Below are 57671 nucleotides of genomic sequence, written 5' to 3' on the forward strand. Positions count from 1 at the left end.
GCGGCGGGAGCGGGGGCGGCCGCAGGTGCTGCTGCCGGAGCGGCTGCCGCCGGGGCGGGCGCCGCGGGTGCAGTGCCGGCATCGGCGACGGGGACGGCCGGCACAGGCGGTGCGGTCGGTTCGGCGAGCGCCGGGCCTGCGGCGAAGGACGCCACCGCGGCAGCGGCGACGAGGGTGCTGAAGGTGCGTGCGATCCGCATGACGACCTCTCCACTAGCGACTTCACAGGAGTTACCCGTGTAACTAATGGTGCTGATGTTACTAAAGTGATTAATGAAGGGCAACGCGGCCCGGCTCGGCCGTGTCGCGGGAGGCCATACAATGCGGTCCATGTCTTCGCCGATGATCGCGCCGTCCATCCTGTCCGCCGATTTCGCCCGACTGGGCGCGGAGATCGACGCCGTGGACGGCACCGAGGGCGCCGACTGGGTGCACGTCGACGTGATGGACAACCACTTCGTGCCGAACCTCACGCTGGGCCTGCCCGTGGTGCAGAGCCTGCTCAAGTCCACGACGATCCCGCTCGACTGCCACCTCATGATCGACGAGCCGGGCCGCTGGGCCCCGCCGTACGCCGAGGCCGGCGCCCACAACGTGACCTTCCACGCCGAGGCCACCGACGATCCGATCGCCGTCGCGAAGGACATCCGCGCCGCGGGTGGCAAGGCGGGCCTCGCGATCAAGCCGGGGACCGATTTCGAGCCCTACATCGAGATCCTCAAAAGCTTCGACACCCTGCTCGTGATGAGCGTCGAGCCGGGCTTCGGCGGCCAGTCGTTCATCGCCGAGGTCCTGGACAAGGCGCGCGCCGCCCGCAAGCTGGTGGACTCGGGAGAACTGAAGCTGCTCGTCGAGATCGACGGCGGCATCAACGCCGACACCATCGAACAGGCCGCGGCCGCCGGGGTGGACTGCTTCGTCGCGGGCTCCGCCGTCTACAACGCCGCGGATCCCGCCGAGGCCGTGCGCAGGCTCCGCGCGCAGGCGGCGGCCACCGCGCGGGTGTGACCGCGCCCGTGGACATCGACGCCGCGCTGGCGCTCGCCGTCGCGGAATCGGCGGCCGCACGCGGGGTGAGTACCCCCAATCCGCCGGTCGGTGCGGTGATCCTCGATGCGGACGGCGCCGTCGTCGGGAGGGGGCGCACCGCACCCGCGGGCGGACCCCACGCCGAGGTCGTCGCGCTCGCCGAGGCCGGCGCCGCCGCCCGCGGCGGGACCGCGGTGGTCACGCTCGAACCCTGCGATCACACGGGCCGCACGGGCCCGTGCACGCAGGCGCTCCTCGCAGCCGGTGTCGCGCACGTCGCCTATGCCGCGGCAGACCCCAATCCCGTGGCCGCGGGCGGCGCGCGCACGCTCCGGGACGGGGGCGTCGACGTCGCGCACCTCGCCGTCGAACCGTGGCCCCTGACCGAGTGGCTGTTCCGGCAGCGGCACGGCCGGCCGATGGTCACCGTCAAGCTCGCCGCCACCGTCGACGGCCGGATCGCCGCGCCCGACGGCACCAGCCAGTGGATCACCGGGCCCGCCGCGCGGGAGCGCGTGCACGCCGAACGTGCGCAGCTCGACGCTATCGTCGTGGGCACGGGCACCGTCGCCGCCGACGATCCCGCGCTCACCGCCCGGCGGCCCGACGGTACGCCGTACCCGCATCAGCCGCGACGGATCATCGTGGGGGAGAGGGAGATTCCGCAGGAGGCGCAGGTCTTCGCCGGGCCCGGAGCGGCCCAGCAGGTCTTCTCGCGCCGCCCCGAGGACGCGATCGCCGCGGCCGGGGACGCGGTCAACGTCCAGGTGGAGGGCGGATCCCGGCTGATCGGCGCCTTCTTCGCCGCGGGGCTGGTGGACCGGGTCCAGGCGTACATCGCGCCGGTCCTGCTGGGGGCCGGGCTGCCGGCCCTGACCGTGCCCGGCGTGGGCACGCTGACGGACGCGCTGCGCATGCGCCTGGACACCGTCGAGCGGATCGGCGACGACGTGCTGCTGACGCTCGTGCGCTGAACCCTTGCGCTCGCCATGAGCCCAACACTTGGGGCTCGCGCGAACAGGTGCTACCTTCGAAAGCGGAAGTTCTCAGGGCGGGGTGCAATTCCCCACCGGCGGTGATGGTCCCCAGGCGATCCTGGTGCCCGAGCCCGCGAGCGCCCCGGCAGAGCCGGGGGTCAGCAGATTCCGGTGCGATCCCGGAGCCGACGGTCATAGTCCGGATGGAAGAGAACTACGCGGGCGTATCCCGCGTCGTCGTGTCGCCCTGAGGCCGAAGTGGCAGGAGCGGCGAATGTTCACCGGCATCGTCGAGGAGCTGGGCGTGATCACCGCCCGCGAGGACCTCCCGGATGCGGCCCGGTTCACCGTGCACGGCACCACGGTGACCTCCGACGCCCGGCACGGCGATTCGATCGCCGTGAACGGCGTCTGTCTCACCGTGGTCACCGTCGCCGACGGGGCGTTCACCGCCGACGTCATGGCGGAATCCCTGCGCCGCAGCTCGCTGAGCAAGCTCGGACCCGGCGACCGGGTCAACCTCGAGCGCGCCGCCGCCGTGAACTCGCGGCTCGGCGGCCACATCGTGCAGGGCCACGTCGACGGCACCGGCGTCGTCCTCGGCCTCAGCCCCTCGGAGCACTGGACCGTGGTGCGGATCGGCATCCCCACGGGCCTCGCCCGATACGTCGTGGAGAAGGGCTCGATCACCCTCGACGGGGTCTCGCTCACCGTGTCCGCGCTGGGCCTGGGCGTGCCCGGCGACGACGCCCAGCACTGGCTCGAGGTGTCGCTCATCCCCACCACCCTGGACCTGACGAACCTGGGCCTCGCCGAGCCCGGCACCGTCGTCAATCTCGAAGTCGACATCGTCGCCAAGTACGTCGAGCGCCTCACGGGGTTCGCCGCAGCCGAGGAGGAGAAGTAGCCATGACCAGGTTCGATTCCATCGAGCGGGCCATCGAGGACATCGCCGCGGGCAAGGCCGTCGTCGTGGTCGACGACGAGGACCGGGAGAACGAGGGCGACCTGATCTTCGCCGCGGAGAAGGCGACGCCCGAGCTGGTGGCGTTCATGGTGCGTTACACCTCGGGGTACCTGTGCGCCCCGCTCGACGGCGCCACCTGCGACAAGCTGGGCCTGCCGCCCATGTACGCCACCAACCAGGACAAGCACGGCACTGCGTACACGGTGACCGTGGACGCCAAGGAGGGCGTGGGCACCGGCATCTCCGCCGCGGACCGCGCCACCACGATGCTCAAGCTGGCCGATCCGTCGTCCACCGTCGAGGACTTCACCCGCCCCGGCCACGTGGTGCCGCTGCGCGCCAAGGACGGCGGCGTGCTGCGCCGCCCCGGCCACACGGAGGCCGCCGTCGACCTCGCCACCCTGGCGGGGCTCGCGCCCGCCGGTGTGATCTGCGAGATCGTCTCCGAGAAGGACCCGGGCGGGATGGCGAAGTCCGACGAGCTGCGCGTGTTCGCCGACGACCACGGCCTCGCGATGATCTCCATCGCCGACATGATCGCCTGGCGCCGCAAGAACGAGAAGCACGTCGTGCAGGTGGCCTCGGCGCGGATCCCCACCCGCTACGGCGATTTCCAGGCCGTGGGGTACACCTCGATCCACGACGATGTGGAGCACATCGCGCTGGTCAAGGGCGACGTGACCAGCGACGGCGGCGAGGACGTGCTGGTGCGTGTGCACAGCGAGTGCCTCACCGGCGACGTGTTCGGCTCGCTGCGCTGCGACTGCGGCCCTCAGCTGGACGCGGCCATGGAGATGGTGGCGCAGGAGGGGCGCGGCGTCGTGCTCTACATGCGCGGCCACGAGGGCCGCGGCATCGGCCTCATGCACAAGCTGCAGGCCTACCAACTGCAGGACGGCGGCGCGGACACCGTGGACGCGAACCTCCAGCTGGGCCTGCCCGCCGACGCCCGCGACTACGGCCTCGGCGCGCAGATCCTCGTCGACCTGGGGATCACGTCCATGCGGCTGCTGACCAACAATCCCGCCAAGCGGGTGGGCCTGGACGGCTACGGCCTGCAGATCACCGAGCGCGTCGCGATGCCCCTGCGCGCGAATGCCGAGAACATCCACTACCTGCGCACCAAGCGTGACCGCATGGGGCACGACCTGCGCGATCTGGACGACCACTTCGACCACCAGGGAGGTACCGCGTGAGCGGCGCAGGCATTCCGGACATCGCCCTCGACGGTGCCGCCGACCTGCGGCTGGCGATCGTCGCATCGCGGTGGCACGACACGGTGTGCGAGGCCCTGCTCGCGGGCGCGCTGCGGACGGCCGAATCCGCCGGGGTGCGGAACGTGACCGTGGAGCGGGTGGCCGGCGCGGTCGAGCTGCCCGTCGTGGCGCAGGAGCTCACCAAGAACCACGACGCGGTGGTCGCCCTCGGTGTCGTCATCCGCGGCGGGACCCCGCACTTCGAGTACGTCTGCGACGCGCTCACCGCGGGCCTGCTGCGCGTGTCGCTCGATGCGGGCGTCCCCGTCGGCAACGGCGTGCTGACCACGAACACGGAGGCCGAGGCGCTCGATCGCGCCGGTCTCCCGGACTCCGCCGAGGACAAGGGGGAGCAGGCGGCGTCCGCGGCGCTGGACACCGCCCTCACGCTGCGGCGTCTGCGGTCCGCTTAGTCCGGTTCCGTACACTCGTCCCGTGATGACCGACGCCGCCACGCAGCCCACCTTCGAGGCCAGTCCCCGCAAGATCAAGATCTACGCGTGGGCCGTGGCCATCGTGCTCATCGTGGGCCACGGCGCCGTCGGCCTCTCGCTCACGATGGGCGGCGACACCGGGCCGCTGTTCCGCACGTCCGACAAGATCGGCATGGCGCTGATCGGCGTGGTCCTCGCGGGTGGGGCGCTGCTCTTCACCCGGCCGCGGCTGCGGATCGGGCCCGACGGGGTGGCCGTGCGCAACCTGCTCAACGAGAACACCTACGGCTGGGACGTGGTGCAGGGCTTCAGCTTCCCGAAGGGCACCGCGTTCGCCCGGCTCGAACTGCCGCAGGACGAGTACGTGTCCGTGTGGGCGATCCAGGCCCGCGACGGTGAACTCGCGGTCCAGGCCATCGCCCGGGCCCGCGAGCTCTCCGACATCTACCGGCGGGGCTAGCTACTTCTCGATCGTGCCCGTGCGGCCGTGCAGCAGCGTCATGATCTGCGCGAGCTGTCCCTCCTGCGCGGCGGTGCGGGCGAAGCTGGTGAGGTTGAGCAGAGGCGTGAACCGCTTGCGCGCGATGCCCTTGGCGTAGGTGAACTCGCGCAGCCCGTCCGGCCCGTGGATGCGGCCGAAACCGGAGTCCCCGACGCCGCCGAACGGCAGGCTGGGGACGCCGGCGAAGGTGATGATCCCGTTCACCGCGGCCATCCCGGAGCGGATCCGGTCGGCCAGCTCCATCCCGCGGGCCTTGGAGAACACGGTCGCTGCGAGGCCGTACTTGGTGGCGTTCGCCAACTCGATCGCGTCGTCCATCGACTCCACCCGGGCGACGGTGACCGTGGGCCCGAACGTCTCCTCGGTCACGGCCAGTGAGTCCTCGGGCACGTCGACGAGCACCGTCGGCTGGACGAACCGGTCGCCGACCGCGTCGACTCCGCCGACCAGGGCGCGGCCGCCGCGCGCGAGGGCGTCCTCGATGTGCGACTTGATGATCGGCAGCTGGCCCGGCATGGTGATCGGGCCGATCTGGGACTCGTCGGAGGCGTTCGCGGTGACGTCGCGGGCCTTGGCCACGAGCTTCTCCAGGAACGGGTCGTAGACGTCCTTGTGCACGTAGACCCGCTCCACGCCCACGCACGTCTGGCCGGCGTTGGCGAAGGCGCCCCAGGCCGCGGCGTCGGCGGCCGCGTCGAGGTCGGCGTCGCGGTCCACGAGGAAGGCGTCCTTGCCGCCGGCCTCGATGACCACGGGGGTGAGGGTCTCGGCGCAGGCCGCCATGACCTTCTTGCCGGTGTTGGTGGAGCCGGTGAACGCGACCTTGTTCACTCCGGACGTGCACAGCGCGTTGCCGGTGGGGCCGAGGCCGGTGACGGTCTGCAGCACGGGGCGGCCCACGGCCTCCTCGAACGTGCGAGCCAGCCACACCCCGACTCCGGGGGTGTACTCGGACGGCTTGAACACCACGGCGTTGCCCGCGGCGAGGGCGTACGCGATGGAGCCCATCGGGGTGAACACCGGGTAGTTCCACGGGCCGATCACGCCGACCACGCCGAGCGGGTGGTAGCGCACCGTCGAGGCCTGGTTCGCCATGAGCAGGCCCGAGGACACCTTCCGCGGGCCGAGCACCTTCTTCGCGTGCGAGGCCGCGTACGCGAGGTGGTCGATCCCGAGGGAGGCCTCGAGCAGGGCGTCGCCGTGCGGCTTGCCGGTCTCGTCGTGGATGATCTGCGCCAGCTGGTTGATCCGGCGGGTGATCACGCCCTTCCACTTGTTGAGCTGGTGCTTGCGGCCCTCGAAGCCGAGTTCCTGCCACCAGTCGGCCTGCTCGCGGGCGCGCGCCACCACGGCGTGCACGTGGTCGGTGGAGTGGACGGGGTAGGTCTCGACCACGTCGCCGGTGCGCGGGTTGATCGAATCGAACGTGGCGGTCTGCTCTGATGCGGTCATGCTGACTTCCTGATCTCGTCTGCCGCCTTCTCGGCGATCATGATGGTGGGGGCGTTGGTGTTTCCGCGGGTGATCATCGGCATCACCGAGGCGTCGACCACGCGCAGGCCCTCGGTGCCGCGCACCCGCAGCTGCGGGTCGACGACGGCGTTCTCGCCCGTACCCATGGCGCAGGTGCCGACGGGGTGGAACAGGGTCTGGGCGTACTGCCGGATGTGCGCGAGGTAGTCGTCGTCCGACGGGTCCTCGGGCAGGTGCCAGGGCTTGCCCAGGTGCTTCGCCAGCGGTCCCTGCCGGCACAGCTCGAAGGTCTCGCGGACGCCGACGAGCATGGCGTCGAGGTCCTCGGGCGCCTCGAAGTAGTTGGGCTCCAGGGACGGGTGCCAGTCGGGGTTCGCCGACCGCAGCCGGAGGCGGCCGCGGCTGGCGACGTTGACGAGGGTGGGGCCGCACACCAGTCCGCGCTTGGTGGGCTCGTGCAGCATGTTGTCGTAGAAGCCCGACGCCATGACGTGGTACTGCAGGTCCGGCAGCTCGAGATCCTCACGGGAGCGGAAGAAGCCGCCGGCCTCGCCCGCGTTGGACGCGAGCGGGCCCGTGCCGAAGATCTTCCAGCGCAACAGGTTCTGCAGGTTCTGCGCCTCCATCAGGTCGGAGGTGCCGTGCGTGTCGAAGATGACGGGGACGATGGGATGGTCGTGCAGGTTCTCGCCGACGCCGGGCAGGGGGACGCGCACGTCGATGCCGTGTTCGCCGAGGTGCTCGGCCGGGCCGACGCCCGAGAGCATCAGCAGCTGAGGCGAATTCACCGCGCCGCCGGAGAGGATCACCTCGCGGCGGGCCTTCGCCGTGTGCTCGGTCGCGGACTGCGCGAACGTCACCCCCGTCGCGCGGGCACCGTCGAACTCGATGCGGCGCGCCGTGGCGCCCAGCGCCACCGTGAGATTCGGCCGCGAGCGGGCGGGCTCGAGGTAGGCCTTGTCGGTGGACCAGCGGCGGCCGCCCTTGCACGTCACCTGGTAGAGCCCCGCCCCGTCCTGAACGGCGCCGTTGAAATCGTCGTTGCGCTTGAGGCCGTGGCTCACCGCGCTGTCCACCCAGTCGTGCACCAGCGGATGCGTGTACACCCGGTCCTCGACGTTCAGCGGGCCCGACGTGCCGTGGTACGCGTCGTCGATGCTGGTGTTGCCCTCCGCTTTGCGGAAGTAGGGGAGCACCTCGTCGTGGGACCAGCCGGTGGCGCCGTGCTCGTTCGCCCACGCGTCGAAATCGCCGTGGTTGCCGCGGATGTAGATCATCGCGTTCATCGACGAGCAGCCGCCGAGCGCCTTCATCCGCGGCCAGTAGGTGGGACGGTCGTCCAGGTGCTTCTGCGGGACGGTGGTGTAGTTCCAGTCCCACTTGGTCTTGAACAGCGCGGAGAACGCCAGCGGGATGTGGATCTCGTCCGCATCCGCCTCGCCCCCGGCCTCCAGGAGCAGCACGCTGGTGCCGGGATCCTCGGAGAGGCGGGCGGCGACCACGGCCCCGGCGCTGCCGGCCCCCACCACGATGTAGTCGTATTCGTCGGACGGCACGTAGCAGCTCCTCGCGTCGATGTTCCGACCTCGAAACTACCCGCGAGTACGTCCGGTTTCCAGGGTTTGGCCGAAGGTCAGACGACCTCCGGAGCCAGGCGCTTGATCGTCGGGGTCAGGGCCGCGACGCCCAGGCCGATCGCGATGGCCACGCCGCCCAGCACGATGAAGTACGGCGCCTCGTTGTTCATGTCGTAGAAGGTGGCCAGGCGCCCCGCGAGCGCCGAACCGAGGCTGATCGAGAGGAAGTTGAGCGCCACCATCTGAGTGGGGAAGGCGTGCGGCGCCAGCTTGGTGGACACGCTGAGGCCCACGGGCGAGATGCACAGCTCGGAGAGGGCGAAGATCAGCATGATCGCCAGCAGGCCGATGACGGGGACCGTGTTCTGCCCGGACGGCATGAACAGGAACGCCAGGAAGGCGACGCCGATCCCGGCGGTGCCGATGGCGAACTTGATCGGTGTGCTGGGCTGGCGCGGACCGAGCTTGACCCACAGGGTGGCGAGCACGGGCGCGAAGATCAGGACGTACACCGGGTCGATGGATTGGACCCAGGAGGCGGGGAACTCCCAGCCGAGGATGTTGCGGTTCAACCGCTTGTCCGCGTAGACGGCGACGAACGAGAACAGCTGCTGGAACAGCGCCCAGAACGCCACCTGGGAGAGGAACAGCGGGATGAACGCGATCACGCCGCTGCGCTCTCCGGGCGTGACCCGCTTACTGGAGAGCAGGAACGCGAAGTATGCGATCGAGGCGATGATCACCGCGATGATCACGGCGTCCACCAGGTTGTCCGCGGTGATGACGCCGACGGCGATGAGGACGCCGACGAGCACGAGCGCGGCGAGGAGGATGCCGCCGGCGTTCAGGATGTCGGCGGCCGAGGCGGGATTCGGCACCTCCTGGCTGATCCGCGGCAGCATCCGGCGGGTCAGCGCGTACTGCACCAGCCCGAGTGCCATGCCGACGGCGGCCAGGCCGAAGCCCCAGTGGAAGCCCGCCGTGTCCTGCAGGTACCCGGTGAGCAGCGGGCCGATGAAGGCGCCGAGGTTCACGCCCATGTAGAAGAGGGAGAAGCCCGCGTCCCGGCGGAGGTCGCCCTGGGGGTAGAGGTCGCCGACCACCTTGGTGGCGTTGCCCTTCACGCCGCCCGAGCCGATCGCGACGCATACCAGGCCCACCACGACGCCCGTCGAGCCGGGCAGGACGGCCAGCGCGATGTGGCCCACCATGACCAGGCACGCGGAGTAGAACAGCGTCCGCTCGGCGCCCAGCAGGCGATCGGAGATCCAGCCGCCCGCGATCGTCGAGAGGTAGACGAATCCGCTGTAGGCGCCGACGATGCCGAGCGCCGTGCCCTCGTCGTAGCCGAGCCCGCCCTGCGATGCGGTGTAGTACAGGTAGTACGCCAGGATCGCCTGCATCCCGTAGAACGAGAAGCGTTCCCACATCTCCACGCCGAACAGGTTGACCAGCGGGAGCGGATGGCCGAAGAAGCGGTTGTCGGGTTTGTAGCCCGTGGTCGACTGAGGATTGCTCATCCGTTGATGAAACCACGGTTCACCGGGTGTGCGGGGCTCAGCGCAGGAGGTTGGTGCGCGCCACCTGTTCTCGGAGGAAGTGGAATTGGGTGTCCAGGCTGGCCTGGAGGTCCCGCAGTTCGTCCGCGTGTTCCTGGAAGCGCCGGGCGTCGGCCTCGTTGCCGACGGCGTCCCGGTACAGCTGATCGAGCAGCTCGCGGTGGGCGCCGGTGGCGGTGCGGTCGAGGAGCTGCAGGTCGTGCAGGAGGCGCTCGACGGGGCGCAGCTCGCCCAGGTACTCGGCCAGCGCGGCCACGTGGTCGCGCAGCGCGTTCTCGGCCATCCGGGCCGCGGTCGCGTATTCGTCCAGGTGCTCGGCCAGGGCGCTCGTCACCGGCGAGTCGCCCGACGGGCGGGGCGTATCGGTCCGGAGCCGCCACACGCGGTAGGCGCGGTGGCTGATGTCCTGCAGCGTGGCGTCCAGGTTGATCCGCACGCGGTGCTGGTCGAGGATCGGGTTGTTCCACGCCGGGGAGCGGCGGACCTCTTCGGCGAGCAGGACCGCGATGCCCAGCAAGCGGGTCTCGACCCGGGTGCTGCCCGGTTCCGCGTCGGGGTTGTACGCGGGGGTCCGGTCGGCCTGGAAGGGCCAAGGGTTCTGCGCGAGGCGCCGTTCCTCCGCCTCCTCGCGCTGCTGCGCGCGTCGCTGGTTCTGCCAGATCCGGTACCCGGCGGCGCCGCCACCGGCGATCAGCAGGCCGATGAACGCACCTGTCATCGACGACGTGACGGCGGCGCCCAGAACGAACACGGCCGCGAGTGCGATGACCAGCCCCATCGGGCTGATGCGCGGCCCCGTGTCCGGTGGGCGCAGTCGCGCCAGGTAGGCGGGGTTGTTGTTCGCGGTGTACCGCCGATAGGCGTCGTCGACCGTCATCGGCGATATGGACTCGAGGAAGCCGGAGGCGTCGCGGGCGGCGAGCTGCGCGTGCTCGCGGCCGACGGTGACCCCCTCCGCCGCCGCGGCGACTCGCACCGCGATCTCCTGTGGGACGCTGTCCGCCATCTCGAACCTCCTCCTACCTACCCCCGAATGTACCGACGTTTCAGGCCTCCGCGCCGCCACGGTCGCGCCACAGTGCAGTCAGCTCGACGGGCGCCCATCCGGGCCAGCGGGCGACCCGAGGGGAATGCCCTGGACGCACTCGGCGACGATGGCGGGCCCGTTCCGCCGGGAGTCGTCGTAGAACGCGGCGGTGGTCGCCGCTTCCACCGCTGTTGTCACCAGTGCCCAGACGACGGTGGCGTTCGCGGATCTTGGCCTCCGGTACGTCGTGCTCCCGGCGATGACACGATGCGCGACGCGCTGGTCCCGCGGTGTCGGCGTCGCGCGGCGCGGCTCGTCTCCGTGGCGCCGGGTAGTACGCTCGCCCCAGCGGTTCGACGGAACTCTCGTACAGGGCAGATCCCCTCCGCACGATCATTCGTGCTGCCCTGGGGGATGTTGCGTGACCTATCTGCGGGTGACCGCGGACCGACTGCTCGACGAATACGACGCGCAGTCGCTCGTGGAGACGCTGCTGGAGCGCATGCTGTTCGAACGCGGGATCACCGTCGGCGACGCGGAACAGCGCGCCTGGAGCAACAGCCTGCCGAAGCTCGCGGCCGACCTCCGGCAGGGTGGCCTAGGCGACGTCGAGATGCTCATCGAATACAAGCTGCCGCTGACGTCGCGGCGTGCCGACGTGGTGCTCGCCGGGATGCACCCGGGCACCGGCGCACCGTCGTACGTGGTGGTCGAGTTGAAGCAGTGGTCGTCGGCGACGGCCTTCGAGGACGATCCGAACCTCGTCTCCGTACCGCACATCGGTGGTCCGCTCCTGCATCCGGGGGCGCAGGTGGCGGGGTATTGCGAGTACATCGGTGACTTCGCGCGCGTCCTGCGCGACCACGAGGACGCGCTCGCGGGGATCGCCTACCTGCACAACGTGACGGAGCCCGGGGCGGTCTCCGATCTCCGCTCCTATCCGATCACCACGACGGGGCGCATGTTCACCGGTGCCGACACCGACGCGATGTTGAGCTTCCTCCGCAGCCGCCTCGCGCCCGGGGTCCGCGGAGGCGCCGCGGCGGACGCCCTGCTCAACTCACCGGCCGCCCCGTCGCAACAACTCCTCGCGGTGGCGGCCCAGGAGGTGCGCGACCGGCAGGTGTTCCATCTGCTCGGCGAGCAGCGACTCGCCGTCGATACCGTCCTGCACGACGTGGAACGGGCACGGGCAGCGAACACCAAGCGGGTTCTGGTGGTGACGGGCGGTCCAGGCAGCGGAAAGAGCGCGATCGCCCTTGCCGTTCTCGGCGACCTGGCGCGCCGTGGACGGACGGTGCTGCACGCCACCGGTTCACGGTCGTTCACGACGACGCTGCGACAGGTCGCCGGTCACCGGGCCCCGCGAGTCAAGAGCCTCTTCAAGTACTTCAACCAGTTCATCACAGCGGCCCCCAACGAGATCGACGTCCTCATCCTCGATGAGGCCCACCGGATCAGGGAGACGTCGGCGAACAGATTCACCAAGGCGGAGAACAGGACCGGGCGGCCGCAGGTCGACGAGCTGATCTCGGCGGCCCGCGTTCCGTTGTTCCTCCTCGACGAGCATCAGATCGTGCGGCCGGGCGAGCTCGGATCGCCAGCACAGATCCGTGCGTACGCGGCCTCGCTCGGACTCGAGACCGTGCACATCCGCCTCGACGACCAGTTCCGCTGCGGGGGAAGCGAGCGGTACGTCGAGTGGGTGCTCGATCTCGTGGGACTCGGCGGCCGCGAGCCGTGGGTATGGCGCGGCGACGGCGACTTCGACGTCCGGGTGGCGGAGACGCCGTGGGACCTGGAGCGTTCACTCGACGAGAAGCGCACACAGGGATATTCGGCGCGGATGACGGCCGGATACTGCTGGACGTGGAGCGACCCGACTCCGGAGAAGACATTGATCCCGGACGTGCGGATCGGCGACTGGGCGCGGCCGTGGAACTCGAAGTCGGAGAGGCGTATCGGCGACGCCCCGCCGTCACAGCTGTGGGCGACCGAGGAGGGCGGATTCGGGCAGGTGGGCTGCGTGTACACCGCGCAGGGATTCGAATACGACTACAACGGCGTGATCCTGGGGCCCGACCTGGTGTGGCGCGACGGCCGACTCGTGGTTCGGCGCGACGAGAACAAGGACCCGAGCCTGAAGTCGAAGAAGAACCTCACGGACGTCCGGTTCGACCTGCTGATCCGCAACACCTACAAGGTGCTGCTCACGCGCGGAATGGCGGGCACGGTCCTGTACTCACCCGACGAAGAGACCCGCGAGGCGCTTCGGCGCCTCGTGCAACCGCAGTAGCGAAACGAGCTCGGCCCGACAGGCTTCCGCTGAGGACATGCCTCCACCCGATGCGAACCTCTGGAAGGCGCATGGGCGATGACGGCGTGGCTCCTGTCGATCAGTCGGAAATTCCCCCAACACCTGCAGTACGCGATGGAGAAGGGGTTCTGGGACATGAAGGAGGCGGCGGACGTTCGACGCGGCGACGAGCTGTATTTCCGGCTCTCCCGGGCCTCGCTCGTCGGGGTGCTACGAGCGACGAGCGACATGTACCAGAGTGACTCGGCGGGCCGATTACTTCAGGACGCGAATCCGACCTGGGACGGTGGCGGACCGTACGCGGCGCGCGTCGACGTCGAGCCCGTCAGCGTCACATCCGTTCGGCAACCCGGCTACGAAACGTTGCTCGAAGAGGCCGGCTACAAGCGCACCTACACGATGGGACTCACCCGGGTACTCCCTGTTCGTCGTGCTGCCGGCCAGCAGTTTCTGCGTAGCTGCTTCTTCTACGGCTCAGCTGTCGACCTGTCTCCTGAGCCGGTGACCCCGCATCTCTTCACGACGGGGCCGGTCCACCGGAGGACTGTGGAAGTCGCCAGTCGTGAAGGGCAGGACCTTTTCCGGGAGAAGCTGCTGGACGCGTATGGAGGCAGGTGTGCGCTCAGCGGTACCGCGGTCGAAGGGACTCTGGATGGCGCGCACATCATCGAGCACCGCGACAACGGCGTGAACGAATGCTGGAACGGGCTCCTTCTGCGTGCGGACATTCATCGCCTTTTTGATCGGTCATTGATCAGGGTGAGATCGCGGGGCCGCATCGAAGTGGACCTATCACTCGCCGGAACCGAGTACGCGACGTTCACCCGGCTGCGTCAGCCCCTGAAGGCGGAAAATCAGCCGTTGCGGTCGGCGTTCGCACACCGGTGGGTGCACAAGAACGGCCGAGACCTCGCCGACTTCTGAAGCGCGCGGTGGGGGCGCCACCGACTCCACCTGTCAGACCTCGGCGATACCGTTCGGGCATCGTCGAGGGGAGTCACGATGGCAGGCCACGAATCGCTACGCGCGCAACTGATCATCCCGCCCGATCGTGCGGCCACGTACCTGCGTGCGATGGACATCGAGGTCTCCGCCATCCATCGGGCGGTCGCCGCGGGTGATCGCGCCGCGGCCACGATGAGCGCAGATCCGTACGCCCCCGCGTTCGCCTCCGGGATGAGCAGGTGGATCGCGGTGGTCTCCACCCTGCGCAGGTCTCTCGCCGAGACGGGACTGTGGGTGCCCGACGAGAGGTCCAATCAGCCGATCAGTCGACACCTGCGGAGCGGGCGCACTCTCGCCGTCTTCAGCGGGGATCCGGCCACGGGAAACGCGGAGAACGCCTTCGGCCCGCGGGCGGTGCACCGCAAGGGCGCGGCCACCGCGAGGTCCCTCGAACCGGAGGAGCCGCTCATCTCCCTCGAGTCCCTCCTCCCGGCGAGGCCCACCGCGACAGCGGCCCTCACCGGGGCTTGGGTCCTGCTGTACCGCGACATCGGAGGAGCCGTCCGCCTCGAGGTCTCGCAGCCCACGGGATTCGACCGGGACGAGGGGCAGTACACGGGCTGGGCCGTCCGGGTGATCCTGGACGAATGGTCGCCCGGCGATCAGGCCCACCCGCCGCTCTTCCCGGCCCTCGCGATCGACTTCCAGGCAGGAGGTGTCGCGGCGTGATCGCCGTCAGCCCGCCGCGGCCGCCGCCGGGGGAGCGGTCGCCGGCGCGAACGGGTCGGCGGGCAGTTCGAGATGCTCGCGCAGCGTCGAGCCGGTGTACTCGCGCCGGAACAGCCCGCGCCGCTGCAACTCCGGCACCACGAAATCGACGAAGTCGTTGAACGTGCCCGGCGAGCTGGCGGCGGAGAGGATGTATCCGTCGGCCTCGCCGCCGGTGAAACCCTCTTCGATCTGATCCGCGATATCGGACGCGGTGCCCACGAATTGGGGGAGCAGCACCCCCTGCGCGTACAGCTTGCCGATGTCGCGCAGCGTCAGGTTGTCGCGTTCGGAGAGGCGGCGCGCCACGTCGAACAGCCCCTGCGTCCCGCCGACGGTCACGTCCTCCACCGGCTTGTCCAGGTCGTACTGCGAGAAGTCGTGGTCGGTGTGTACCGACAGCGTGATGAGCCCCGAGATCGGGTCGGCCAGGTCGTTGTGGAAGGCCTGCTTCTCCCGGGCGATGGACTCCGTCTCGCCGACGAACGGGATGAACGAGGGAAAGATCTTCACGTCCTCCGGGCGGCGCCCGAAGTTCTCGGCCCGCGATTTCACGTCGTCGTAGTACGCCCGCCGCCCCTCGGGCGTGGGGTCGATCTCGAAGATCGCCTCCGCCCAGCGCGCCGCGAAATCCTTCCCGCGGTTGGACGCGCCCGCCTGGATCAGCACCGGCCGCCCCTGCGGCGACCGCGGCGTGGGCAGCGGGCCGCGCGTGCGGAAATGCTCCGAGGCCCGGTCCACCACGCGGATCCGGGCGGGATCGGCGAACACCCCGGACTCCTTGTCCTGCACCAACGCGTCGGGGCCCCACGACTGCCACAGCTCCACCGCGGTCTCCACGAACTCCTGCGCCCGCACGTACCGCAGGTCGTGTTCCAGGTGCTCGTCGTGCCCGAAGTTCAGCGCCTCCGATTGGCTCAGCGAGGTCACGATGTTCCACGCGATCCGGCCGCGCGTCACGTGGTCCAGGCTGGAGAGGATCCGTGCCAGTTCGAACGGGTGGAAGTACGTGGTGGACTTGGTGATCGCGATCCCCAGCCGGCTGGTCACCGCGCCGATCGAAGCCGCCACGATCGAGGGATCCAGCGTGGCCGAGGCCTGCGTCCCGCGCCGCAGCGATTCGTCGATGTCGTCGCCGAACCGCGTCGGCACGGACAACAGGTCCGCGAAGAACACGAAGTCGAACTTCCCGCGCTCCAGGATCCGGCCGATCCGGTGGTAGTACTCCGGTGTGAGGAAGGCCGGATCGGAGGCGGGGTGCCGCCACGCCGCGTGCGAATGCGTGACGTGCGAGGCGATCTGGAATCCGCCGAGATGCAACTGCCGGGCCATCTGGTTCCTTCCGTCGGGACGATGCAGCCAGTCTCGGGCGCTACAGACCTGCTCGGAACCCTTGCGCTCCCGGTGGGCGAAACCTCCCGCTACCGGGGGCCAGCACCCGGCCCGCCGCCCGGCGGCGGGCCGGACATCGCGTCGGCCTTCGGCGCGGTGCGGGTGTCCACGCCCACGGGCAGCGTCACCCGGTACCCCGCCGTCACGTCGCCGGTCACCGTCGCCAGCTGCAGGGCGGCGGAGTCCTCGCCGAACACGCCGTCGGAAGTCAGCGAGACCCGGCTCATGTTCTGCACGGACGCCTCGTAGCCCGCGGTGGCGTACACGGCGTCGCACACGTCCTTGGGGAGCGCCTGCTGGGAGGTCGCGACGGCCTTCGTCGAGTCCGTGATGTCCGCGCGCCCGCGGTAGACCTCGAAATGGATGTGCGGCCACCGTCCGTCGTAGCAGGCGGGGAACACGCTCGTGAACCGCACCAGGCCCGCGTCGTCGGCGATCTGCACGCCGCGCAGATAGTTCTGGTCCGTCACCCCGTCGGAGTACAGCGAGTACCGGCCCGCGCGATCGCAGTGCCACACGTACACCGCGGCCCCGGCGAACGGCGTCCCTCCGTTCGCGAGGTCGCGCACCGTCAGCTCCAGGGTGATCGGGACGCCCTCGGCGGTCCCGCGCATCTCGCCGAAGCTCGACCGCAGGTCGCTGCGGACCACACCGGACTGTTCCAGGACGTCGGGCCCGTTCGACCCGTCGCCGGGGTAGGGGCCGGCCGTCTCGTCCGGGATCTCCTGCAGCGCGGCCCCGGAACCGCCCGACGACGGAGCGGAACTGCTCGACGACGGTGATGCCGTCGTTGCGCCCTGCCCGCACGCTGCGAGCCCGACGCCGACGGTGCCGATGCCCAGGATGGACAACATCCGGCGCCGGCTGGTCAGCGTGCCGAGGTCGAAGCCGAGCCCCTGATCGACGAGCTCTTCTTCGGGGCGCGGGAGGGGCCGCCCGCGGTAGGTGCGTGTCATGACGAATCCTTTCGTGGCGCCGGCCGACGGCGCCGTCACGATCGGAACGTATCGGCCCGAACCGGCCGCGCGGCTGTGATCCGGCTGCGGACTCGCTGTGCGCGGCGCAGCTCGTGGTCGCGCGCCGCGACCTGGCCGAAACGGGACCGCGGACCGTCGGGCATGCGGTACGCATGGTCCATGACCGAGCGGATCCTGCCCCTGACTTCGACGATGCAAGACGAGCACCTGTCGCTCGCGACGCTGCTCCGGCACGCGACCACCTGGTACGCGGACGCGGCCGAGGTCGCGACGTGGACGCCCGAGAAGACGACGAGGATGAGTTTCGGGCAGCTCGGAGTGGAAGCGGCCAAGCTCGCCAACGCCCTGACGTCGCTCGGCGTCACCCCCGGCGATCGCGTGGGCACGTTCCAGTGGAACAACAACGAGCACATGACGGCGTACGTCGCGATCCCCGCGATGGGCAGCGTGCTGCACACCCTCAACATCCGGCTGTTCCCGAACCAGGTCACGTTCATCGCCAACCACGCCGAGGACCGGGTGATCATCGCCGACGGCAGCCTGATACCGCAGCTCAACGCGGCGCTGGGCGGCATGACGACGGTGAGGCACATCGTGATCGTGGACGGCGACACCGGCGCGGTCGAGGCGCCCGCCGGCGTGGAGGTGCACGACTACCGGCAGCTCGTGGACGCGCAGTCGGGCGAGTACGACTGGCCCGAGATCGACGAACGCGCCGCGGCCGCAGCGTGTTACACCTCGGGCACCACCGGTGACCCCAAGGGCGTCATGTACAGCCACCGCAGCATCTGGCTGCACTCGACCGCGGTCTGCGCCAGCTACGGCCTCGCGATGGGCCCGTCCGACACCGTGCTCCCGATCGTGCCGATGTTCCACGCGATGAGCTGGGGCACCCCGTTCGGCGCACTGATGTCCGGCGCGTCCCTCATCCTTCCGGACCGGTACCTGCAGCCCGAGCCGATGACCCGCCTGCTCGCCGAGGAGAAGCCCACGATGTCCGCCGCGGTGCCCGCCGTGTGGATCGGCATCGTGAACCACCTCGAGACGCACCCGCAGGACATCAGCCACCTGCGCCACATCGCCTGCGGCGGTTCCGCTGTCCCGCTCAGCCTGGCGAAGACGCTGCAGGAGAAGCACGGCGTCCAGATGGTGCAGGCGTGGGGCATGACGGAGACCTCCCCGCTGGCCAGCATCGCGTGGCCGCCCCGCGGTGTGGACGGCGACGAGGCCTGGCGGTACCGGAACACCCAGGGCCGCTTCCTTCCCGGCGTCCAGGGCCGACTCGTGGACGACCTGGGCCAGACGGTGCCCGCCGACGGCGTCTCGCAGGGCGAGGTCCAGGTGCGGGGCCCGTGGATCACGGGCAGTTACTACAGCCCGGAGGGCGCGGAACCGGTGGGCGCCGACAAGTTCGAGGACGGCTGGCTGCGCACCGGCGACATCGGCAAGCTCACCGAGGACGGCTACGTGACCCTGGTCGACCGGTCCAAGGACGTCATCAAGTCCGGCGGCGAATGGATCAGCTCCGTCGAGCTGGAGAACGAGGTCATGGCGCACCCGGCCGTGCTCGAGGCCGTCGCGATCGGCGTCCCCGACCCGAAATGGGACGAGCGCCCGCTGGTCGCCGTCGTCCTGCAGCCGGGCCGGACTGTGACCGTGGCCGAGCTGCGGGAACACCTTTCGGGCAAGTTCGCCAAGTGGCAGATCCCCGACACCTGGTCGTTCATCGCCGAGGTGCCCAAGACCTCGGTGGGCAAGTTCGACAAGAAGGTGCTCCGGGCTCAGCACGCCGACGGCCGCCTGGACGTCCGGACCGACTGACACCCTCGGATTCCGACGCGGTCAGGGATCCCCCAGGTTGCTCCCGGGCCGCTTGCAGGCCCGGAGATGAAGCTGATCGGCATGACCAAGATGAAGAAGTTGATCGGATCAGCACTCCTCGGCGCCACCGTTCTCGGCGGCGTCGCCTCCGTGGGCGCCGGCGCGGCGTCCGCCGACCCGGGTAGGCCCGCCCAGCCCGGCGTCGTCCAGCACGACGACCGGAACAAGCAGGCACCGGGCCAGGCGCAGCGGCCCGCCCAGAAGGCGAAGCCGCAGGCCAACGGCCAGAACCCGGACTGGCGGCCGGGCCCGGTCTATCGCCAGGGCCAGTGGCACACCCCGATCTGGGACGCGGGCAAGAACCACTGGGGCTTCTGGCTCGGCCCGGTGTGGATCCCCGTCGGCTGACCCCGGCGCCGCACCCCGAACCACTCGACACCGAACCTGTCGGCCACCCGTCCTACCCTGGACGGGTGGCCGACCCGCAGAGTTACCGCCCGGCACCGGGCACCATCCCCACGCAGCCCGGGGTGTACAAGTTCCGTGACAAGCACGGACGCGTCATCTACGTGGGCAAGGCCAAGTCGTTGCGCAGCCGCCTGAACTCCTACTTCGCGGACGTCTACGGCCTGCATCCCCGCACCCACCAGATGGTGACCACGGCCGCCTCGGTCGAGTGGACCGTCGTGGGCACCGAGGTCGAGGCCCTCCAGCTCGAATACAACTGGATCAAGGAGTTCGATCCCCAGTTCAACGTGCGCTACCGGGACGACAAGACGTACCCGATGCTCGCGGTCACCCTCAACGAGGAGTTCCCGCGGCTGTACGTCTACCGCGGTCCGCGCCGCAAGGGCGTGCGTTACTTCGGCCCGTACAGCCACGCCTGGGCCATCCGCGAGACGCTGGACCTGCTGCTCCGCGTGTTCCCCGCCCGTACCTGCTCGGCGGGGGTCTTCAAGCGGCACAGCCAGATGGGGCGCCCCTGCCTCCTCGGTTACATCGACAAGTGCTCCGCGCCGTGCATCGGCCGGGTCACCCCGGCGGAGCACCGGCAGATCGTGGAGGACTTCTGCGACTTCCTCGCCGGCAAGACCGACAACCTGATCCGGCAGCTGGAGAACGACATGCTCGGAGCGTCGGAGGCCCTCGATTTCGAGCGCGCGGCCCGCCTCCGGGACGACGTGGCCGCCCTCCGCAAAGCGGTGGAGAAGCAGGCCGTCGTGCTCGGCGACGGCACCGATGCCGACGTGATCGCCTTCGCCTCGGACGATCTCGAGGCCGCGGTGCAGATCTTCCACGTGCGCGGCGGCCGCGTGCGCGGCCAGCGCGGGTGGGTGGTGGAGAAGCCCGGAGACGCAGAGGGGGACGAGAACGCCGAGTTCGTCGAGCAGTTCCTCACCCAGTTCTACGGCGAGGAGGCCGAGCGCGCCGAGCAGTCCGGCGACGGCGCCGCCAATCCGGTCCCGCGCGAGGTGCTGGTCCCGGTGATCCCCACGGACCCGGACGAGGTGCAGGCCTGGCTCAGTGAACTCCGCGGATCCCGTGTCTCCCTGCGTATCCCGCAGCGGGGAGACAAGCGGTCGCTGATGGAGACCGTGGAGCGCAACGCCGCGGACGCGCTGCACCAGCACAAGCTCAAGCGCTCGGGGGATCTCACGGCCCGCTCCGCCGCGTTGCAGGGACTGCAGGACGCCCTCGACCTCGACGAGGCGCCGCTCCGGATCGAGTGCGTCGACATCAGCCACATCCAGGGCTCCGACGTGGTCGCGTCCCTCGTGGTGTTCGAGGACGGCCTGGCGAAGAAGTCGGACTACCGGCACTACTCGATCAAGGAGGCCGCGGGGGAGGGGCACAGTGACGACGTGGCGTCGATCGCCGAGGTCACCCGCCGCCGCTTCCTGCGGCACCGGGCCGATGCCCGGCAGGAGGAGGGCGCCGACGGGGGAGACATGGCGCCCGAGGCGGCGATCGACCCGCAGACCGGGCGTCCCCGCCGCTTCGCCTATCCGCCCAATCTGTACGTGGTCGACGGCGGCGCGCCGCAGGCGGCGGCCGCGCAGGAGGTGCTCGACGAGCTCGGCGTCACCGACGTCGCCGTGATCGGCCTGGCGAAGCGCCTGGAGGAGGTGTGGGTGCCGGGGGAGGAGGACCCGGTGATCCTTCCGCGCAGCTCCGATTCGCTGTTCCTACTGCAGCGGGTGCGCGACGAGGCGCACCGGTTCGCCATCACCTTCCACCGCAGCAAGCGCACGAAGCGCATGACCAGCAGCGCGCTGGACGCGATCCCCGGTCTCGGCGACACTCGGAAAACTGCTCTCATCAAGCACTTCGGTTCGGTGGCCAAGCTGCGCGAGGCGAGCCTCGAGGAGATCACGGAGGTGCCCGGAATCGGGCTCACCACCGCACGCACCGTGCTCGACGGCCTGCGCACCGGCGGCGCGTGAGCCTCGCCGGCGTGGCGGCGCAGGTCGCCCCCGTCCTCGTCTTCCTGTTCGCGATCACCGTGGTCGCGGAGGTCGCCCAGGTGGCCGGCGTGTTCGATGCGGTGGGGGTGATCGCCGCCCGCCTGGGGCGCGGGCGGGTGCTGTTCATGTGGCTGTGGGTGGTGCTGGCGGCGTGCGCGGCGACGATCGCGCTGAGCCTCGACACCACCGCGGTGCTGCTCACCCCGGTCGTGCTGGCCGCCGCGACCCGGTTGGGGCTGGCGCCGGTGCCGTTCGCAATGACCACCGTGTGGCTGGCGAACACGGCCTCGCTCCTGCTGCCGGTCTCGAACCTCACGAATCTCCTTGCGGTGTACCACTTCGACGGCGGGACGCGGGAGTATCTCGCGGTGTCGTGGCGCCCGGCGATCGCGGCGATCGCGGTCACGGCCGTCGTGCTGTGGCTGCTGCACCGGCGGGAACTGCGGGGCCGTTACGAGATGCCGATCTTCCACGCCCCTCCCGATCGGGTGCTGTTCGGAGCCGCCGCCGCGGTGTGCGCCGCGCTGGGGCCGGCGTTCGCGCTGGGAGTGCCGCCCGCCGTGGCGGCGTCGGTGGCCGCCGCCGGGCTGGTCGCGGTGCTCGCGGTCAGGGCGCCGGCACGCGTGCGGGATCTGGTGGTGCCGTGGCGGATGGTGCTGATCCTCGCCGCCGTCTTCACCCTCGTTCAGGTGGCGCTCGCGCTGGGGCTCGAGGGCGTGCTGCGCGGTATCGCGGGTGCCGGGTCCGGGCCCGTCGATCTCCTGCGGCTGGCCGGGACGGGCGCGGTCGCCTCCAACGCGGCGAACAACCTACCCGCGTACCTCGCTCTGGAGCCCGTCGCATCGGGGGATCCGGTGCGGCTCATGGCCCTGCTCGTGGGCGTCGGCGTGGCGCCCGTCGTCACCCTGTGGGCGTCGCTCGCGACGCTGCTCTGGCGGGAGCGGTGCACGCGGGCGGGCGTGCGCATCTCCGCCCGGCGGTTCGCGGTGCACGGACTGGTCCTCGCGCTGCCCGCGACCGCCGCCGCGGTCCTCGTGCTCTGACCGGGGGAACGCGGTATTCGCCGTCCGTGTTCTGCGCGCAACGCACTTAGTGTAGCGTCGCCTTACTCGCATCCGAGCGGGTGATTTCGTTGTTCAAGAAAAGGATTCGACGATGTCGTTGCGCAAGCGCACTACTCTCGCCGCCGCCCTGGTGGCGGTGGCCTCCCTGACGATCACCGCCTGCGGTTCGAGCGACGACGGTGCGGCACCGTCGACCTCCTCGGCCGCGGGCGGCGAGCTGACCCTGTACAACGCCCAGCACGACACGCTCACCAAGGAGTGGGTCGAGAAGTTCACCGCCGAGACGGGCATCACGGTGACGATCCGGCAGGGGAAGGATTCCGAGCTCGCGCAGCAGATCATCGCCGAGGGCGACAAGTCGCCCGCCGACGTGTTCCTCACCGAGAACTCCCCGGCCATGACGCAGGTCGAGAACAAGGACCTGTTCGCGGACGTCGACCCCGCGACCCTCGCCCAGGTGGGGGCGGGGCTCAAGCCCTCCACCGGCAAGTGGACCGGCATCGCGGCCCGCTCGACGGTCCTCGTCTACGACAAGCGCAAGGTGACGCCCGAGCAGCTGCCGAAGTCGATGGCCGACCTCGCCTCCCCGGACTGGAAGGGCCGCTGGGGTGCCTCCCCGTCGGGCGCCGACTTCCAGGCCATCGTCTCGGCCTACCTCCAGCTCAAGGGCGAGCAGCCCACGAAGGACTGGCTGAAGGCCATGAAGGAGAACTCGAAGGCGTACAAGGGAAACGGCGCAGCCATGAAGGCCGTCAACGCCGGCGAGGTCGACACCGCGCTGATCTACCACTACTACTTCTACGGTGACCAGGCGAAGACGGGCGAGAACTCCGGCAACGTGGGCACGCACTACTTCAAGAACCAGGACCCGGGCGCATTCGTCTCGGTCTCGGGTGGCGGCGTCCTCAAGTCCTCGAAGCACGCCGCGCAGGCGCAGCAGCTGTTGAAGTTCATCACGTCCAAGAAGGGCCAGGAGGTGCTGCAGAACGGCACGTCGTTCGAGTACCCCGTCGCGTCCGAGGTGCCGGCGAACGCGAAGCTGGTGCCGCTCCCGGACCTGCAGGCGCCCACCGTCGACCCCGCGAAGCTGAACGGACCGCAGGTCGTGACCCTCATGACCGACGCCGGCCTGCTCTGACCGGGTGACCGCACCCGCCGCCGCGACGCACGACCACGCACCGGGCCGCCCGCGCGGCCCGGTGCGCCGTCCTGTACTCGTGGCGACGGCGGTCCTGGTCGCCGCGTTCGCGGCCCTTCCCCTCGGGTTCGTGGTCGCGATGACCGTGGACACCGGCTGGTCTCAGACGCTCGACCTGGTCCTGCGGCCCCGCGTGGGGGAACTGCTCGCCAACACCGTGCTGCTCACCGTCACCGCGGTACCGCTCAGCGTGGCGCTCGGCGTCGGAGGCGCGTGGCTGGTGGAACGGACCACGCTGTGGGGCAGGCGCATCTGGTCCCTGCTCCTCGCGGCGCCGTTGGCGGTCCCGGCGTTCGTGGGCAGCTACGGATGGGTCTCGGCCGTACCGTCGCTCGCAGGGCTGTGGTCGGGCGTGCTCATCGCGGTGCTGTTCTACTACCCGCTGGTGTACATCCCGGTGGCGGCGGCGCTGAGCCGGCTCGATCCGGCGCTGGAGGAGACCGCCGCGTCGCTCGGCCTGGGCCGCTGGGCGGTGTTCCTCCGTGTCGTCCTCCCGCAACTGCGACTCGCGGCGCTCGGCGGCGCGGTGCTGGTCGCGTTGCACCTGCTGGCCGAGTACGGCGCGTTCGCGATGATCCGCTTCGACACCTTCACCACCGCGATCATGGTGCAGTACCAGTCGACGTTCAACGGCACCGCCGGGACGATGCTCGCGGGCGTCCTCGCCGTCCTCTGCCTCGGCCTGCTCGCGATCGAATCACTCGCCCGCGGTCGCGCGCGGTACGCACGGGTGGGTTCCGGTGCCCTGGCCCGACCCACGCGGATTCCGCTGGGCGGGTATCAGATCGCGGCTCAGGCGGCACTGCTCGCCCTCGTCGCCGCCGCGCTCGGCCTGCCCCTCTGGTTCGTCCTGCGGTGGACGGCGCGCGGGTGGGCGCAGACCGCGCCCGACGACCTGGTCGAGGCGCTGTCCACGTCCTTCGGCTACGGCGCCGTCACCGCCGGGGTCACAGTTGCGGCGGCGTTCCCCCTCGCTTATCTCGCGGTGCGGCAGCCGAATCCGCTGACCCGCGCCCTGGAGGCGTCCACCTACGTCAGCAGCGCCATGCCGGGCATCGTCATCGGGCTCGCGCTGGTCACGGTCTCCATCCGCGCCGTCCCGGATCTGTACCAGAGCGCGACGGTGCTCGTGCTGGCGTACGTCCTGCTGTTCCTGCCCCGGGCCGCCGTCGGCCTCCGTGCCGGGCTGGCGCAGGCGCCGGTGTCGCTGGAGGAGGCGGCGCGCGCGCTGGGCGCGCCACCGGCCGCCGCCTTCGCGCGGATCACGCTGCGCCTCACCGCCCCCGCGTCCGCGGCCGGCGCGGCCCTGGTGTTCCTCGCCGTGACCAACGAGCTGACGGCCACGCTGATCCTCGCGCCCAACGGGACCCACACGCTGGCGACCGAGTTCTGGGCCAGGAGCAGCGAGATCGACTACGCCGGCGCCGCGCCGTACGCCCTGACGATGGTCGTGTTGTCCCTCCCCACCACCTATCTGCTGTTCCGCCAATCCCGACGGGCCGCCGGACGCGGTGGCCGCTCCAGGAGCCGATGATGACTCAGATCCCCGGCGCCGAGCTGCGACTGCGCGGCCTCACCAAGCGCTTCGGCGGCACCACTGTGTTGCGGGGAGTCGATCTCACCGTGCCCGCCGCGTCGATCACCGCGGTGGTCGGGCCGTCCGGCTCGGGGAAGACGACGCTGCTGCGGCTCGTCGCCGGGTTCGCCCGCCCCGACGCGGGTTCCGTGCGGCTCGGCGAGCGTGAGCTCGCCTCCGACGGTGCCTGGACCGACGCGCACCGTCGTGCCGTGGGCTACGTGGCGCAGGACGGCGCACTCTTCCCGCACCTGTCGGTGGCCCGGAACATCGCTTTCGGGCTCGACCGCTCGGTACTTCCGGCGCGGCGACGCGCGGCCGCCGCCCGCGTCGCCGAACTGCTGGAGATGGTCTCGTTGTCACCGGACCTTCGTGGGCGCTATCCGCACGAGCTCTCCGGCGGGCAGCAGCAACGCGTTGCCCTCGCCCGCGCCCTCGCCGGCCGTCCGGTGCTGATGCTGCTCGACGAGTCCTTCTCCGCGCTCGACGCGGGCCTGCGGGTGGAGACCCGTGCCGCCGTCGCCGCGGTGCTCGGCGAAGCGGGCGTCACCACGATGCTCGTGACGCACGACCAGGCGGAGGCGCTGTCCTTCGCCGACCAGGTCGCGGTGCTGCGCGACGGCGTTCTCGCACAGGTCGGCCCGCCCGCGGAGCTGTACCTGCGGCCGGCCGGAGCGGAGACCGCCCGTTTCCTCGGCGACGTGGTGCTGCTCGACGGTGCGCCTTCGGGCGGTGTCGCCGAGACGGCGCTCGGCAGCATCCCCGTCGACGGCGGAAGTGGCGGCGGCGCGACGTCGCTCATGCTCCGGCCGGAGCAGATCAGGATCGCCCCCGACGGTACGGAGGCCACGGTCGAGCGGGTGGAGTTTTTCGGCCCGGACACGACCGTCGCGCTGCGGCTGCCCGACGGTACGCCCGTCTCGATCCGGCACCCCAGTACCGAACTGCCGAGCGTGGGCGACGTCGTGCACCTGACGGTCGTGGGCTCCGCCGTGCCGCTCGGTCAGCGGTAGCCTCGCTCGGCGCCCGCCGGGAGCCGGCCGGACGGGCGTGGGCTACCCGCCGCCGAGCACGATCCCCTCGCGACGCGGATCGGCGCCGCCCGCGTAGACGCCGTCCTGTTTGACGATCGCGGACAGCCCGGAGATCTGCGGGGAGAGGTTCATCGTGTGCCCCAGCCCGCGCAGCTGTTCGGCGACCTTCGCGCCCTCGGGGCCCGACACCGCCGGGTGCTCGGTTCCGAGGTTGGTCTTCGCGGAGTTGGCGGCGCCGAAGTTCGCCATGGAGACCGCCTGCTGCGGGTCCAGGCCCCAGTCCGTGAGGCCGATCATCGTCTTGATCACGTACTGGATGATCACCGCTCCGCCGGGGGAGCCGAGGGCGCCGAGCACATCGCCGCGGCCGCCGTCGGCACCGCGGCCGAAGAGGATCGTCGGCGACATGGAGGAGCGCGGCCGCTTGCCCGCCTCGACGCGGTTCGCAACGGGCGCGCCCGCGGAATCGGCGGGCTCCGTGGAGAAGTCGGTGAGCTGGTTGTTCAGCAGGAAGCCGTGGGTCATGTGGTACGAGCCGAACGCCGACTCGATCGTGGTGGTCATCGAGGCGACGTCGCCGTACTTGTCGAGCACGGTGATGTGGCTGGTGCCGTGTTCGGGGGTCTGCGTCACACCCGGCGTCGCGGTGGGAAGGTCGCCCGCCTTCGCCGTGCCCATGGACTTGCCGCGGTCGATGAGCGTCGCGCGGCCCTCGAGGTAGCCGGGGTTCACCATGGCGGCGGGTGAACCGCCGGGCAGGGGAACGAAATCGGGGTCGGCGATGTACTTGTCGCGGTCCGCGTAGGCGAGGCGTTCGGCCTCCGAGATCAGGTGGATGGCCTCCGCGGTGGGCAGGCCCCCGTCGGGCCCGGGATCCGCACCGTGCTGCGCCGCAGGGCCGAGATCCGACAGGTCGAACGAGTCCAGGATGCCGAGTGCCTGCGCCACGGTGATGCCGCCCGAGGACGGCGCCGGCATGCCGCACAGTTCGCGGTCGCGGTACGGGGTGCACACCGCCTCACGCGTCTTCACCTGGTACTTCGCCAGGTCCTCCAGCGTGATCGAGCCCGCGGTGCGGCCTCCGGTGGTGTCGGCGACGGAATCGACTATCCCCTGGGCGATCTCGCCGGTGTAGAAGGCCTTCGCGCCCTCGCTCGCGACCGCGCCGAGCGTCTTCGCATAGGCGGGGTTGACGAGCTTGGTGCCGGCCTTCTTGGGCGTACCGTCGGGCTCCAGGAGGTAGGCCTTGAGGTCGGCGTCGTTCCCGAAGTTCTCCGCCTCCTCGGCGATCGCCGACGCCATGCGGGGGCTGATGTCGAAACCGTCGTCGGAGATCCGGACGGCGGGGTCGAACAGTTCCCGCCACTGCCGCTTGCCGTGCTCGCCGTGCACGGTCTCGAGGAGGCGCAGCGCTCCGGGGACGCCGATCGCACGGCCCGACGACCGGGCGTCCGGCTTGGGGGCGCCGCGGTCCTCGGGGGAGACCCAGCGCAGGTAGTTCTCATCGGCCGCGGCGGGGGCCACCTCTCGACCGTCGTACGCCTGCACCTTCTTCGACTCCGCGTCGTAGTACAGCAGGAACGCCCCGCCCGCGATGCCGGAGGATTGCGGCTCCACCAGCCCCAGCACCGTCTGCGCCGTCACGAGCGCGTCGGCGGCGGTGCCGCCCGCCTCCAGCACCTCGCACGCGGCGCGGGTGGCGACGGGGTTGGCGGTGGCGACCGAGTAGTCCTTGGTGTGGGTGACGGGGAGACCGGACCGGTATCCCGACGAGCCCTCCGGCGTCACGCTGATGTCCCGCGGTCCCGACGGATCCGCCGCCTTCGACGGGGTGAACATCGTGCCCTGTTCGCCTGTGGCGTCACATCCGCCGGCGGCGATCCGCACCGCGGACGACGGTGCGCCGCCGGAACCGGGGTCGCCGCAACCGGCGACGGCGAGGGGGATCACGAAGACCGCCGCGGCGATGGACTTGAGACGGAACACGGGGTCCTCCTGGCGCTCGGGATAGCGGCAAACCTAACACCGCGGTGAGCGGCGCACCGGAGGTTCGGTGCGAGGCCGGGAGGGGCCGCGGTCAGCGCATCGAAGCGTCGGGCACCGTCGCGGGGCAGGCCGCGCCCGGGGCGGTGGCGACCTCGAAATGCCACCACTCGTTGTCGAAGGTGCGGCACAGGCCCCAGCGGTTGCCGTTGCGCTGCAGCCACGCCGCTCCCCGCCACGGACCCACGTCCACCGCGTCGCCGCTGACGTGCGTCGATTCCGCCGGCGGCAGGACCCACCTGCGCGCGGCCGCGGGGGAGCCGTACTGCGCGACTCCCTGTTGCCACAGCGATTCCTGTTGGGCCCACGAGCGCAGCCCCGAGGTGACGCGCAGGGGGACGCCCTCCGCGGTGGCCTGCCGGTACGCAGCCGAATACGCCTCCGCCAGAGGCGGGTTGAGGCCCGCGGCTCCGGGTGCCGTGTCGGCGGCCGCGGGCGCGGTGCCGAGTACGGTCGCGGCGGCCACGGCCAGCGCCGCCGCAGAGACGAGGGACGCGCGGGTGCGAAGCATGGCTCGACCCTAACGCCGCCCCTCCCGCGGTCCCGATGGCTAGGCTGAAACCGGAAGAATTCGTCATCGCGAGGCAGGGGAGGAACCGTGCGCCCATCCGGGCAGGAACGGGCAGCCGATACCGAACGGACGGTCGGCGAGCACCGCAGCGACGGGCCGATGGACGTCCTGCTGGTCACGGGCCTGTCCGGCGCGGGCAGGGGCACCGCGGCCAAGGTTCTCGAGGACCTGGGGTGGTACGTGGCGGACAACCTGCCGCCGGCGCTCATCAGCAACATGGTGGACATCTCGTTGTCCGACGAATCGCGCATCCACCGCCTGTGCATCGTCACCGATGTGCGCAGTCGCACGTTCACGGGTGATTTCGCCAACATCCGCCGCGAGCTCGCGGAGAAGGACATCGAGCCCCGCGTGCTGTTCCTCGACGCATCCGATTCCACGCTGATCCGGCGGTTCGAGCAGGTGCGCCGCAAGCACCCGCTACAGGGGAGCGGCACCCTCGCCGAGGGGATCGCTGCGGAACGCCGCATCCTGCAACCGATCCGGTCCACCGCCGACCTCGTGCTCGACACCTCGAACCTGTCCGTCGCGCGGCTGCGCGAGACGATCGAGAACTCCTTCCGCACGCTGCGCTCCGGGACCATCACGGTGACCGTGGAGTCCTTCGGATTCAAGAACGGCATTCTGCTGGACGCCGACATGGTGCTCGACGTGCGATTCCTCCCCAATCCGTTCTGGGTACCCGAACTGCGCCCGCTCAACGGTCTCACGCCCGAGGTGTCCGGTTACGTGCTCGGGCAGCCCGGCGCCGCAGGTTTCCTCGACGCCTACGCGCAGCTCATCGAACCTGTGCTGGAGGGCTACCGCCGGGAGGGCAAGACGTACTTGACAGTCGGCATAGGCTGCACCGGCGGCAAGCATCGCAGCGTGGCGATGACCGAGGAACTGGTGCGGCGCCTGTCCGGCCGCGAGGGCATCGAAGTGCGTGCGGCACACCGCGATCTGGGTTTGGAGTGAGTGCCATGCGGGTAGCGTCCCTGGGCGGTGGCCACGGACTGTTCGCCACGCTGCGCGCCATGCGCGCACTGGAGGCGGACATCACCGCGATCGTCACCGTGGCCGACGACGGGGGATCCTCGGGGCGGCTGCGGACCGAGTTGGGCATCATCCCGCCGGGCGATCTGCGGATGGCCCTGGCGGCTCTCATGCCCGACGACGACCGGGGCGAGTTCTGGGCCGGTGTCCTCCAGCACCGGTTCGGCGGCGGCGGCGCGATGGCCGGCCACCCCGTCGGGAATCTCGTACTGGCGGGGCTGTGCGAAGTGCTCGGTGATCCCGTGGAGGCGCTCGAAGCGATCGCCGACCGGTTCGGTGTCCAGGGGCGGGTGTTGCCGATGGTGCCGGGGCCGTTGCGGATCGAGGCCGATGTGACCGGGTTGGAGGACGACCCGCGCCTGTCGCGGGTGATCCGCGGGCAGGTCGCCGTCGCGGTCACGCCGGGGCGGGTGCGCCGCGTGCGTCTGCTCCCCGCGCATCCCGAGGCGTGCCCCGAATCGGTCGAGGCGATCCTCCGCGCCGACGTCGTGACACTGGGCCCGGGCTCCTGGTTCAGCTCCGTGATCCCGCACGTGCTCGTCCCCGAACAGTTGGATGCTTTGCGCCGCACCGATGCCCGACGGGTACTCATCCTCAACCTCGCTCCGGAGCCCGAGGAGACGGGTGGCTACTCACCGGAGCGGCACCTGCACGTGCTCGCCGCGCACGCCGAGGGACTGAAGTTCGACGACGTGCTCGTCGACGCCGCGACGGTGCCGCCCGGTCCGGAACGCGACCACCTCGTGCGTGCGACCGCGCTGTTCGGCGCACAGCCCCACTTCGTCGAGGTCGGCATGCCCGGTACGCACCAGCACGACCCGGAGGCGCTGGCCGCGGGCCTGCGGGGCGTTCTCGACGAGCCGGCGCCGTGACGGCCGCGAGAACCGGTCGAACGGGGAGGAATCGGCGTCCTCACCCGCAATCCGCGCGATGGCCTACAGTGAATATCTGCTCCCACAATCCGTACGCGAAGCCCGGAAGGACGTCGTAGTGGCGTTGACATCCCAGGTCAAGGACGAGCTCAGTCGGCTCTCCATCACCCAGGTGAGCGCACGCCGCGCCGAGGTGGCGTCGCTCCTGCGATTCGCGGGTGGCCTGCACATCCAGGGCGGTCGTGTGATCGTCGAAGCCGAGGTGGACATGGGCATCATCGCCCGGCGCCTCCGCAAGGAGATCCTCGACCTGTACGGATACAACTCCGACGTGCACGTTCTCGGCGCCGGCGGCTTGCGCAAGGCCGCGCGCTACATCGTCCGCGTGGTCAAGGACGGCGAGGCCCTCGCCCGGCAGACCGGTCTTCTCGACATGCGTGGCCGCCCCGTCGTGGGACTGCCCTCCCAGATCGTCGGCGGGTCCGTGCACGACTCCGAGGCTGCTTGGCGCGGCGCGTTCCTCGCGCACGGCTCGTTGACCGAGCCCGGACGGTCCAGCGCCCTCGAGGTGTCCTGTCCGGGGCCCGAGGTCGCGCTCGCGCTGGTCGGCTGCGCGCGGCGGCTCGGCGTCACCGCCAAGGCCCGGGAGGTCCGCGGCGCGGACAGGGTGGTCGTCCGCGACGGCGAGGCCATCGGCGCGCTGCTCACCCGGATGGGTGCCAATGACACCCGGCTGGTCTGGGAGGAGCGCCGGATGCGCCGCGAGGTCCGGGCCACCGCGAACCGTCTGGCCAACTTCGACGACGCCAACCTCCGACGGTCCGCCCGCGCCGCCGTGGCCGCCGCGGCCCGCGTCGAGCGCGCGCTGGAGATCCTGGGCCCGGACGTCCCCGATCATCTCGCCCAGGCCGGCTCGCTGCGTGTGCAGCACCGTCAGGCTTCGCTGGAGGAACTCGGGCAGCTCGCGGATCCGCCGATGACCAAGGACGCCGTGGCGGGCCGCATCCGTCGCCTGCTGTCGATGGCCGATAAGCGCGCCGCGACGGACGGCGTTCCGGACACCGAATCCGCCGTCACCGCGGACATGCTCGACGAGGGCTGAATTCACATTCGCGCACATTCTGTTCGGTAAACCGGATATCATCTTCACCGTGGGTGGAGATGCGGGAGGGGCCGGGCGGACCGGCGGTGGGACGGCGCACCTGTCGCGGTGGGCCGCCGGCATCGCGTGCGCGGTGGTGCTCCTCGTGGTGTGTGCACTCGTCGGGTTCGGTCCGGCGATGTACGGCGCCGTATCCGTGGACTCGTCGCCGAACCGGGTGGCGGTCGTTCTCGCCGCGGTGTTCGCGTCGCTGCATCTACTGCTGGCGGTGGCGGTCTCGGGGTGGGGCGCGCTCGCCGCAGTCCGCCGGATCCATTGGTGCGTGCACCGGAGGCGCGCGGTCCGACGGTGGTCGGTGATCGCCCGCTCCGGCGGGTTCGATTGGAGCAGAACGGCTCTCGCCTTGTTCGCGGGAACGAATGATCCGACGAAGCGATCGATCCGGCGCCTGTGGCGTGCCCGGGTCCCGCGATGGCAGCGGTCGCTTCCGTTTCTCGGCGGCGCGGGGGCGACCCTCGGCCTCTGGGCCGTGACCGGTGCGCGGCTGTCGGATCCACCGGTGATGCAGGCCTACGTGCTGTTCGCCGCGGCCCTCGTGTACGGCGGCACGCGGGCGCCGAGCGTCTTCGAATCGAGCGCCGTCGGCAGGCACGCGAGGGGGCGCCGGCGGGCGGCGCCGGGGTAGTCGCGGTGCGAGTGCACTCGATGGTCGGTCTTGCGCCGCGACGCAAGACCTTACGTGCGCCGCGACCGGGGCCCGACGCTTTCGGCCTGGTAGACAGAATTCCCGGCGCTGTCCGGACCGTGGGACGAACGCTCCGCTCGCCGCCTGTTCGGGGCGCCCGCGCGATAGGCTGTGTCGGCACGCTCATCCACCCGAAGGAGCACTGAAGTGACGGTTCGTGTTGGCGTCAACGGTTTCGGTCGGATCGGCCGTAACTTCTTCCGCGCGGTGGCGGCCCAGAAGGCTTTGGGCACCACGGACATCGAGATCGTGGCGGTCAACGACCTGACCGACAATCAGACCCTGGCGCATCTGCTGAAGTTCGATTCGATCCTGGGGCGCCTCGATGCCGAGGTGTCGGCGACCGGTGATGAGATCCGGGTCGGTGATCAGGTGATCAAGGCCCTCGAGGTGCGGGAGGGCCCGGCCGCGTTGCCGTGGGGTGATCTGGGGGTGGACATCGTGGTCGAGTCCACCGGGATCTTCACCGCCCGGGACAAGGCGCAGGGCCACCTGGACGCCGGTGCGAAGAAGGTGATCATCTCCGCGCCCGCCTCGGGTGAGGACATCACGATCGTCATGGGCGTCAACGACGACAAGTACGACGGCAGTCAGGACATCATCTCCAACGCCTCGTGCACCACGAACTGCCTCGGCCCGCTGGCCAAGGTCCTCAACGACGAGTTCGGCATCGTCAAGGGCCTGATGACCACCGTCCACGCGTACACGCAGGATCAGAACCTGCAGGACGGCCCGCACAAGGACCTCCGCCGCGCCCGCGCCGCCGCGATCAACATCGTCCCCACCTCCACCGGCGCCGCGAAGGCCATCGGCCTGGTGCTGCCCGAGCTCAAGGGCAAGCTCGACGGGTACGCGCTGCGGGTGCCGATCCCCACCGGGTCGGTGACGGATCTGACCGCGCAGCTGGCGAAGCCGGGCACCGCGGAGCAGATCAACGCCGCGATGCAGGCGGCCGCGGACGGCCCGCTGAAGGGGATCTTGAAGTACTACGACGCGCCGATCGTGTCCTCGGACATCGTGACCGACCCGCACAGCTCGCTGTTCGACGCCGGGTTGACCAAGGTCATCGACGATCAGGCCAAGGTCGTGTCCTGGTACGACAACGAGTGGGGGTACAGCAACCGCCTCGTCGACCTCGCCGGCCTCGTCGGCGAATCGCTCTGAGTTTCCACACGTTCCAAGGGAGAACACCACAACTATGAGTTCTGTGTCCACGCTGTCCGATCTGCTCGCCGAGGGGGTCGAGGGCCGCACGGTCCTGGTCCGCAGCGACCTCAACGTGCCGCTCGACGGTGACCGCATCACCGACGCCGGTCGCATCGTCGCATCGGTGCCCACCATCAAGGCGCTCGCCGAGGCGGGCGCCAAGGTGATCGTCACCGCGCACCTCGGCCGCCCCAAGGGCGAACCGGATCCCCAGTTCTCGCTCGCGCCCGTGGCGGCCGCGCTGGGGGAGAAGCTGGGCCGCAACGTGCAGCTCGCGGGCGACGTCGTCGGCCAGGACGCCCTGGCCCGCGCGGAGGGCCTCACCGACGGTGACGTCCTGCTCCTGGAGAACGTTCGTTTCGACGCCCGCGAGACCAGCAAGGACGACGCCGAGCGCGCGGCGCTCGCCCGCGACCTGGCCGAGCTGGTCGACGTGTCGTCGCACGCCGGTCCGGGGGCGTTCGTCTCCGACGGTTTCGGTGTGGTGCACCGCAAGCAGGCGTCGGTGTACGACGTGGCGGCGCTTCTCCCGGCCTACGCGGGCCGGCTCGTCGACGCCGAGGTGCGCGTCCTCGCGCAGTTGACCGAGAACCCCTCGCGTCCGTACGCGGTGGTTCTCGGTGGCTCCAAGGTGTCCGACAAGCTCGGCGTGATCCGGGCCCTCGCCCCCAAGGTCGACACCCTGGTGATCGGCGGCGGCATGGCGTTCACCTTCCTTGCGGCGCAGGGTTACTCGGTCGGTGGATCGCTGCTGCAGGAGGATCAGATCGACACCTGCAAGCAGTTGCTGGAGGAGTTCGGCGACGTTCTGCACCTGCCCGTGGACGTGGTGGCGGCCGATGCGTTCGCCGCCGACGCCGCGACCGAGACGGTCCCGGCCGACGCGATCCCGGACGGCTGGATGGGCCTCGACATCGGTCCCGAGTCCGCGAAGCGCTTCGGCTCCGTTCTCACCGAGGCCAAGACGGTCTTCTGGAACGGCCCCATGGGCGTGTTCGAGTTCCCCGCGTTCGCCGCGGGCACCAAGACGGTGGCCGAGGCCGTCATCAGGGCCACCAGCAACGGGGCCTTCACCGTGGTCGGCGGCGGCGATTCGGCCGCTGCCGTGCGCACCTTGGGTCTGGACGAGGACGGCTTCAGCCACATCTCGACCGGCGGCGGCGCATCGCTGGAGTACCTCGAGGGCAAGGAGCTCCCGGGGCTGAAGGTCCTGGAGAGGGGTGACGCATGAGCCGCAAACCGCTCATCGCCGGCAACTGGAAGATGAACCTCAACCACCTCGAGGCGATCGCGGTGGTGCAGAAGCTGGCGTTCGCGCTGCCGGAGAAGTACTTCGCGCACGTCGACGTGACGGTGATCCCGCCGTTCACCGACCTGCGCTCGGTGCAGACCGCGGTGGACGGCGACGACCTGAAGATCACGTACGGCGCGCAGGATCTGTCGCCGCACGACGCGGGCGCCTACACCGGTGACATCTCGGGCGCGTTCCTCGCGAAGCTCGGCTGCACCTACGTCGTGATCGGGCACAGCGAACGGCGCACCATCCACGGCGAGACGAACGAGATCGTCCTGGAGAAGACCAAGGCGGCGCTGCGGCACGGGCTGACGCCCATCGTGTGCATCGGCGAGGGGCTCGACATCAGGGAGCAGGGAAACCAGGTCGAGTACAACGTGGAGCAGCTCAAGGGCTCGCTCGCGGGTCTCACCGCGGAGGAACTGAGCAAGACGGTCATCGCGTACGAGCCCGTCTGGGCGATCGGCACCGGCAAGGTCGCCACGCCGGCGGACGCGCAGGAGGTGTGCGCCGCGGTACGCGCCACCATCGCCGAGATCGGTGGCGACGAGGTGGCGGCGGGTATCCGCGTCCTCTACGGCGGCTCCGTGAGCAGCAAGAACGTGGGCGATCTGATCGCCCAGCCCGACGTCGACGGCGGCCTGGTGGGCGGCGCGTCGCTCAAGCCGGACGAGTTCGCCGCGCTGAGTGCCATCGCCGCCGGCGGCCCGCTCTGAGCGGAAGGTAGACTGGCTCCTCGTGGAAACTTTGCAGCTGGTGCTCAAGATCGCCATCATCGTGCTGAGCGTGCTGCTGGTGGTGCTCGTCCTGCTCCACCGCGGCAAGGGCGGAGGCCTGTCGTCGCTGTTCGGCGGTGGCGTGCAGTCGTCCCTGTCCGGCTCGTCCGTGGTGGAGAAGAACCTCGACCGCGTGACGATCTTCGTCGGCCTGGTCTGGACGATCTGCATCGTCGGCGTCACCCTGAGCATCAAGCTCAGTACGTAAACATCTGCCTCTCGGAGGGCGCCGCGAACCCAGGGGGCTCGCGGCGCCTTCTGCGTACTCCACCGGCATAATCATGGGCATGACTGAGCCCGCACGCGCCGCGACCGAACCCCTCCGCGACGACATCCGGCTCCTCGGCGGGATCCTCGGCGACACCGTCCGCGAGCAGTCCGGTGAGCAGATCTTCGACCTCGTGGAGAAGGCCCGGCAGGAATCCTTCGCGGTCCGCCGGTCCGAGATCGACCGGGAGCAGTTGGCTGCGATGTTCGCCGGTGTCCCCACAGCGGAGGCCGTGCCCGTGATCCGGGCGTTCTCGCATTTCGCCCTTCTCGCCAACCTCGCTGAGGACCTGCATCGCGAGCGTCGCCGCGCGATCCACGTCCGCGCGGGCGAGCCGCCCCAGGAGTCCTCTCTCGCACACACCTACGGCCTGCTGGAGGAAGCGGGGCTCGACGGTTCCGCGGTGCAGGCCGCTCTCCGGCACGCGTTGGTCGTCCCGGTGATCACGGCCCATCCGACCGAGACGCGGCGGCGCACCGTGTTCGACACACAGCACCGCATCACGGAACTGATGCGTTACCGCGGCCGCACGGAGCTGGATCCCCGGGAGGAGGAGCAGGTGCAGCGGGCGCTGCGCCGGCACGTGCTGACCCTGTGGGACACCGCGCTGGTCCGCCTCGAGCGGTTGCGCATCCAGGACGAGATCGAGAACGGCCTCCGCTACTTCGACGCGGCGTTCCTCGAGGTGATGCCGCGGATCAACCGGGAGGCCCGGATCCGGCTGCGTGAGCTGTACCCCGGCGCACCGTCGCTCCTGTCCGACCCGATCGTCCGCCCCGGATCCTGGATCGGCGGCGACCGCGACGGCAACCCGAACGTCACCGGTGAGGTGGTCACCATGGCCTCCCGCCGGGCGGCCGCCACGGCGATCCAGCACTACCTGCGGGAACTGCTCACGCTCGAGCAGGAGCTCGCCCTCAGCGCGCGGCTCACCACGGTCTCCGACGAGCTGGTCGCGCTCGCCGATTGGGACCCGTCGCCCAAGCGCGCCGACGAGCCCTACCGGCGCGCGCTGCACGGGATCCGCGGAAGGCTCACCGCGACCGCGGACGCGTTGCTCGACGAGTCGTTGGACGACCGCACCGACATCGGAGCGGAGCGCTACGGCGCACCGTCGGAGCTGCTCCGCGACCTCGGCGTGGTGGACGCGTCCCTGCGCGCCGGCGGTGACGGGCTGATCGCCGACGACCGGCTGCAGGACTTGCGGGAGGCCGTGAACACCTTCGGGTTCCACCTCTCGGGCCTCGACATGCGGCAGAACTCCGATGTCCACGAGGAGACGATCGCGGAGCTCTTCGCGTGGGCCGGTGTGCATCCCGACTACGCGTCCCTCGGTGAGGACGAGCGGGTGCGGCTGCTGAGCGACGAACTGCGACTGCGCCGGCCGCTGGTGGGCCCGGGCGCCGAGTTCGGTGAGCAGACGACAAAAGAACTGGGCGTGCTGCGCGCCGCGGCCCGCGCCGTGCAGAACCTCGGCGCGGGATCGATCCCGAACTACATCATCTCGATGTGCACCTCGGTCTCCGACCTGCTGGAGGCCGCGGTGCTGCTCAAGGAGGCCGGGCTGCTGCGGCCGGGCTCCGGTGGCGAGGCGGAGTGCCCCGTGAACATCGTTCCGCTGTTCGAGACCATCGAGGACCTGCAGCAGGGCGCGGCGACCATGCGCGCGGCGTTCCAGGTGCCGGTGTACCGATCGCTCGTCGACGGCAAGGGCGGGCTGCAGGAGATCATGCTGGGCTACAGCGATTCCAACAAGGACGGCGGCTACCTCGCCGCGAACTGGGCGCTGTACCGGGCTGAGCTCGATCTCGTGGCCATGGCCCGGGAATCGGGGATCACGTTGCGGCTCTTCCACGGCCGCGGCGGAACCGTCGGCCGCGGCGGCGGTCCCAGCTACGACGCGATCCTCGCGCAGCCGCCCGGCGCCGTACGCGGTTCGCTGCGCCTCACCGAGCAGGGCGAGATCATCGCGGCGAAGTACGCGGAGCCGGCCCTGGCCACCCGCAACCTCGAATCGCTCGTGGCCGCGACTCTGGAGTCCTCGCTGCTCGACGTGGAGGGGCTCGGCGACGACGCCGACGAGGCCTACGCGGTGCTCGACGAGCTGGCGGCCATGGCCCGCGAGGCCTACGGCGACCTGGTGCACCGCACCGACGGATTCGTCGACTACTTCAGGCTGTCGACGCCCGTCGAGGAGATCGGCTCGCTCAACATCGGGTCGCGGCCCAGCTCCCGTAAGCAGACGTCGAAGATCTCCGATCTGCGGGCCATCCCGTGGGTGATGGCGTGGTCCCTCTCCCGGGTCATGCTGCCCGGGTTCTACGGAACCGGAACGGCGTTCGAGCGGTGGATCGGCGACGATCCCGCGCGCCTGGGCCGCCTGCGCGAGTTGTACAAGCGGTGGCCGTTCTTCCGCAGCGTTCTGTCCAACATGGCGCAGGTGCTCGCGAAGTCGGACCTCGGGCTCGCCGCCCGGTACGCGGCACTGGTTCCCGATCAGGCGCTCCGCGAGCGGGTGTTCGGCAAGATCGCCGACGAGCACCGGCGCACCATCGAGATGTACTTCGCGATCACCGAGACCGACGATCTGCTGGCCGACAACGCCGCCCTCAAGCGGTCGGTGTTCAACCGGTTCCCGTACCTGGAGCCGCTCAACCACCTCCAGGTGGAGCTCCTCCGGCGGTACCGCGCGGGCGACGAGGACCCGCTGGTGCAACGGGGGATCCTGCTCACGATGAACGGCCTGGCCACCGCTCTGCGGAACTCGGGCTAGGGGAGTGCGACTCCGCCGCGCGGCCGCGAGAACCTGTTCCGATTTCTCCTACTCGGGGAGGACGACGGGACGCGGCCGGCGCGGTATTGTCGGGCCATGACTGAGGTTTCGGTACTCGACGATCAGGCGATCGTCCGGAAGTTCCTGGCGGATATGGCCGACGCGCGCGTCGACGAGGCGATCGCCGCGTTCGACGAGGACGTGGTGTACACGAACGTCGGGCTGCCCACAGTGCGCGGCAAGCGGCGCGCCGGCGGCGTGATCCGGCTGCTGAGCCGCCCCGGCCTGGGATTCGGTGTGGAGATCATCTCGTCGGCGGCCGAGAACGGCACCGTTCTCACCGAGCGCGTGGACGAACTGCGCGTGGGGCCGCTGGCCGTCCGGTTCTGGGTCTGCGGGCGGTTCGACGTCCGCGACGGACGGATCGTGCTGTGGCGGGACTACTTCGACAACGTCGACATCGTCAAGGGCGTCATCCGCGGCGTGCTGGCGCTCGCCGTGCCCGCGGTGCAGCGCCCGATGACGCCGCTGGAGCGCTGATCACTCGTTGTAGCGGGAACTTCCGGCCACCGGATGGGTGGTGGAGATGAGCTTCGCCGCGCAGTGGTCCCTGTCGTAGTTCTGCTGGAGACACCACGCCAGTGCGGGCTCTGCCGAATCCCAGCCGGCTCCCGCGTAGATCGTGATCCAGACTTGCCGGGTGCTGTCGTACACCGGCCAGTCGTAGTTCGAGAGGACCCGGATCGCGCCGTAACGCCGGTCGTACGCGGCGATCTCGGCGAGGATGTCGGCGTCGAGCCATGTTTTTCCCCGGTCGATCACGCCGGAGTACTTGGATGCGAGCTGGACCACCCAGCGGTCGTTGAGCGTCGCCTCGACCACCGGCCGGTCGGCCGCGGCGCGGGCCCGCAGGGCCGCGAGCGGGTCGGCGGCCGCTGACGATGTGGTTGCGGGCTCCGTCGTCGTGGCGGTGCCGCCCGTGGTCGGCTGCGACGCCGCGGTCGCGGTCACCGTCTCCGTCGACGCGGCCGGAGTCGAATCGCCCCCGCGGAGGGCGACGTAGCCGAGAACGGCGGTGGCACCGACGAGGACGGCCGCCACGACCGCGAGGACCGGCACCAGCCGGTTCGGCCGCGGCGGCTGCGGATAGGAGCCCTGCGGTGCGGCCGGGTACGACGGGGCGGCCCGATACGGCGGCGCGGGCGGGTACGACGGCGCGGCCGGGTAGGACGGGGGAGGAGCAGACAGGTGGGGCGTGGTCGGTTGCACCGGGAAGGGATGCGAGATCACCGTCGGGTCCGACGATGCGGGCGCCGGGCGGATGATCGTCGGGTCGTACTCCGACGGCGGCACGGGCGCGTCGACGCTGTGACCGTCGAGCGCGTCGAGGGCCGCGGCGGCGAGCGCGCCGCAGCTCCCGAACCGTTCCGCGGGATCCTTGGCCATGCCCGTGGCGATGACCGAGTCCATCGCGGCGGGAACCGGGGCCTGCGCGGAGGGGCGCGGGACGGGAGCGGTGAGGTGCTGCTTGAGCATCACGCCCAGGCTCTCGCCCCGGTACGGCGGATGGCCCGTGAGCGCCTCGAACAGGACGCAGGTGAGCGAGTAGACGTCGCTCGCGACCGTCGCGGAATCCCCGTCGAACCGCTCCGGCGCCGCGTACGCCTGCGACCCCACGAACACACCCGCCGAGGTCATCCGGGACTGCGTATCGGCCACGGCGAGGCCGAAATCCAGGAGGTACGGGAATCCGGCCTCGGTGAGCTCGATGTTGGCGGGCTTGACGTCCCGGTGCACGAGGCCGCGGGCGTGCGCGGCGTCCAGCGCGCCCGCCACCTGTTCGACGAGGGCGACGGCCCGGGCCGGCGGCAGCGGACCGTCGCGCAGCACCTCCGCGAGGTTGCGCCCCTCCACGAGCCGCATGTCGATGAAGAGCACGCCGTCGATCTCGCCGAAGTCGTGGATCGGGATGACGTGCGGGTCCGCCAGTTTCGCGACGGTCCGGGATTCGCGGGTGAACCGTTCGCGGAACTGCGGATCCTGCGCGGCCGAGAGGTGCAGCACCTTGAGCGCCACGTCGCGGCCCCGCTGCTCGTCGTGCGCGAGGTACACCTCGCCCATGCCGCCGCGACCCAACAGCCGCCCGATGGAATACGGCCCCAGCCTGGTTCCGCTGCGCTCGCCCTCGCCCGTCATGTCCGCCCCTCCGCCGCACTCGCGATGATCGTAGCGAGACGCGCGGGGCGCCGCGGTCCGATGACCGCGACGCCCCGCGTGGGTACTGCGTGGAGACCCGCCCGTCAGAGGGTGCGGGCGATGATCTCCTTCATGATCTCGTTGGTGCCCGCGTAGATCATCTGGACGCGGTTGTCGGCCCAGAACCGGGCGACGGGGTACTCGGCCATGTACCCGTAGCCGCCGAACAGCTGCAGGCACTCGCTCGCGACGTTCTGTGCGGTGTCGGACGTCCACCACTTGGCCATGGCCACCGTCGGGATGTCGAGCTCGCCCTTGACGTGCTTCTCGATGCAGTCGTCCACGAAGACGCGCGCGATCGTGGTCTCCGTGAGCGCCTCGGCGAGTTTGAACTTGGTGTTCTGGAACCCGAAGACGGGGCGGCCGAAGGCCTCCCGCTCCTTGGTGTAGCGCAGGGTCTCCTCGAAGATGACCTCCATGCCGGCGACACAGGCCTGGCCGATGATGAGGCGCTCCTGCGGCAGCTGCTGCATGAGCTGGTAGAAGCCGAGGCCCTCCTGGTCGCCGAGCAGGTTCGCGACCGGGACGTGGACGTCGTCGAAGAACAGCTCCGACGTGTCCTGGCCCTTCTGGCCGATCTTGTTGAGAACCTTGCCGCGGCGGAAGCCCTCGCGGTCGGCCTCGACCAGGACCAGCGAGATGCCCGCGGCGCCCTCGTCCGGGTTGGTCTTGCAGACCACGACGATCAGGTCGGCCTGCTGGCCGTTGGTGATGAACGTCTTGCTGCCGTTGATCACGTACTCGTCGCCGGACTTGATGGCACGGGTCTTGACGTTCTGCAGGTCCGAACCGGTGCCGGGCTCCGTCATCGCGATGGCGCCGACGGCCTCGCCCGAGGCCATCTTGGGCAGCCACGTCTTCTTCTGCTCCTCGGTGCCGTACGCGAGGATGTAATGCGCGACGATGCCGTTGTGCAGCGAGACGCCCCAGCTGGTGTCGAAGGCCTGCGCCTGCGCGGCGATCAGGACGGCCTCGTGGCGGAAGTCGCCGCCACCGCCGCCGTACTCCTCGGGGATGGACAGGCACAGCAGGCCCAGGTCGCCGGCCTTGTTCCACAGGTCGCGGTCCACGTGGTGCTGCTCGGCGTACTTCTCGATGTTGGGGGTGAGTTCCTTCGCCAGGAACTTGTCCGCGAGGTCGCGGAGGGCGTCGAGCTCGTCGTTCATCCAGCTCGGACGGCGGCGTGCGGCCATGTCGGTGACCACCTTTCTGCGAGGGTTGCCGACTCACTAAATCAGACCCGCACAGTGGAAAACAAGCACGGGTGCCTGGTTTGTGGTGTAGTCGCAGGTCGCTCAGGCGAGCGCGGCGGGATCCGGAGCGGGGACCGCGCCCATCTGCACCATCGCCCCGAGCTCGTCGCGCACGCCCCAGTGTTCGGCCAGGCGGTCGCCTTCGGTGCGGTAGACGTGCACGGTGGTCATTGCGAACGGCTTCCCGGCGGCGATCGGCCCGTGGACCTCGGGGACGCCGATGCCGCGGCCCGTCGCCCGAACGACGATCCGGTCGTCGGTCTCGATGACGTCCTCGATCTCGTAGCGCAGCCGCAGGGTGCCGCTCACCCACGTCAGGATGCGGCGGAAGCCCTCCGGTCCGGGCGGGATGGGGAACGGTGATCCGTGGTCCACGAAATCGTCCGTGACCAGGTCGCCGAGCCGCGACAGGTCGCCCGTGTTGATCGCGGCGAACAGTGCGCGTGCCGCCCCCATGGCCTCGTTGCTCATGATTACCTCCAGTTTCGATGGAATCTGATTCCATTGGAATGTGATTCTAAGCGATATGGCACGATGACGGCAATGGTCCGAAGCACGCGCAACTACGACAACTCCGGGCGCAAGCGCGCCGCGGAGGAGACGCGCGCGGCGATCCTCGACGCGGCGCGGACGATCCTGCTCGAGGGCGGGTACGACGAGATGACCATCGCGAGCCTGGCGCGCGCGGCCGGCGTCAGCCCACAGACCATCTACAACTCCGTCGGAGACAAGGCCGCCGTGGTCAAGGCCTGCTACGACGTGGTGCTCGCGGGCGACGCCGAGCCCGTCCCGATGAGCGAGCGGCCCGCCTTCCGCGCGCTCTCACTGGCCACCGACAGGCCGGCGTTCCTCCGCGCCTACGCGCACTGGTGCCGCGACATCAACTCCCGAGTCGGGGGCTTGCTCGGCCGGCTCCTCACCGCAGGCGGCCGCGACGAGTCGTTGCGGTCCTTCCTCCGGGCCATCGACCAGGAACGCCGCCTGGGCACGACCCACGCGATGACCGCGCTGCAACGCGCCCACGGGCTACCCGACGCGGTGCCGCTCGAGCGGGCGATCGACGTGGCGTGGACACTCAATTCGCCCGAGGTCTACGAGCGTCTCGTCACCCGGTGCGGGTGGCCGCTCGACGACTACGAGCACTGGCTCGCCAACCAGCTCGCTGCCGTGCTGCGCTGAGTTGTGGCCCTCCCACCTGCGGTGACACGAATGTGGAACCGTTCGCCGAGTTGGTGCGTCTAATTGATGCGGACGAAAAACCAACGAGATCGGGGGAACGAGTTGGAGACGACACCGCAGGTCTGGTCGGACGCCGCAGAAGCGGAGGTGGTGCACGACCGGGCCGTCGAGGTTCGTGAGCTCCTGGCCCGAGTGCGGGGGACGGGGACGGGCGCACGGGGGGATGTGCGAGTCACCGTCGGTCTGGGGGGACGGCTCACGGGGGTGGTGATCGCGGGGCGCGCCATGGAGCTGTCGGGGGACGCTCTGGGCGCGGAGATCATGGCCGCGGCCTCCCTGGCTGAGAATCACGCAGCCGGGGAGGTCCACTCGATCGCCTCGCAGTACTACCCGGACATCGACACGACCGATGTGTGGAACTCGGGGTCGGGGGAGCCGTGACCGACTTCGAGCTCGAGCCGGGAACCGTCGAAGCGCACCAGAGGGCGCTGTCCACCGTCGCGGCAACGGTGTGTACGGCCGGCGCCGCCGCGACCAAGCGGGTGGGCGGCATGGACTTCGGTGCGCTGTTCGCCTCCACGCTGGTCCCTGACGTCAACCGCACCCTGGACGATGTGCGCGACGCGATCACGCGGCACAAGGCCGAGGTGGAGCAGCACCGGGCGGACTTCCTCCGCAACATCCAGGCGGATACCGACACCGACAGCGGCGGCGCGTCCGCGATCACCGGATCGGCCGGATCATGAGCATCACCGAGACCATCGACGACGCCACGAAGGGCGTGCCCCTCGCCGAATCCGTGTACGAGGCCGTGGAAGGACTCGCCGAGCAGAATCCGATGCAGTTCGCGGGCAACGTCTTCACCGGCGGGATCGCCGTCCAGGAAATCGTCACCGACCCCGTCGGGACGTTCTTCGCCTCCGGCGTCGGATGGATCTTCGAGCACGTGCCGGCGTTGAAGTCCAGCCTCGACGCGGTGTCCGGGAATCCGGACGCCATCGACGACCTCACCGACACCTGGGAGAAGCAGGTGGCCGCGCCCCTCGCGGCTGTGTCGTCGACCGTCGAGAACGCGGGTGGGGCCACCGCCTCCGGGTGGTCCGGGTCGGACGGGAACGCGTACCGCGCGGCGACGGCGAGGCTCGCGGTCAGCAGCGACGCGCTCAGCGAATCCGCCCGGTCCGCCGCATCCACGCTGGCGTTCGCCGGCGGGCTCGTCGAAGAGGTGCGGAACTTCATCCGGGACGAGCTCTCGAAATTGTGCGCATGGGCGGTCGCCACGTGGGCCGCCGGCGCGGCGGCCTCGGTCCCCACGGGCGGGGCGTCGGTGGTGGGGGCGACCAACACCATCGTTCTTCGCGCAACGGCGCTGGCGCAGAAGTTCGCAGGCCTGCTGCGCACGCTCACCGGCAAGCTCCAAGCGCTCACGAGCAGGCTCGGAACCTTGGGCGACGCGGTCAAGGCGCTCCGGGTGGCCGGCGCGAAACTCGACGGTGCCGCGACTGCGACCGCCAAGGCCGTCGACAACGGGGCCGTCGTCCGTACGGTGATCGACCTCGCGGAGTCGAAACCCTCCATCGGCGCCGGTGACATCCTGCTCAACGGAGTGGTCGCCGAGTACAAGGCCGCCGGCGACGCCTGGGCGGCCGACCAGGGGACCCGGCCGGCCTGAGCGGCGTGAGGCAGGATGGCGGTGTGAGCACCGTGCCGGAAGCCCGTGACCTCCTGATCGCCGACGTCCCCGCCGCCTCGCGCGCCGCCCATGCCCGGCTCCTCGCCGCGGATGAAGCCGCCGAGTACGCGGTCGGCGGCGTGGACGTGGTCGTGGGTTCGCCCGCCTGGGCGGGCTCCTCAGGGCTGCTCGTGGCCACCGACGACCCGGCCGAGGGCGCACGCCTCGCGGGCCGCCGGGGTCTGCCCGTCGAACAGGTCGGTGACCGCGGGTTCGCCGCGGCCGCAGCGGGGCTCACCCTCGGACTCTCCGGCCCGACGGTGCCCGCCGGGGCGCGGCCCGGCGCCGAGATCCAGGCCGTGGACCACCTGGTGCTGACCTCGCCGAACCGGGACCGCATCATCGCGACCCTGTGCGGGCGGCTCGATTTCGACCTCCGGCTCGACCGCGTGCAGTCCTGGGGCGTGCATCAGTTGTTCCTCCGCCGCGGAGACCTGCTCGTCGAGGTCGTGCTGACGGAGGGCGACACCGCGGATCCGTCGGGGCCGGATGCGCTGTGGGGCATCGCCTACCGCACCGCCGACGCCGACGCCACCGTCGAGCGCCTCACCGGAGCGGGCGTCACGATGAGTGAGGTCCGCCGGGGTGCGAAGCCCGGTACCCGGGTCGCGACGATCAAGGATCCCGCGCTGGGGCTCCCCACGATCGTCCTCGAACAGTCTTGAGTCCCGCCGACTAGCGGGGGAGGTCCGCCGCCGCGGATTCGTCCACGTACCACACGGTTTCGAGAGTCCCGTGCGCACCGGCGCAGGGCCAGTCGTCGGGGCTGGCGCCGCCGACGCCCGCGAACACCGCCTGCGATTTCTCCGCGCCCGACACGAGGAACCAGACCCGGCGGGCCGCGCAGATCGCCGGTAGCGTCAGGGTGAGGCGCTTGGGCGGAGGCTTCGGGGAGTCCGTCACCGACACCACGGTGTCCTCGCTCTCGCGGACGGCGGGGGTGTGCGGGAACAGCGAATTGATGTGTCCCTCACCGCCCATGCCCAGGAGGTGCACGTCGAACTGCGGCACGACACCGGCCCCGGCCCGTACCGCGTTACCGCGCCGCTGCGCGTTCTGCACCAGTCGCTCGGCGTACACGCGGGCCGCCAGATCGCCGTCGCCGTTGAACTCGTCGGCGGCGGGGAAGCGGTAGAGGTTGTCCGGATCCACCGGCACGTGATCGAGGAGGGCCTCGCGCGCCTGCCGCTCGTTCCGGTCGGGGGACCCGTCCCGCACGAACCGCTCGTCGCCGAAGAACACGTCGACGCGCGTCCAGTCGATCTCCCTGCCGCGCAGCGCGTCCGAGAGCGCGTTGCCGTTGGTGCCGCCCGTGATCACGATCGAGGCGAAGCCGCGGTCGGCCTGCGCCTCGGCGATCACCGCGACCAGGTCGTTCGCGGCGGCCGCGACCAGGCCGTCGGCATCGTCGAACCTGCGGACAGAGGTGGGGGCCACCGTCATCAGACCATCTCCGATCGGTCGACGCCGGCCACGCCGCCGAGCGCCTTGTAGTAGATCACGTCGTCGTCCAGGCGGCGCAGCTCCTCGGCGAGGCTGGCCGCCACGCCCCTGCGCCGCAACGCGACCCGGCCGTCGGGTTGACCGGGGCGGACGAGCACAGCCGTCGAGTTCTGGTCGAACTCCAGGAGCAGCGGGCCGCCGGTGCGCTCCAGTTTCACCCCGAAGCTGCCGAGGGTCCGGCGGACCGGGACGCCGAGCTGCGCGTGCAGCCAGCCCGCCAACAGGTCCACGCCGGGTCGCTCCGCGGGGCCGGTGACCTCCGCGCCGGTGACCTCGTCGTACGGGGGCTGGTCGAGCGCCGACGTCAACAGTGCGCGCCAGGGCGTGATCCGCGACCACGCGAGATCGGAATCGCCCGGGGTGTAGCCGGTTCGGCGCTGCTCCAGGGCCGCGACCGCGTCCGGGGCCTCCATCGAGTCGGTGATCCGCCGCGAGGCGAGGCGGCCCACCTTGTCGTCCGCGGGTACCGCGGGCGCCGCGCCCGGCCACCACGCCACGACGGGGGTGTCCGGCAGCAGGAACGGCACCACGACGGAGGCGCCGTGGTCGGCCATCTCTCCGAACAGCCGGAGCACCACCACCTCGGAGGCTCCGGCGTCGCCGCCGACGCGGATCTGCGCGTCCAAGCGCGCCTCCACCCCGCGTGAGCCCCGCGCGAGAACGATGACGCGGCAGGGGTGCTCGCGCGAGGCGGCGTTCGTCGCTTCGATCGCGCTCTCCGTCGGCTCGCCCTCCTCCGCGGAGATGATCAGGGTGAGGACGCGGCCGAGCGTGACCGCGCCGCCCGTCTCGCGCAGCTGGACGAGTTTCTTCGACACTTCCTGGGTCGAGGTGTCCGGGAGATCCAGAATCATGGTCGGCGCCACGTCCTTCCGGTCCGGGCCAGCATCGAGTCGGCCGACGACGGGCCCCACGTGCCCGATTCGTACTCCTCGGGGCGCCCGTTCGCGGCCCAGTGCTCCAGCACCGGATCGAGGATGCGCCAGGACAGTTCGACCTCGGCGTTCACCGGGAACAGCGACGGCACGCCCAGCAGCACGTCGAGGATCAGCCGCTCGTAGGCCTCGGGCGAGCTCACCGTGAACGCCTCGCCGTAGCTGAAGTCCATGTTGACGTCGCGGACCTCCATCGAGCTGCCGGGCACCTTCGAGCCGAACCGCAGCGTGACACCCTCGTCGGGCTGGACGCGGATGACGAGCGCGTTCTGGCCCAGCTCCTCGGTCATGGTGTCGTCGAACGGCAGGTGCGGAGCGCGCTTGAACACCAGGGCGATCTCGGTGACCCGGCGGCCGAGCCGCTTGCCGGTGCGCAGGTAGAACGGCACGCCGGCCCACCGGCGGGACGCGATCTCGACGGTGATCGCCGCATACGTCTCGGTGGTGGAGGTGTGGCTGAAGCCCTCCTCCTGGAGCAGTCCGACCACCTTCTCGCTGCCCTGCCACCCGGGGCCGTACTGCCCACGCGCCGAGGTCTCGTCGAGCGGCTCCACGAGGGAGGCCGCCGACAGCACCTTGATCTTCTCGGACTGCAGTTCGGACGGGTGGAAGCTGGTGGGTTCCTCCATCGCGACCAGCGCCATCAGCTGCAGCAGGTGATTCTGGATCACGTCGCGCGCGGCGCCGATGCCGTCGTAGTACCCGGCACGACCGCCCAGGCCGATGTCTTCGGCCATGGTGATCTGCACGTGGTCCACGTAGTGGCTGTTCCACGTCGGCTCGAACAACTGGTTCGCGAACCGCAGCGCCAGGATGTTCTGCACCGTCTCCTTGCCGAGGTAGTGGTCGATGCGGAACACCGACTGCTCGGGGAAGACGTCGTTGACGACGGCGTTGAGCTTCTTCGCCGATTCGAGGTCGTGCCCGAACGGCTTCTCGATCACCACGCGCCGCCAGCCGCCCTCGGGGTCGTTCGGGCCGGCACCGTCGGCCAGGCCGGAACGCTTGAGCTGCTCGCAGACCGTGGGGAAGGCGTCCGGCGGGACCGACAGGTAGAACGCGTGATTGCCGCCCGTGCCCCGCGTCTCGTCGAGCGTGCGGAGGGTCTCCGCGAGGCGGTCGAACGCGTCGTCATCGTCGAAGACGCCCTGCACGAACCGGATCCCCTCGGCGAGGCGATCCCACACCTCGTCGCGGAACTCGGTGCGCGCGTTCTGCTTCACGGCGTCGCGGACGATCTCCGCGAAGTCCTCGTGACTCCACGAGCGGCGGGCGAACCCGACCAATGCGAATCCGGGAGGCAGCAGCCCGCGGTTCGCCAGATCGTACACCGCGGGCATCAGCTTCCGGCGCGACAGGTCGCCCGTCACACCGAAGATCACCAATGCCGACGGGCCCGCGATGCGCGGGAGCCTCCGGTCCCTCGGGTCGCGAAGCGGGTTCGCCCGGCTCAACTCAGGCCTCGGCCCGGAGCTGCTCCGCGGTGGCGTCCAGCAGCTTCTGCCACGCCTGCTCGAACTTCTCGACGCCCTCGGACTCCAGCTGGTCGAAGACGTCGGACAGGTCGATACCGGCGCCCTGCAGGTTCTCGAACACCTGCAGCGACTCCTCGGCGCGGCCGAGGATCGTGCCGTCGACGACCTCGCCGTGATCGGCGAAGGCCTCCATCGTGGCGCCGGGCATCGTGTTGACGGTGTTCGGCGCGATCAGGCCGGCGACGTACAGGGTGTCCGGGTAGTCGGGGTTCTTCACGCCGGTCGACGCCCACAGCGGGCGCTGTACGTTCGCGCCCTCGATGGCGGCGAACCGGGAGCCGCCGAACACCTCCTCGTACGCGGCGTACGCGAGGCGGGCGTTGGCGAGGCCGGCCTGGCCGCGCAGGGCCAGCGCCTCGTCGGTTCCGGTGGACTCCAGGCGCTTGTCGATCTCGGTGTCCACGCGGGACACGAAGAACGAAGCGACCGAGTAGATCTCGGAGACGTTCCGGCCCGCCGCGGCGGCGGCCTCCAGGCCGTCCAGGTACGCATCCATGACCTGGCGGTGGCGCTCCACCGAGAAGATCAGGGTCACGTTCACCGAGACGCCCTCGGCGATCACCCGAGTGATCGCCGGCAGGCCCGCGAGGGTCGCGGGGATCTTGATCAGCACGTTGGGGCGGTCGACGATCTTGTGCAGCTCGAGGGCCTGCGCGACGGTGGCCTCGGTGTCGTGGGCCAGTCGCGGGTCCACCTCGATGGAGACCCGGCCGTCCACGCCGCCCGTGGCCTCGTACACGGGGGCCAGCACGTCGCACGCCGCGCGCACGTCGTCGGTGGTGACGGTGCGGATCGTCTGGTCGACGTCGGCGCCGCGGCCCGCGAGCTCGGCCACCTGCGAGGCGTACTCGGTGCCCTTCGACAGCGCCGCCTGGAAGATCGCGGGGTTGGTGGTGACACCGGTGACGGAGTCGGTCTCGGTGAGCTCCTTGAGCTTCCCGGACTCGATCAGGGTGCGGGAGAGGTCGTCGAGCCAGACCGAGACGCCCGCCTCGTACAGTGCCGCCAGATTCGGGTTCTGCGTCATGACACTTGTTCCTTCCGGATTACGGATCGTTGTCGGTGCTACGCGTTCACCGCGGCGAGGGACTTCTCGGCCTTCTGGGCCACCGCCTCGCCGGTGATGCCGTACTTCGCGAACAGCACCTTGTAGTCGGCCGACTCGCCGAAGTGCTCAAGCGAGACGACCTCGCCGAAGCCGCCGACGATCGGCCACCACGACATGGCGATACCGGCCTCGACGGCGACGCGGGCCTTGATCGACGGGGGGAGCACGCTGTCCTGGTAGGCCTGGTCCTGCGCGTGGAACCACTCGACCGACGGCATCGACACCACGCGGGCCTTGATGCCCTTGCCGGCCAGGATCTGTGCGCCCTGCACCGCGAGCTGCACCTCCGAACCGGTGCCGATCAGGATGACGTCGGGCGCGCCACCGTCGGGCTCGGAGAGGACGTACCCGCCCTTCGAAACGCCCTCGGCGGAGGTTCCCTCGAGGATCGGGACACCCTGGCGGGTCAGGACGAGGCCCGTGGGTCCCTCGCCGTTCGAGCGCTCGAGGGTGGTCCGCCACGCGGCGACGGTCTCGTTGGCGTCGGCGGGGCGGACCACGTTCAGGCCCGGGATCGCGCGCAGCGCGGCCAGGTGCTCGACCGGCTGGTGGGTCGGGCCGTCCTCGCCGAGGCCGATCGAATCGTGCGTCCACACGTAGATCGGGTCGATCTCCATGAGTGCGGCCAGGCGCACCGCGGGGCGCATGTAATCCGCGAACTGCAGGAAGGTGCCCGCGTAGGGGCGGGTGGGGCCGTGCAGCACGATGCCGTTGAGGATCGAGCCCATGGCGTGCTCGCGGATGCCGAAGTGCAGGGTGCGGCCGTAGGGCTGTGCGGTCCAGCTCGGGGTGGAGATGGACGCGGGCCCGAACGACTCGGCGCCCTTGATGGTCGTGTTGTTCGAGCCGGCGAGATCGGCGGAGCCGCCCCACAGCTCGGGGAGCGTCTGGCCGGCCGCGGCCAGGAACGCACCCGACGCGGCACGGGTCGCGAGGTCCTTGTCGCCCACCTGCCACGACGGCAGGTCGGCGTCCCAGCCCTCGGGCAGGGCCCGGGCCTCGAGCCGGTCCAGCAGCTTCTTGCGGTCCGGATTGGCGGCGGCCCACGCGTCGAACTTCGCGTTCCAGGCCTCGTGCTCGGCCTGCCCGCGCTTGACCAGCTGCCGGGTGTGGTCGATGACCTCGGTCGCCACGTCGAAGTTCTTCGTCGTGTCGAAGCCGAGGATCTCCTTGACGGCGGACACCTCGTCGGTGCCGAGCGCCGAGCCGTGGATGCCGCCGGTGTTCATCTTGGTCGGCGCCGGGTACCCGATGATCGTGCGCACGATGATGATCGACGGCTTGTCCGTGACGGCCTTCGCCGCCGCGGTGGCCTCCTCGATGGCGGTGACGTTCTCGCCCCCGTCGACGTGCTGCACGTGCCAGCCGTACGCCTCGTACCGCTTCGCCACGTCCTCGGAGAGCGCGATGTCGGTCTCGTTCTCGATCGAGATCTGGTTCGCGTCGTAGAACACGACCAGGTTGCCCAGTTGCTGCGTGCCCGCGAGCGACGAGGCCTCGGAGGTCACGCCCTCCTCGATGTCGCCGTCGGAGGCGATGACGTAGATGAAGTGGTCGAACGGGCTCTGGCCCTGCGCCGTCTCCGGATCGAACAGACCGCGCTCGTACCGCGAGGCCATCGCCATGCCCACGGCGGAGGCCAGGCCCTGGCCCAGCGGGCCGGTGGTGATCTCGACGCCCTTGGTGTGGTGGAACTCCGGGTGTCCCGGAGTCAGCGAGCCCTCGGTGCGCAGCGCCTCGATGTCCGCGAGTTCGAGGCCGAAGCCGCCCAGGTACAGCTGCAGGTACAGGGTGAGGCTCGAGTGGCCGCAGGAGAGCACGAACCGGTCCCGGCCGATCCAGTGTGTGTCCGACGGGTCGTGGCGCATCACGCGCTGGAAGAGCGTGTAGGCGAGGGGGGCGAGGCTCATCGCCGTGCCGGGGTGGCCGCTTCCGACCTTCTGCACCGCGTCGGCCGCGAGCACCCGGGCGGTGTCCACCGCGCGCGTATCCGTTTCGGTCCAGTCGGCGGGGTGGTGCGGCGTGGTGAGTGCTTGGATCTCGGCGGTGCTGGTCACGGCTGGCGGGTTCTCCTGGTCGTGTGGACGTGCGTGGCGGGGTGCGCCCCGGCGTACCCGCCGACCGGCGGGTCACCGGTACGAGGTTCGCGCCCTCAAGTGTGAACCCTACTCGGCAGCGGTGCACGGTCTGCGGAAACGGTGGGGTGCCGTCCTGGATTCGGTCCAGCGAACCGGGAGGACTACCATGGCCTGTAGTAGTCGGTCCGGCGCTCGCCGTGATCGTCGGTGAATGGCGCGGGCAGCGCGCAGCCCACCCGGATCAGCCCCGGGCGGGCGCAGGAGGAGTCCGGATCCGTCCGGGCACGTCACGAGAGAACGGGTGCCGATGGTGTTCAAGGGCGGGCATGGGACGAACATCCCCGACGCTCGCGCCGAGGCCGCGGTCGTCCCCTCCTCGTTCTTCGGCCGCGCGACCCAGACGGTGCTGGCGTACATCGCGCTGACCAAGCCGAAGGTGATCGAGCTCCTCCTCGTCGCGACCATCCCCGTGATGCTGCTGGCCGATCGCGGCCACGTGAACCTCCCGCTCATCCTGTCCACCCTGTTCGGTGGATGGCTGGGCGCCGCTTCGGCGAACACCCTGAACATGGTGGCGGACGCCGACATCGACAAGAAGATGAAGCGCACCGAGCGCCGGCCGCTGGCGCGGCAGGCGGTGCCGACGCGGCACGCGCTGGTCTTCGGCATCGTGCTCGCCGCCGCCTCGTTCGCCTGGCTCGCCGTCATGGCGAACGTGCTCGCGGCGTCCCTGGTGCTGGTCACCATCGCCTTCTACCTGTTCGTGTACACGATGGTGCTCAAGCGCCGCACCTCGCAGAACGTGGTGTGGGGCGGGGCCGCCGGTTGCATGCCCACGCTGGTCGGCTGGGCGGCCGCGACCGGCACAATCGCGTGGCCCGCCGTCGTGCTGTTCCTGGTGATCTTCTTCTGGACGCCGCCGCACACCTGGGCGCTGGCCATGCGGTACCGCGAGGACTACAAGGCCGCCGGAGTCCCGATGCTGCCCGTCGTGGCGCCGGAGACCACCGTCGCCCGGCAGATGGTCTGGTACACCTGGGCCACCGTGATCACCACGCTGGTGCTCATCCCCGCCGCTGGCCTCGTCTACGCCGTCTCCGCGGTGCTCTGCGGCGGCTGGTTCCTGTACGCGGTGCACAAGCTCTACAAGCAGACCCGCGCCGGGCAGGAGATCAAGCCGCTCAAGGTGTTCCTGCAGTCCAACAACTACCTGGCCGTGCTCTTCTGCGCGCTGTCGGTCGACTCGATCCTCAACTACTCCACCGTCGGCCAACTGCTGGGTCTCTGACCGATGGCCGGAGCGGACGCCCGCCTGTGGGATCTGACGTTCCGGGAGCGCGCCGCCCTCGCAGACGACCTGGAACCGCTCACCGATCAGCAGTGGGCGGCCCCGTCCCTGTGTGAGGGCCTCACCGTCCGGGAGGTGGTGGCGCACCTCACCGCCGGCGCCTCGGACAACCCGGTGGTGTGGTTCCTCGGCGTCCTGCGCAACCGGTTCGACTTCGACGCCAACGTCGCCCAGCGCCTCGCGAAACGGCTCGGCGACGACCCCGCGGACACCCTGCGCCGGTTCCGCGCCGTGCGCGCCAGCAGGACGAAGGCGCCGATCCCCGTGGTCGCGATGCTGGGCGAGGCGATCGTGCACGGCGAGGACGTCCGCCGCCCGCTCGGAATCGGGCGCGAGTATCCCGTCGAGGCGCTCACCCGGCTCGCCGAGTTCTACTCGGGGTCCGACCTCATGCTGCCCTCCAAGACGCGGGCGGACGGCCTGCGGCTCGTCGCGACCGACGGTGACTTCACCGTGGGCGACGGCCCGGAGGTGGCCGGCACCACCCTCGCGCTCGTCATGGCTCTCACGGGCCGCCGCGACTACCTGCCGGAGCTCTCCGGGGACGGCGCCGCCGAATTCGCGTCGCGCTGACCGCGGTGGGCGGCGGCGTCGATCAGGGGAGGAGCGCTACCGAACCGGTGGTCCTGCGGGACTGCAGATCGGTGTGCGCCCGCGCGGCATCGGCGAGCGGGTAGGTGGCACCCACGGTGAAGGTCAGTGAGCCGTCGCGCAGCCCGTCCATCACGGCGGCGCTGCGGCGCGCGAAGTCCGCCGCCGTCGCGACGTGGTGCGCCAGCGTCGGCCGCTGCACGAAGAGGGACCCCAGCGGATTGAGCCGCTGCAGGTCGAACGGCGGCACCGGACCGGACGCCGCGCCGAACAGCACGACGATCCCGCGCTGCCGCGTCGCCGCCAGGGAGGCCTCGAAGGTGTCCGCACCGACGCCGTCGTACACCGCGGCCGCACCCTCGCCGCCGGTCAGCTCGCGCACCCGCGCGGCCACGTCCTCGTCGTAGCGCAGCACCTCCCAGGCGCCCGCGCCGCGGGAGAGCCGCTCCTTCTCGTCGGTGGACACCGTCGTGATCACGCGGGCGCCGAGAGCGGTGGCCATCTGCGTGACGAGAAGCCCCGTCCCGCCGGCGCCGGCGTGCACCAGCACGGTGTCGCCGGGCTGCACCGGATGCGAATCGTGGGTGAGGTAGTGGGCCGTCATGCCCTGCAGCAGGACGGAGGCAGCGACCTCGGGGCGCACCCCGTCGGGCACCGCGACCGTGCGGTCGGCGGGGACCGCGACCAGCTCGGCGTACGAGCCGGGCCCCTCGCACCAGGCGACCACGTCGCCCACGGACCGGTTCGTCACGCCCTCGCCGAGCGCGACGACGGTGCCCGACCCCTCGCTGCCGGGTACGTACGGCAGCGCCGTCGGGTACATGCCCTCGCGGAAGTAGGTGTCGATGAAGTTGACCCCGATGGCCGAGGTGCGCACCAGCACCTGTCCGGGCGCGGGGGCGGGCTCGGGCGCCTCACCGTAGGCGAGGACCTCGGGGCCGCCGTGCCGGCTGACCGTGATCGCGTGCACGGCTACTTGTCGTTCGCCAGGTAGCCGGCCATGCGGGCGTGGTGGCCGGGCGCGGTATCGGCCTTGGAGACCAACTCGCGGTCCCACTCGGAGGTGTCGATGCCGGCCTTCTCGGCGGCGTCACGGGCCTGCGCCTCGTTCGCGACGATCTGGTCGCCCATCACTCCGTCGTCGCCGACGAGGGTGATCCGCACGCCCTCCTCGCCCATGTTCTGCAGCACGGTCTTCGCGCCGCCGTGGCGGCCCGCGAAGGCCTTCAGGCGGGAGACGACGTTCGACGGGGCCTGATCGCTCATACCGGCAGCATATCGCCCGTACGGTCGGAGCCCCGCACCACCCGCGGGGACATCAGGCGGTACAGGATCGCGGTCTCCGTGATCACCGACATCGCCCCCGCGACGTGCAGCACCACCAGCAGCGCGGGCACCCCGGTGAAGTACTGCACGACACCGATCAGGGACTGCGCCGCGACGACCACGAACACGATCCTCATCCGGCGGCGGACGGCCTCGGACGACGGTCCGCGGGACACCAGGACGGCGACGGTCACCAGGATCAGCGCGTAGACCACGACGAGGGCGCCGTGCGCCGAGGACAGCAGCGGGATCGAGGCGTCCAGCCGGTCGATGGCCTTCGGGTTGGTGCGGTCACCGGCGTGCGGGCCCGCCGCGGTGACCACCACACCGGCGGCCAGCACGAGTGCCATCACCACGGCCGAGACCGCGACGAGGCGGCGCGCCCCGGCGGGGGCCGCTTGGATCTCGGTGCCGTCGTCCGGCTCGGCCACCTTCGCGTACAGGGTGGCGGCGATCCACACCATCGCGCAGGACACCAGCATGTGTGCTCCCACGACCCACCACCGCAGGCCGGTGAGGACGGTGACCCCGCCCAGAATGCCCTGCGCGAACGTCGAGAACGGCAGGATCCAGGCGTAGACCAGGATCTCGCGCCGGCGCCGGGCGCGGGTCACCGCCAGCACGATCGCGATCGACGTGGTCACCACGATCCAGACCGCGATCTGCCGGTTCCCGAACTCGATCGCCTGATGCCACCACGGCACCTCGTCCTGCGGGATGGGGAGCAGGGAGTCGTCGAAGCATTTCGGCCAGGTGGGGCAGCCGAGCCCGGAGCCCGTCACCCGGACCACGGATCCGGTGACCGCGATCAGTGCCTGCGACAGCAGGGCGGCCAGCGCGAACCGCCGCTGCGCCGTGACGCTCGGCATCGGCAGGCGGTCGACGAGGCGCAGGAACAGGCTGTACACGCGGCTCATCGTACGCGAGCCGCAGCTGTCTACTACAGGGTGTCGGAGGTCGGTGTGAGGGACGCCGCGGCGCCGAGCATCGCGAGTGCCACGGCGCAGAGCGCCGCGCTCACCAGCGGCAGTGCGCCCGCGCCGGTGGTGGCCAGGAGCGCGCCGCCGACGGCGCCACCGGACGCGACGCCGAGATAGGTGCCGGAGGTGTTGAGCGCCAACGCCTGCGGTGCCACCGGTCCCGCGAGCGTGAACAACCGGGCCTGGATGGCGGGGGAGTTGAAGAACGCGAGGCCGCCCCACACCGTGCCGACAGCGACGACGGCGGCGAACGGGGCGGGACGCGCGAGCCACAGGAGCCACAGGCCCAGCATCGACGCGACGATGCCACCGATACCGGTGGCCAGAGTCCGGTCGGCGCCCCACCGATCGACGGCGAGGCCGCCCAGCCAGATCCCGGCGATCCCCGCGATGCCCGACAGGCTGAACGTGATCGCGCGCTGGCCCACACTCGCGGTGGTGGTGTCGGCGAGGAACGGCGCCAGATACGTGAGCATCATCATCGAGCCCGTCATCAGCACGCAGTTCGCACCGAGCCCCAGCGTGATCGGGGCCCGTCGCAGGGTGCGCACCTGCTCGCGCAGGACGGGGACCTCGCGGTCCGGCTCGGCGCGCGGGAGCGTCAGGAGCACGGCGATCAGGGCGAGGGCGCCCGCGACGGCCATCGCGCCGAACGTCGCCCGCCAGCCGAGCTGTCCGCCGATCCAGGTGCCCACCGGCACACCGAGCGCGACGGAACCGGTCACGCCGAGGGAGACGACCGCGATGAAGCGCCCGGTCCGCTCCGGCGGCGCGTGCTCGGCGGCGAAGGCGAACACCGACGGG

The 57671-nt window shown here is 70.6% G+C and carries 54 protein-coding genes and 1 riboswitch (1 of these 55 only partly in view); of the genes, 33 read left to right on the top strand and 21 right to left on the bottom strand.

What is annotated here, in order from left to right:
* A partial coding sequence (locus BN39_RS23945; protein WP_237741739.1) for a hypothetical protein occupies window positions 1-200 on the bottom strand: 200 nt, incomplete at its 3' end.
* Between the two features lie 130 nt (window positions 201-330).
* Between BN39_RS23945 and rpe the strand changes: the two genes are divergently transcribed.
* The 6 genes from rpe (at window position 331) to BN39_RS20540 (ending at window position 5123) form a co-directional block, all read left to right on the top strand.
* The gene (gene rpe, locus BN39_RS20515; protein ID WP_040768994.1) at window positions 331-1008 is read left to right on the top strand and encodes a ribulose-phosphate 3-epimerase; all 678 of its coding nucleotides are present in this window, start codon (window positions 331-333) and stop codon (window positions 1006-1008) included.
* Window positions 1005-2003 carry a bifunctional diaminohydroxyphosphoribosylaminopyrimidine deaminase/5-amino-6-(5-phosphoribosylamino)uracil reductase RibD gene (ribD, locus tag BN39_RS20520; RefSeq protein ID WP_237741740.1) on the top strand — a complete coding sequence of 333 codons (999 nt, stop codon included), beginning with the start codon at window positions 1005-1007 and terminating at the stop codon, window positions 2001-2003. The genes rpe and ribD overlap by 4 nt, the downstream gene beginning before the upstream one ends.
* A gap of 64 nt (window positions 2004-2067) precedes the next feature.
* A riboswitch (FMN riboswitch) is annotated at window positions 2068-2225 on the top strand.
* A gap of 55 nt (window positions 2226-2280) precedes the next feature.
* Window positions 2281-2913: a riboflavin synthase gene (locus BN39_RS20525; protein WP_019204328.1), complete on the top strand. Its 633-nt coding sequence runs from the start codon at window positions 2281-2283 to the stop codon at window positions 2911-2913.
* Between the two features lie 2 nt (window positions 2914-2915).
* Entirely contained in the window at window positions 2916-4169 is a 1254-nt protein-coding gene (locus BN39_RS20530; protein ID WP_019204329.1) for a bifunctional 3,4-dihydroxy-2-butanone-4-phosphate synthase/GTP cyclohydrolase II, read from the top strand.
* Window positions 4166-4642 carry a 6,7-dimethyl-8-ribityllumazine synthase gene (ribH, locus tag BN39_RS20535; protein WP_019204330.1) on the top strand — a complete coding sequence of 159 codons (477 nt, stop codon included), beginning with the start codon at window positions 4166-4168 and terminating at the stop codon, window positions 4640-4642. Before BN39_RS20530 ends, ribH begins: the two co-directional genes overlap by 4 nt.
* A 25-nt stretch (window positions 4643-4667) precedes the next feature.
* A complete protein-coding gene (locus tag BN39_RS20540; RefSeq protein WP_019204331.1) occupies window positions 4668-5123 on the top strand; it encodes a PH domain-containing protein in 456 nt (151 codons plus the stop codon).
* Here the strand turns inward: BN39_RS20540 and BN39_RS20545 are convergent, their stop codons facing one another.
* From BN39_RS20545 to BN39_RS20560, 4 genes are all read right to left on the bottom strand, one after another.
* Entirely contained in the window at window positions 5124-6617 is a 1494-nt protein-coding gene (locus BN39_RS20545; RefSeq protein ID WP_019204332.1) for an aldehyde dehydrogenase family protein, read from the bottom strand.
* On the bottom strand, window positions 6614-8194 hold the full coding sequence (locus tag BN39_RS20550; protein WP_019204333.1) for a GMC family oxidoreductase: 1581 nt from the start codon (window positions 8192-8194) through the stop codon (window positions 6614-6616). The genes BN39_RS20545 and BN39_RS20550 overlap by 4 nt, the downstream gene beginning before the upstream one ends.
* Before the next feature lie 77 nt (window positions 8195-8271).
* Window positions 8272-9735 carry a peptide MFS transporter gene (locus BN39_RS20555; RefSeq protein WP_019204334.1) on the bottom strand — a complete coding sequence of 488 codons (1464 nt, stop codon included), beginning with the start codon at window positions 9733-9735 and terminating at the stop codon, window positions 8272-8274.
* A gap of 37 nt (window positions 9736-9772) precedes the next feature.
* Window positions 9773-10780, bottom strand: coding sequence for a hypothetical protein (locus tag BN39_RS20560; RefSeq protein ID WP_019204335.1), 1008 nt, complete (start codon window positions 10778-10780; stop codon window positions 9773-9775).
* A gap of 442 nt (window positions 10781-11222) precedes the next feature.
* On the opposite strand from BN39_RS20560, the gene BN39_RS20565 reads away from it, so the two are divergent.
* From BN39_RS20565 to BN39_RS20575, 3 genes are all read left to right on the top strand, one after another.
* The gene (locus BN39_RS20565) at window positions 11223-13097 is read left to right on the top strand and encodes a DUF2075 domain-containing protein (protein WP_019204336.1); all 1875 of its coding nucleotides are present in this window, start codon (window positions 11223-11225) and stop codon (window positions 13095-13097) included.
* Between the two features lie 78 nt (window positions 13098-13175).
* On the top strand, window positions 13176-14042 hold the full coding sequence (locus BN39_RS22485) for an HNH endonuclease signature motif containing protein (protein WP_019204337.1): 867 nt from the start codon (window positions 13176-13178) through the stop codon (window positions 14040-14042).
* A gap of 78 nt (window positions 14043-14120) precedes the next feature.
* Window positions 14121-14792, top strand: a complete 672-nt coding sequence (locus tag BN39_RS20575) for a hypothetical protein (RefSeq protein WP_019204338.1) — start codon at window positions 14121-14123, stop codon at window positions 14790-14792.
* Between the two features lie 6 nt (window positions 14793-14798).
* On the opposite strand, the gene BN39_RS20580 is transcribed toward BN39_RS20575, so the two are convergent.
* Both BN39_RS20580 and BN39_RS20585 read right to left on the bottom strand, forming a co-directional pair.
* On the bottom strand, window positions 14799-16163 hold the full coding sequence (locus tag BN39_RS20580; RefSeq protein WP_019204339.1) for an LLM class flavin-dependent oxidoreductase: 1365 nt from the start codon (window positions 16161-16163) through the stop codon (window positions 14799-14801).
* 89 nt (window positions 16164-16252) lie between these two features.
* Window positions 16253-17179 carry an intradiol ring-cleavage dioxygenase gene (locus BN39_RS20585; protein WP_019204340.1) on the bottom strand — a complete coding sequence of 309 codons (927 nt, stop codon included), beginning with the start codon at window positions 17177-17179 and terminating at the stop codon, window positions 16253-16255.
* Window positions 17180-17359: 180 nt separating this feature from the next.
* Here BN39_RS20585 and BN39_RS20590 point away from each other — a divergent pair, with 180 nt between their 5' ends.
* The 7 genes from BN39_RS20590 (at window position 17360) to BN39_RS20620 (ending at window position 26337) form a co-directional block, all read left to right on the top strand.
* A complete protein-coding gene (locus BN39_RS20590; protein ID WP_237741741.1) occupies window positions 17360-19021 on the top strand; it encodes a long-chain fatty acid--CoA ligase in 1662 nt (553 codons plus the stop codon).
* An 81-nt stretch (window positions 19022-19102) separates the two neighbouring features.
* The gene (locus tag BN39_RS20595) at window positions 19103-19429 is read left to right on the top strand and encodes a hypothetical protein (RefSeq protein ID WP_148281548.1); all 327 of its coding nucleotides are present in this window, start codon (window positions 19103-19105) and stop codon (window positions 19427-19429) included.
* Window positions 19430-19494: 65 nt separating this feature from the next.
* Complete coding sequence (gene uvrC / locus BN39_RS20600) at window positions 19495-21465, top strand: excinuclease ABC subunit UvrC (RefSeq protein WP_019204343.1); 1971 nt, start codon at window positions 19495-19497, stop codon at window positions 21463-21465.
* Window positions 21462-22529, top strand: coding sequence for an SLC13 family permease (locus BN39_RS20605; RefSeq protein WP_019204344.1), 1068 nt, complete (start codon window positions 21462-21464; stop codon window positions 22527-22529). The genes uvrC and BN39_RS20605 overlap by 4 nt, the downstream gene beginning before the upstream one ends.
* A gap of 112 nt (window positions 22530-22641) precedes the next feature.
* Window positions 22642-23688 (top strand): iron ABC transporter substrate-binding protein, encoded by a 1047-nt coding sequence (locus tag BN39_RS20610; RefSeq protein ID WP_019204345.1) that lies wholly within the window; start codon window positions 22642-22644, stop codon window positions 23686-23688.
* 4 nt (window positions 23689-23692) lie between these two features.
* Window positions 23693-25282 carry an ABC transporter permease subunit gene (locus BN39_RS20615; protein ID WP_019204346.1) on the top strand — a complete coding sequence of 530 codons (1590 nt, stop codon included), beginning with the start codon at window positions 23693-23695 and terminating at the stop codon, window positions 25280-25282.
* Complete coding sequence (locus BN39_RS20620; protein WP_019204347.1) at window positions 25282-26337, top strand: ABC transporter ATP-binding protein; 1056 nt, start codon at window positions 25282-25284, stop codon at window positions 26335-26337. Before BN39_RS20615 ends, BN39_RS20620 begins: the two co-directional genes overlap by 1 nt.
* Before the next feature lie 42 nt (window positions 26338-26379).
* Here the strand turns inward: BN39_RS20620 and BN39_RS20625 are convergent, their stop codons facing one another.
* Window positions 26380-28344, bottom strand: coding sequence for a gamma-glutamyltransferase family protein (locus tag BN39_RS20625; RefSeq protein ID WP_019204348.1), 1965 nt, complete (start codon window positions 28342-28344; stop codon window positions 26380-26382).
* A 91-nt stretch (window positions 28345-28435) separates the two neighbouring features.
* Entirely contained in the window at window positions 28436-28912 is a 477-nt protein-coding gene (locus tag BN39_RS20630; RefSeq protein WP_019204349.1) for a M15 family metallopeptidase, read from the bottom strand.
* Between the two features lie 159 nt (window positions 28913-29071).
* Here BN39_RS20630 and rapZ point away from each other — a divergent pair, with 159 nt between their 5' ends.
* The 10 genes from rapZ to BN39_RS20680 all read left to right on the top strand — a co-directional run bounded on the left by rapZ (window position 29072) and on the right by BN39_RS20680 (window position 39583).
* On the top strand, window positions 29072-29929 hold the full coding sequence (gene rapZ, locus BN39_RS20635; RefSeq protein ID WP_019204350.1) for an RNase adapter RapZ: 858 nt from the start codon (window positions 29072-29074) through the stop codon (window positions 29927-29929).
* 5 nt (window positions 29930-29934) lie between these two features.
* Entirely contained in the window at window positions 29935-30879 is a 945-nt protein-coding gene (gene yvcK / locus BN39_RS20640; protein ID WP_081586241.1) for a uridine diphosphate-N-acetylglucosamine-binding protein YvcK, read from the top strand.
* Window positions 30880-30997: 118 nt separating this feature from the next.
* Window positions 30998-31981 (top strand): DNA-binding protein WhiA, encoded by a 984-nt coding sequence (gene whiA / locus BN39_RS20645; protein WP_019204352.1) that lies wholly within the window; start codon window positions 30998-31000, stop codon window positions 31979-31981.
* 49 nt (window positions 31982-32030) lie between these two features.
* Window positions 32031-32666, top strand: a complete 636-nt coding sequence (locus BN39_RS20650) for a hypothetical protein (RefSeq protein ID WP_019204353.1) — start codon at window positions 32031-32033, stop codon at window positions 32664-32666.
* Between the two features lie 207 nt (window positions 32667-32873).
* The gene (gene gap / locus BN39_RS20655; protein WP_019204354.1) at window positions 32874-33890 is read left to right on the top strand and encodes a type I glyceraldehyde-3-phosphate dehydrogenase; all 1017 of its coding nucleotides are present in this window, start codon (window positions 32874-32876) and stop codon (window positions 33888-33890) included.
* A 34-nt stretch (window positions 33891-33924) separates the two neighbouring features.
* Complete coding sequence (gene pgk / locus BN39_RS20660) at window positions 33925-35163, top strand: phosphoglycerate kinase (RefSeq protein WP_040768773.1); 1239 nt, start codon at window positions 33925-33927, stop codon at window positions 35161-35163.
* A complete protein-coding gene (gene tpiA, locus BN39_RS20665) occupies window positions 35160-35942 on the top strand; it encodes a triose-phosphate isomerase (RefSeq protein ID WP_019204356.1) in 783 nt (260 codons plus the stop codon). Before pgk ends, tpiA begins: the two co-directional genes overlap by 4 nt.
* A 31-nt stretch (window positions 35943-35973) precedes the next feature.
* Window positions 35974-36210 (top strand): preprotein translocase subunit SecG, encoded by a 237-nt coding sequence (gene secG, locus BN39_RS20670; protein ID WP_040768775.1) that lies wholly within the window; start codon window positions 35974-35976, stop codon window positions 36208-36210.
* 79 nt (window positions 36211-36289) lie between these two features.
* Window positions 36290-39043, top strand: a complete 2754-nt coding sequence (gene ppc, locus BN39_RS20675; protein WP_019204358.1) for a phosphoenolpyruvate carboxylase — start codon at window positions 36290-36292, stop codon at window positions 39041-39043.
* 96 nt (window positions 39044-39139) lie between these two features.
* The gene (locus tag BN39_RS20680; protein WP_019204359.1) at window positions 39140-39583 is read left to right on the top strand and encodes a limonene-1,2-epoxide hydrolase family protein; all 444 of its coding nucleotides are present in this window, start codon (window positions 39140-39142) and stop codon (window positions 39581-39583) included.
* On the opposite strand, the gene BN39_RS20685 is transcribed toward BN39_RS20680, so the two are convergent.
* The 3 genes from BN39_RS20685 to BN39_RS20695 all read right to left on the bottom strand — a co-directional run bounded on the left by BN39_RS20685 (window position 39584) and on the right by BN39_RS20695 (window position 43023).
* Window positions 39584-41239 (bottom strand): serine/threonine-protein kinase, encoded by a 1656-nt coding sequence (locus BN39_RS20685; RefSeq protein ID WP_040768777.1) that lies wholly within the window; start codon window positions 41237-41239, stop codon window positions 39584-39586.
* 104 nt (window positions 41240-41343) lie between these two features.
* The gene (locus tag BN39_RS20690) at window positions 41344-42492 is read right to left on the bottom strand and encodes an acyl-CoA dehydrogenase family protein (RefSeq protein ID WP_040769015.1); all 1149 of its coding nucleotides are present in this window, start codon (window positions 42490-42492) and stop codon (window positions 41344-41346) included.
* Between the two features lie 102 nt (window positions 42493-42594).
* Window positions 42595-43023, bottom strand: coding sequence for an ester cyclase (locus tag BN39_RS20695; protein WP_019204361.1), 429 nt, complete (start codon window positions 43021-43023; stop codon window positions 42595-42597).
* Window positions 43024-43095: 72 nt separating this feature from the next.
* Here BN39_RS20695 and BN39_RS20700 point away from each other — a divergent pair, with 72 nt between their 5' ends.
* From BN39_RS20700 to BN39_RS20720, 5 genes are all read left to right on the top strand, one after another.
* Entirely contained in the window at window positions 43096-43731 is a 636-nt protein-coding gene (locus tag BN39_RS20700) for a TetR/AcrR family transcriptional regulator (RefSeq protein WP_019204362.1), read from the top strand.
* A 102-nt stretch (window positions 43732-43833) separates the two neighbouring features.
* Entirely contained in the window at window positions 43834-44172 is a 339-nt protein-coding gene (locus BN39_RS20705; RefSeq protein WP_019204363.1) for a hypothetical protein, read from the top strand.
* Complete coding sequence (locus BN39_RS20710) at window positions 44169-44477, top strand: hypothetical protein (RefSeq protein WP_148281549.1); 309 nt, start codon at window positions 44169-44171, stop codon at window positions 44475-44477. Before BN39_RS20705 ends, BN39_RS20710 begins: the two co-directional genes overlap by 4 nt.
* Window positions 44474-45403, top strand: coding sequence for a hypothetical protein (locus BN39_RS20715; protein WP_040768778.1), 930 nt, complete (start codon window positions 44474-44476; stop codon window positions 45401-45403). The genes BN39_RS20710 and BN39_RS20715 overlap by 4 nt, the downstream gene beginning before the upstream one ends.
* 23 nt (window positions 45404-45426) lie before the next feature.
* On the top strand, window positions 45427-46128 hold the full coding sequence (locus BN39_RS20720) for a VOC family protein (protein ID WP_019204365.1): 702 nt from the start codon (window positions 45427-45429) through the stop codon (window positions 46126-46128).
* A gap of 10 nt (window positions 46129-46138) precedes the next feature.
* On the opposite strand, the gene pgl is transcribed toward BN39_RS20720, so the two are convergent.
* Genes pgl through tkt form a run of 5 tightly spaced genes read right to left on the bottom strand, consistent with a single transcriptional unit; the run spans window position 46139 to window position 52601 of the window.
* A complete protein-coding gene (pgl, locus tag BN39_RS20725) occupies window positions 46139-46906 on the bottom strand; it encodes a 6-phosphogluconolactonase (RefSeq protein WP_019204366.1) in 768 nt (255 codons plus the stop codon).
* Entirely contained in the window at window positions 46906-47820 is a 915-nt protein-coding gene (locus tag BN39_RS20730; RefSeq protein ID WP_040769019.1) for a glucose-6-phosphate dehydrogenase assembly protein OpcA, read from the bottom strand. Before BN39_RS20730 ends, pgl begins: the two co-directional genes overlap by 1 nt.
* A complete protein-coding gene (zwf, locus tag BN39_RS20735) occupies window positions 47817-49355 on the bottom strand; it encodes a glucose-6-phosphate dehydrogenase (protein WP_040768779.1) in 1539 nt (512 codons plus the stop codon). The genes BN39_RS20730 and zwf overlap by 4 nt, the downstream gene beginning before the upstream one ends.
* Window position 49356: 1 nt before the next feature.
* Window positions 49357-50463, bottom strand: a complete 1107-nt coding sequence (gene tal, locus BN39_RS20740) for a transaldolase (RefSeq protein WP_019204369.1) — start codon at window positions 50461-50463, stop codon at window positions 49357-49359.
* 38 nt (window positions 50464-50501) lie between these two features.
* Complete coding sequence (gene tkt, locus BN39_RS20745) at window positions 50502-52601, bottom strand: transketolase (RefSeq protein WP_019204370.1); 2100 nt, start codon at window positions 52599-52601, stop codon at window positions 50502-50504.
* 328 nt (window positions 52602-52929) lie between these two features.
* On the opposite strand from tkt, the gene BN39_RS20750 reads away from it, so the two are divergent.
* A complete protein-coding gene (locus BN39_RS20750) occupies window positions 52930-53910 on the top strand; it encodes a heme o synthase (RefSeq protein ID WP_019204371.1) in 981 nt (326 codons plus the stop codon).
* A gap of 3 nt (window positions 53911-53913) precedes the next feature.
* Window positions 53914-54543, top strand: coding sequence for a maleylpyruvate isomerase family mycothiol-dependent enzyme (locus BN39_RS20755; RefSeq protein ID WP_019204372.1), 630 nt, complete (start codon window positions 53914-53916; stop codon window positions 54541-54543).
* Window positions 54544-54565: 22 nt separating this feature from the next.
* Here BN39_RS20755 and BN39_RS20760 read toward each other — a convergent pair whose 3' ends face one another.
* The 4 genes in view from BN39_RS20760 to BN39_RS20775 are tightly spaced (at most 23 nt apart) and all read right to left on the bottom strand, a layout consistent with a single transcriptional unit that may run on beyond the window.
* Window positions 54566-55531, bottom strand: a complete 966-nt coding sequence (locus BN39_RS20760; protein WP_019204373.1) for a quinone oxidoreductase — start codon at window positions 55529-55531, stop codon at window positions 54566-54568.
* A 2-nt stretch (window positions 55532-55533) separates the two neighbouring features.
* A complete protein-coding gene (locus BN39_RS20765) occupies window positions 55534-55827 on the bottom strand; it encodes a hypothetical protein (protein ID WP_019204374.1) in 294 nt (97 codons plus the stop codon).
* Entirely contained in the window at window positions 55824-56804 is a 981-nt protein-coding gene (locus BN39_RS20770) for a heme A synthase (protein WP_040768781.1), read from the bottom strand. Before BN39_RS20770 ends, BN39_RS20765 begins: the two co-directional genes overlap by 4 nt.
* A 23-nt stretch (window positions 56805-56827) precedes the next feature.
* Window positions 56828-57671 carry the 3' portion of an MFS transporter gene (locus BN39_RS20775; RefSeq protein ID WP_019204376.1) on the bottom strand. The gene runs 356 nt beyond the window's last position, so the window shows 844 of its 1200 coding nt (coding positions 357-1200); its start codon lies off the right edge, out of view; it ends in the stop codon at window positions 56828-56830.

The sequence above is a fragment of the Tsukamurella sp. 1534 genome, from assembly GCF_000312385.1.
In the GTDB taxonomy this organism is placed as follows: Bacteria; Actinomycetota; Actinomycetes; order Mycobacteriales; family Mycobacteriaceae; genus Tsukamurella.

Coding starts and splice junctions, on each gene's coding strand:
- BN39_RS20750 (WP_019204371.1), top strand. CDS start 52,930: ATGGTGTTCAAGGGCGGGCATGGGACGAACATCCCCGACGCTCGCGCC.
- BN39_RS20540 (WP_019204331.1), top strand. CDS start 4,668: ATGACCGACGCCGCCACGCAGCCCACCTTCGAGGCCAGTCCCCGCAAG.
- tpiA (WP_019204356.1), top strand. CDS start 35,160: ATGAGCCGCAAACCGCTCATCGCCGGCAACTGGAAGATGAACCTCAAC.
- BN39_RS20715 (WP_040768778.1), top strand. CDS start 44,474: ATGAGCATCACCGAGACCATCGACGACGCCACGAAGGGCGTGCCCCTC.
- BN39_RS20630 (WP_019204349.1), bottom strand. CDS start 28,912: ATGCTTCGCACCCGCGCGTCCCTCGTCTCTGCGGCGGCGCTGGCCGTG.
- BN39_RS20765 (WP_019204374.1), bottom strand. CDS start 55,827: ATGAGCGATCAGGCCCCGTCGAACGTCGTCTCCCGCCTGAAGGCCTTC.
- BN39_RS20755 (WP_019204372.1), top strand. CDS start 53,914: ATGGCCGGAGCGGACGCCCGCCTGTGGGATCTGACGTTCCGGGAGCGC.
- BN39_RS20695 (WP_019204361.1), bottom strand. CDS start 43,023: ATGAGCAACGAGGCCATGGGGGCGGCACGCGCACTGTTCGCCGCGATC.
- BN39_RS20685 (WP_040768777.1), bottom strand. CDS start 41,239: ATGACGGGCGAGGGCGAGCGCAGCGGAACCAGGCTGGGGCCGTATTCC.
- yvcK (WP_081586241.1), top strand. CDS start 29,935: ATGCGGGTAGCGTCCCTGGGCGGTGGCCACGGACTGTTCGCCACGCTG.
- pgk (WP_040768773.1), top strand. CDS start 33,925: ATGAGTTCTGTGTCCACGCTGTCCGATCTGCTCGCCGAGGGGGTCGAG.
- BN39_RS20595 (WP_148281548.1), top strand. CDS start 19,103: ATGACCAAGATGAAGAAGTTGATCGGATCAGCACTCCTCGGCGCCACC.
- rpe (WP_040768994.1), top strand. CDS start 331: ATGTCTTCGCCGATGATCGCGCCGTCCATCCTGTCCGCCGATTTCGCC.
- tal (WP_019204369.1), bottom strand. CDS start 50,463: ATGACGCAGAACCCGAATCTGGCGGCACTGTACGAGGCGGGCGTCTCG.
- BN39_RS22485 (WP_019204337.1), top strand. CDS start 13,176: ATGACGGCGTGGCTCCTGTCGATCAGTCGGAAATTCCCCCAACACCTG.
- pgl (WP_019204366.1), bottom strand. CDS start 46,906: ATGACGGTGGCCCCCACCTCTGTCCGCAGGTTCGACGATGCCGACGGC.
- BN39_RS20580 (WP_019204339.1), bottom strand. CDS start 16,163: ATGGCCCGGCAGTTGCATCTCGGCGGATTCCAGATCGCCTCGCACGTC.
- BN39_RS20730 (WP_040769019.1), bottom strand. CDS start 47,820: ATGATTCTGGATCTCCCGGACACCTCGACCCAGGAAGTGTCGAAGAAA.
- rapZ (WP_019204350.1), top strand. CDS start 29,072: ATGGACGTCCTGCTGGTCACGGGCCTGTCCGGCGCGGGCAGGGGCACC.
- BN39_RS20555 (WP_019204334.1), bottom strand. CDS start 9,735: ATGAGCAATCCTCAGTCGACCACGGGCTACAAACCCGACAACCGCTTC.
- BN39_RS20690 (WP_040769015.1), bottom strand. CDS start 42,492: ATGGCCGCACGCCGCCGTCCGAGCTGGATGAACGACGAGCTCGACGCC.
- BN39_RS20530 (WP_019204329.1), top strand. CDS start 2,916: ATGACCAGGTTCGATTCCATCGAGCGGGCCATCGAGGACATCGCCGCG.
- BN39_RS20575 (WP_019204338.1), top strand. CDS start 14,121: ATGGCAGGCCACGAATCGCTACGCGCGCAACTGATCATCCCGCCCGAT.
- BN39_RS20610 (WP_019204345.1), top strand. CDS start 22,642: ATGTCGTTGCGCAAGCGCACTACTCTCGCCGCCGCCCTGGTGGCGGTG.
- BN39_RS20770 (WP_040768781.1), bottom strand. CDS start 56,804: ATGAGCCGCGTGTACAGCCTGTTCCTGCGCCTCGTCGACCGCCTGCCG.
- BN39_RS20560 (WP_019204335.1), bottom strand. CDS start 10,780: ATGGCGGACAGCGTCCCACAGGAGATCGCGGTGCGAGTCGCCGCGGCG.
- BN39_RS20620 (WP_019204347.1), top strand. CDS start 25,282: ATGACTCAGATCCCCGGCGCCGAGCTGCGACTGCGCGGCCTCACCAAG.
- BN39_RS20525 (WP_019204328.1), top strand. CDS start 2,281: ATGTTCACCGGCATCGTCGAGGAGCTGGGCGTGATCACCGCCCGCGAG.
- BN39_RS20700 (WP_019204362.1), top strand. CDS start 43,096: ATGGTCCGAAGCACGCGCAACTACGACAACTCCGGGCGCAAGCGCGCC.
- BN39_RS20585 (WP_019204340.1), bottom strand. CDS start 17,179: ATGACACGCACCTACCGCGGGCGGCCCCTCCCGCGCCCCGAAGAAGAG.
- BN39_RS20545 (WP_019204332.1), bottom strand. CDS start 6,617: ATGACCGCATCAGAGCAGACCGCCACGTTCGATTCGATCAACCCGCGC.
- BN39_RS20590 (WP_237741741.1), top strand. CDS start 17,360: ATGACCGAGCGGATCCTGCCCCTGACTTCGACGATGCAAGACGAGCAC.
- BN39_RS20680 (WP_019204359.1), top strand. CDS start 39,140: ATGACTGAGGTTTCGGTACTCGACGATCAGGCGATCGTCCGGAAGTTC.
- ppc (WP_019204358.1), top strand. CDS start 36,290: ATGACTGAGCCCGCACGCGCCGCGACCGAACCCCTCCGCGACGACATC.